Source organism: Ruminococcus sp. FC2018, from assembly GCF_000621805.1.
GTDB lineage: Bacteria > Bacillota > Clostridia > Oscillospirales > Ruminococcaceae > Hominimerdicola.
In genome coordinates, this window is the sequence record NZ_JHXH01000007.1 from 57,672 (window position 1) to 115,342 (window position 57,671).

59 protein-coding genes (2 of these 59 cut by a window edge) are annotated in these 57,671 nt (G+C 42.3%); 58 read left to right on the forward strand and 1 reads right to left on the reverse strand.

Annotation, left to right across the window (positions count from 1 at the left end; all coding sequences use genetic code 11):
- The 4 genes in view from T494_RS0106305 to T494_RS0106320 are tightly spaced (at most 24 nt apart) and all read left to right on the forward strand, a layout consistent with a single transcriptional unit that may run on beyond the window.
- Positions 1 to 100: the end of an ACT domain-containing protein gene (locus T494_RS0106305; RefSeq protein ID WP_028505571.1), read on the forward strand. It extends 170 nt beyond the left edge of the window; the window shows 100 of its 270 coding nt (coding positions 171-270); its start codon lies off the left edge, out of view; its stop codon occupies positions 98 to 100.
- An 18-nt stretch (positions 101 to 118) separates the two neighbouring features.
- Positions 119 to 1,474: a PFL family protein gene (locus T494_RS0106310; RefSeq protein ID WP_028505572.1), complete on the forward strand. Its 1,356-nt coding sequence runs from the start codon at positions 119 to 121 to the stop codon at positions 1,472 to 1,474.
- Positions 1,475 to 1,498: 24 nt separating this feature from the next.
- Positions 1,499 to 2,272 (forward strand): sugar phosphate isomerase/epimerase, encoded by a 774-nt coding sequence (locus T494_RS0106315; RefSeq protein WP_028505573.1) that lies wholly within the window; start codon positions 1,499 to 1,501, stop codon positions 2,270 to 2,272.
- A gap of 4 nt (positions 2,273 to 2,276) precedes the next feature.
- Entirely contained in the window at positions 2,277 to 3,125 is an 849-nt protein-coding gene (locus T494_RS0106320) for a histidinol-phosphatase HisJ family protein (RefSeq protein WP_081777246.1), read from the forward strand.
- An 81-nt stretch (positions 3,126 to 3,206) separates the two neighbouring features.
- Here T494_RS0106320 and T494_RS0106325 read toward each other — a convergent pair whose 3' ends face one another.
- On the reverse strand, positions 3,207 to 5,288 hold the full coding sequence (locus T494_RS0106325; RefSeq protein WP_028505575.1) for an elongation factor G: 2,082 nt from the start codon (positions 5,286 to 5,288) through the stop codon (positions 3,207 to 3,209).
- 320 nt (positions 5,289 to 5,608) lie between these two features.
- Between T494_RS0106325 and T494_RS0106330 the strand changes: the two genes are divergently transcribed.
- From T494_RS0106330 to gatB, 54 genes are all read left to right on the forward strand, one after another.
- On the forward strand, positions 5,609 to 6,475 hold the full coding sequence (locus T494_RS0106330) for a dipicolinate synthase subunit DpsA (RefSeq protein ID WP_028505576.1): 867 nt from the start codon (positions 5,609 to 5,611) through the stop codon (positions 6,473 to 6,475).
- Positions 6,465 to 7,043: a dipicolinate synthase subunit B gene (locus tag T494_RS0106335; RefSeq protein ID WP_028505577.1), complete on the forward strand. Its 579-nt coding sequence runs from the start codon at positions 6,465 to 6,467 to the stop codon at positions 7,041 to 7,043. Before T494_RS0106330 ends, T494_RS0106335 begins: the two co-directional genes overlap by 11 nt.
- A 166-nt stretch (positions 7,044 to 7,209) precedes the next feature.
- On the forward strand, positions 7,210 to 8,655 hold the full coding sequence (gene glgA / locus T494_RS0106340; RefSeq protein WP_028505578.1) for a glycogen synthase GlgA: 1,446 nt from the start codon (positions 7,210 to 7,212) through the stop codon (positions 8,653 to 8,655).
- A 65-nt stretch (positions 8,656 to 8,720) separates the two neighbouring features.
- Positions 8,721 to 9,923, forward strand: coding sequence for a serine hydrolase (locus tag T494_RS12500; RefSeq protein ID WP_051540160.1), 1,203 nt, complete (start codon positions 8,721 to 8,723; stop codon positions 9,921 to 9,923).
- 109 nt (positions 9,924 to 10,032) lie between these two features.
- Positions 10,033 to 11,370 carry a glucose-6-phosphate isomerase gene (locus T494_RS0106350; protein ID WP_028505579.1) on the forward strand — a complete coding sequence of 446 codons (1,338 nt, stop codon included), beginning with the start codon at positions 10,033 to 10,035 and terminating at the stop codon, positions 11,368 to 11,370.
- Between the two features lie 67 nt (positions 11,371 to 11,437).
- The gene (locus T494_RS0106355) at positions 11,438 to 11,842 is read left to right on the forward strand and encodes a hypothetical protein (RefSeq protein ID WP_028505580.1); all 405 of its coding nucleotides are present in this window, start codon (positions 11,438 to 11,440) and stop codon (positions 11,840 to 11,842) included.
- Between the two features lie 90 nt (positions 11,843 to 11,932).
- Positions 11,933 to 12,385 carry a DUF177 domain-containing protein gene (locus T494_RS0106360; protein WP_028505581.1) on the forward strand — a complete coding sequence of 151 codons (453 nt, stop codon included), beginning with the start codon at positions 11,933 to 11,935 and terminating at the stop codon, positions 12,383 to 12,385.
- A gap of 36 nt (positions 12,386 to 12,421) precedes the next feature.
- Positions 12,422 to 12,604 carry a 50S ribosomal protein L32 gene (rpmF, locus tag T494_RS0106365; RefSeq protein WP_028505582.1) on the forward strand — a complete coding sequence of 61 codons (183 nt, stop codon included), beginning with the start codon at positions 12,422 to 12,424 and terminating at the stop codon, positions 12,602 to 12,604.
- A 166-nt stretch (positions 12,605 to 12,770) separates the two neighbouring features.
- Complete coding sequence (gene der, locus T494_RS0106370) at positions 12,771 to 14,102, forward strand: ribosome biogenesis GTPase Der (protein WP_028505583.1); 1,332 nt, start codon at positions 12,771 to 12,773, stop codon at positions 14,100 to 14,102.
- A gap of 23 nt (positions 14,103 to 14,125) precedes the next feature.
- The gene (plsY, locus tag T494_RS0106375) at positions 14,126 to 14,809 is read left to right on the forward strand and encodes a glycerol-3-phosphate 1-O-acyltransferase PlsY (RefSeq protein WP_037344133.1); all 684 of its coding nucleotides are present in this window, start codon (positions 14,126 to 14,128) and stop codon (positions 14,807 to 14,809) included.
- An 18-nt stretch (positions 14,810 to 14,827) separates the two neighbouring features.
- Positions 14,828 to 15,835 (forward strand): NAD(P)H-dependent glycerol-3-phosphate dehydrogenase, encoded by a 1,008-nt coding sequence (locus T494_RS0106380; RefSeq protein ID WP_028505585.1) that lies wholly within the window; start codon positions 14,828 to 14,830, stop codon positions 15,833 to 15,835.
- Between the two features lie 15 nt (positions 15,836 to 15,850).
- On the forward strand, positions 15,851 to 16,249 hold the full coding sequence (locus T494_RS0106385) for a secondary thiamine-phosphate synthase enzyme YjbQ (RefSeq protein WP_028505586.1): 399 nt from the start codon (positions 15,851 to 15,853) through the stop codon (positions 16,247 to 16,249).
- Between the two features lie 53 nt (positions 16,250 to 16,302).
- Complete coding sequence (gene pyrH / locus T494_RS0106390; RefSeq protein WP_028505587.1) at positions 16,303 to 17,007, forward strand: UMP kinase; 705 nt, start codon at positions 16,303 to 16,305, stop codon at positions 17,005 to 17,007.
- Positions 17,008 to 17,026: 19 nt separating this feature from the next.
- Positions 17,027 to 17,581: a ribosome recycling factor gene (gene frr, locus T494_RS0106395; RefSeq protein ID WP_028505588.1), complete on the forward strand. Its 555-nt coding sequence runs from the start codon at positions 17,027 to 17,029 to the stop codon at positions 17,579 to 17,581.
- Positions 17,582 to 17,606: 25 nt separating this feature from the next.
- Positions 17,607 to 18,344 (forward strand): isoprenyl transferase, encoded by a 738-nt coding sequence (locus T494_RS0106400; RefSeq protein WP_028505589.1) that lies wholly within the window; start codon positions 17,607 to 17,609, stop codon positions 18,342 to 18,344.
- Positions 18,345 to 18,347: 3 nt separating this feature from the next.
- Complete coding sequence (locus tag T494_RS0106405; protein WP_028505590.1) at positions 18,348 to 19,175, forward strand: phosphatidate cytidylyltransferase; 828 nt, start codon at positions 18,348 to 18,350, stop codon at positions 19,173 to 19,175.
- A gap of 66 nt (positions 19,176 to 19,241) precedes the next feature.
- Entirely contained in the window at positions 19,242 to 20,393 is a 1,152-nt protein-coding gene (locus T494_RS0106410) for a 1-deoxy-D-xylulose-5-phosphate reductoisomerase (RefSeq protein WP_028505591.1), read from the forward strand.
- A gap of 12 nt (positions 20,394 to 20,405) precedes the next feature.
- On the forward strand, positions 20,406 to 21,449 hold the full coding sequence (locus T494_RS0106415; RefSeq protein WP_242836401.1) for a site-2 protease family protein: 1,044 nt from the start codon (positions 20,406 to 20,408) through the stop codon (positions 21,447 to 21,449).
- A gap of 19 nt (positions 21,450 to 21,468) precedes the next feature.
- Positions 21,469 to 22,506, forward strand: coding sequence for a flavodoxin-dependent (E)-4-hydroxy-3-methylbut-2-enyl-diphosphate synthase (ispG, locus tag T494_RS0106420; RefSeq protein WP_028505593.1), 1,038 nt, complete (start codon positions 21,469 to 21,471; stop codon positions 22,504 to 22,506).
- Between the two features lie 11 nt (positions 22,507 to 22,517).
- Positions 22,518 to 26,924: a PolC-type DNA polymerase III gene (locus tag T494_RS0106425; RefSeq protein ID WP_028505594.1), complete on the forward strand. Its 4,407-nt coding sequence runs from the start codon at positions 22,518 to 22,520 to the stop codon at positions 26,922 to 26,924.
- 163 nt (positions 26,925 to 27,087) lie between these two features.
- Positions 27,088 to 28,293 (forward strand): ATP phosphoribosyltransferase regulatory subunit, encoded by a 1,206-nt coding sequence (gene hisZ / locus T494_RS0106430; protein WP_028505595.1) that lies wholly within the window; start codon positions 27,088 to 27,090, stop codon positions 28,291 to 28,293.
- 21 nt (positions 28,294 to 28,314) lie between these two features.
- Positions 28,315 to 28,950, forward strand: coding sequence for an ATP phosphoribosyltransferase (gene hisG, locus T494_RS0106435; protein ID WP_028505596.1), 636 nt, complete (start codon positions 28,315 to 28,317; stop codon positions 28,948 to 28,950).
- A gap of 12 nt (positions 28,951 to 28,962) precedes the next feature.
- A complete protein-coding gene (locus T494_RS0106440) occupies positions 28,963 to 29,361 on the forward strand; it encodes a hypothetical protein (protein ID WP_028505597.1) in 399 nt (132 codons plus the stop codon).
- A 17-nt stretch (positions 29,362 to 29,378) separates the two neighbouring features.
- On the forward strand, positions 29,379 to 30,674 hold the full coding sequence (gene hisD, locus T494_RS0106445; protein WP_037344136.1) for a histidinol dehydrogenase: 1,296 nt from the start codon (positions 29,379 to 29,381) through the stop codon (positions 30,672 to 30,674).
- 23 nt (positions 30,675 to 30,697) lie between these two features.
- Positions 30,698 to 31,276 (forward strand): imidazoleglycerol-phosphate dehydratase HisB, encoded by a 579-nt coding sequence (gene hisB, locus T494_RS0106450; protein WP_028505599.1) that lies wholly within the window; start codon positions 30,698 to 30,700, stop codon positions 31,274 to 31,276.
- Positions 31,276 to 31,881 carry an imidazole glycerol phosphate synthase subunit HisH gene (gene hisH / locus T494_RS0106455; protein WP_028505600.1) on the forward strand — a complete coding sequence of 202 codons (606 nt, stop codon included), beginning with the start codon at positions 31,276 to 31,278 and terminating at the stop codon, positions 31,879 to 31,881. Before hisB ends, hisH begins: the two co-directional genes overlap by 1 nt.
- Positions 31,882 to 31,885: 4 nt before the next feature.
- Positions 31,886 to 32,677 carry a class I SAM-dependent methyltransferase gene (locus T494_RS0106460; RefSeq protein ID WP_028505601.1) on the forward strand — a complete coding sequence of 264 codons (792 nt, stop codon included), beginning with the start codon at positions 31,886 to 31,888 and terminating at the stop codon, positions 32,675 to 32,677.
- A 15-nt stretch (positions 32,678 to 32,692) separates the two neighbouring features.
- Complete coding sequence (hisF, locus tag T494_RS0106465; protein WP_028505602.1) at positions 32,693 to 33,448, forward strand: imidazole glycerol phosphate synthase subunit HisF; 756 nt, start codon at positions 32,693 to 32,695, stop codon at positions 33,446 to 33,448.
- 3 nt (positions 33,449 to 33,451) lie between these two features.
- Positions 33,452 to 33,847, forward strand: a complete 396-nt coding sequence (locus tag T494_RS0106470) for a cytidine deaminase (protein ID WP_028505603.1) — start codon at positions 33,452 to 33,454, stop codon at positions 33,845 to 33,847.
- A 10-nt stretch (positions 33,848 to 33,857) separates the two neighbouring features.
- Positions 33,858 to 34,259: a GNAT family N-acetyltransferase gene (locus T494_RS0106475; RefSeq protein WP_037344139.1), complete on the forward strand. Its 402-nt coding sequence runs from the start codon at positions 33,858 to 33,860 to the stop codon at positions 34,257 to 34,259.
- A 10-nt stretch (positions 34,260 to 34,269) separates the two neighbouring features.
- The gene (gene hisI / locus T494_RS0106480; RefSeq protein WP_028505605.1) at positions 34,270 to 34,623 is read left to right on the forward strand and encodes a phosphoribosyl-AMP cyclohydrolase; all 354 of its coding nucleotides are present in this window, start codon (positions 34,270 to 34,272) and stop codon (positions 34,621 to 34,623) included.
- Position 34,624: 1 nt separating this feature from the next.
- Positions 34,625 to 34,963 (forward strand): phosphoribosyl-ATP diphosphatase, encoded by a 339-nt coding sequence (hisE, locus tag T494_RS0106485; RefSeq protein WP_028505606.1) that lies wholly within the window; start codon positions 34,625 to 34,627, stop codon positions 34,961 to 34,963.
- A gap of 136 nt (positions 34,964 to 35,099) precedes the next feature.
- Positions 35,100 to 35,891: a hypothetical protein gene (locus tag T494_RS12505; protein WP_028505607.1), complete on the forward strand. Its 792-nt coding sequence runs from the start codon at positions 35,100 to 35,102 to the stop codon at positions 35,889 to 35,891.
- Positions 35,892 to 36,021: 130 nt separating this feature from the next.
- On the forward strand, positions 36,022 to 37,410 hold the full coding sequence (miaB, locus tag T494_RS0106495) for a tRNA (N6-isopentenyl adenosine(37)-C2)-methylthiotransferase MiaB (protein WP_028505608.1): 1,389 nt from the start codon (positions 36,022 to 36,024) through the stop codon (positions 37,408 to 37,410).
- A 22-nt stretch (positions 37,411 to 37,432) separates the two neighbouring features.
- Complete coding sequence (locus T494_RS0106500; protein WP_028505609.1) at positions 37,433 to 37,843, forward strand: YlbF family regulator; 411 nt, start codon at positions 37,433 to 37,435, stop codon at positions 37,841 to 37,843.
- A gap of 37 nt (positions 37,844 to 37,880) precedes the next feature.
- The gene (gene mutS / locus T494_RS0106505) at positions 37,881 to 40,496 is read left to right on the forward strand and encodes a DNA mismatch repair protein MutS (protein WP_028505610.1); all 2,616 of its coding nucleotides are present in this window, start codon (positions 37,881 to 37,883) and stop codon (positions 40,494 to 40,496) included.
- Positions 40,497 to 40,527: 31 nt separating this feature from the next.
- Complete coding sequence (gene mutL / locus T494_RS0106510; RefSeq protein ID WP_028505611.1) at positions 40,528 to 42,537, forward strand: DNA mismatch repair endonuclease MutL; 2,010 nt, start codon at positions 40,528 to 40,530, stop codon at positions 42,535 to 42,537.
- Positions 42,538 to 42,561: 24 nt separating this feature from the next.
- Entirely contained in the window at positions 42,562 to 43,518 is a 957-nt protein-coding gene (miaA, locus tag T494_RS0106515; protein WP_028505612.1) for a tRNA (adenosine(37)-N6)-dimethylallyltransferase MiaA, read from the forward strand.
- A gap of 51 nt (positions 43,519 to 43,569) precedes the next feature.
- Complete coding sequence (hfq, locus tag T494_RS0106520) at positions 43,570 to 43,809, forward strand: RNA chaperone Hfq (RefSeq protein WP_028505613.1); 240 nt, start codon at positions 43,570 to 43,572, stop codon at positions 43,807 to 43,809.
- Positions 43,810 to 43,824: 15 nt separating this feature from the next.
- Positions 43,825 to 45,108, forward strand: coding sequence for an HlyD family efflux transporter periplasmic adaptor subunit (locus T494_RS12510; protein WP_051540162.1), 1,284 nt, complete (start codon positions 43,825 to 43,827; stop codon positions 45,106 to 45,108).
- Positions 45,089 to 45,808 carry a YggS family pyridoxal phosphate-dependent enzyme gene (locus T494_RS0106530; RefSeq protein WP_028505614.1) on the forward strand — a complete coding sequence of 240 codons (720 nt, stop codon included), beginning with the start codon at positions 45,089 to 45,091 and terminating at the stop codon, positions 45,806 to 45,808. The genes T494_RS12510 and T494_RS0106530 overlap by 20 nt, the downstream gene beginning before the upstream one ends.
- Positions 45,809 to 45,812: 4 nt before the next feature.
- Entirely contained in the window at positions 45,813 to 46,268 is a 456-nt protein-coding gene (locus T494_RS13405) for a cell division protein SepF (RefSeq protein ID WP_051540164.1), read from the forward strand.
- Positions 46,243 to 47,052: a YlmH/Sll1252 family protein gene (locus T494_RS0106540; protein WP_242836402.1), complete on the forward strand. Its 810-nt coding sequence runs from the start codon at positions 46,243 to 46,245 to the stop codon at positions 47,050 to 47,052. Before T494_RS13405 ends, T494_RS0106540 begins: the two co-directional genes overlap by 26 nt.
- A 12-nt stretch (positions 47,053 to 47,064) precedes the next feature.
- Entirely contained in the window at positions 47,065 to 47,859 is a 795-nt protein-coding gene (locus T494_RS0106545; RefSeq protein WP_028505616.1) for a DivIVA domain-containing protein, read from the forward strand.
- Between the two features lie 108 nt (positions 47,860 to 47,967).
- Positions 47,968 to 48,501: a signal peptidase II gene (gene lspA / locus T494_RS12520; protein ID WP_051540166.1), complete on the forward strand. Its 534-nt coding sequence runs from the start codon at positions 47,968 to 47,970 to the stop codon at positions 48,499 to 48,501.
- Positions 48,494 to 49,408, forward strand: a complete 915-nt coding sequence (locus T494_RS0106555) for an RluA family pseudouridine synthase (protein WP_028505617.1) — start codon at positions 48,494 to 48,496, stop codon at positions 49,406 to 49,408. The genes lspA and T494_RS0106555 overlap by 8 nt, the downstream gene beginning before the upstream one ends.
- A gap of 8 nt (positions 49,409 to 49,416) precedes the next feature.
- A complete protein-coding gene (locus T494_RS0106560; protein WP_028505618.1) occupies positions 49,417 to 50,250 on the forward strand; it encodes a Cof-type HAD-IIB family hydrolase in 834 nt (277 codons plus the stop codon).
- 3 nt (positions 50,251 to 50,253) lie between these two features.
- The gene (locus tag T494_RS0106565; RefSeq protein WP_028505619.1) at positions 50,254 to 51,096 is read left to right on the forward strand and encodes a transketolase; all 843 of its coding nucleotides are present in this window, start codon (positions 50,254 to 50,256) and stop codon (positions 51,094 to 51,096) included.
- Positions 51,097 to 51,101: 5 nt separating this feature from the next.
- Positions 51,102 to 52,049, forward strand: coding sequence for a transketolase family protein (locus T494_RS0106570; RefSeq protein ID WP_028505620.1), 948 nt, complete (start codon positions 51,102 to 51,104; stop codon positions 52,047 to 52,049).
- Between the two features lie 88 nt (positions 52,050 to 52,137).
- Entirely contained in the window at positions 52,138 to 52,761 is a 624-nt protein-coding gene (gene yunB / locus T494_RS0106575) for a sporulation protein YunB (RefSeq protein WP_028505621.1), read from the forward strand.
- A gap of 93 nt (positions 52,762 to 52,854) precedes the next feature.
- Positions 52,855 to 54,831, forward strand: coding sequence for an NAD-dependent DNA ligase LigA (gene ligA / locus T494_RS0106580; RefSeq protein ID WP_028505622.1), 1,977 nt, complete (start codon positions 52,855 to 52,857; stop codon positions 54,829 to 54,831).
- Between the two features lie 16 nt (positions 54,832 to 54,847).
- Positions 54,848 to 55,114 carry an Asp-tRNA(Asn)/Glu-tRNA(Gln) amidotransferase subunit GatC gene (locus T494_RS12525; protein WP_037344142.1) on the forward strand — a complete coding sequence of 89 codons (267 nt, stop codon included), beginning with the start codon at positions 54,848 to 54,850 and terminating at the stop codon, positions 55,112 to 55,114.
- 2 nt (positions 55,115 to 55,116) lie between these two features.
- Entirely contained in the window at positions 55,117 to 56,574 is a 1,458-nt protein-coding gene (gene gatA, locus T494_RS0106590) for an Asp-tRNA(Asn)/Glu-tRNA(Gln) amidotransferase subunit GatA (RefSeq protein ID WP_028505623.1), read from the forward strand.
- A 21-nt stretch (positions 56,575 to 56,595) separates the two neighbouring features.
- Positions 56,596 to 57,671, forward strand: the 5' portion of a protein-coding gene (gatB, locus tag T494_RS0106595) for an Asp-tRNA(Asn)/Glu-tRNA(Gln) amidotransferase subunit GatB (RefSeq protein WP_037344144.1). 361 nt of this gene lie beyond the right edge of the window; the window shows 1,076 of its 1,437 coding nt (coding positions 1-1,076); the start codon lies at positions 56,596 to 56,598; the stop codon falls past the right edge of the window.

The window sequence follows — 57,671 nt, forward strand, 5'->3', positions numbered from 1 at the left end:
TGCCGCTATGGCAGAGTCACTGGAAAAGCTGGGTGAGCAGAACGGTCTTAAAGTTACCGTTATGCATGAAAATATTTTTAACTGTATGCACCATATTTGATGAGAGGGATACTGCAAAATGATAAATGTTTACGATATACTTGAAACCATAAGAATGATACAGGACGAGTGCCTTGATATCCGTACCATAACCATGGGCATCTCGCTTCTTGACTGTATCGACAGTGATATAGATGTTGCCTGCAAGAAGGTATATGATAAGATAACTACAAAGGCAGCCCGACTTGTTGAGGTAGGCGAGCAGATCGAAAGGGAATATGGCATACCGATCATAAACAAGCGTATTTCTGTAACTCCGATCGCTATTGTTTCAGCTGCCTGCAAGTGTTCACCGGTTAAGTTTGCAAAAACCATGGATGAAGCGGCAAAAGCGGTAGGTGTAAACCTTATCGGAGGGTATTCCGCCCTTGTTCCAAAGGGATTTTCGGCAGGTGATATAGAGCTTATCAAGTCTATCCCTGAAGCACTTGCCTCTACCGAGAGGGTGTGTTCATCGGTCAATATCGGTTCCACAAAGACCGGTATAAACCTTGATGCCTGCAAAATGATGGGACAGATAGTGAGAGAATGTGCGGAAAGGACAGTGGAGCAGGCTTGCTTCGGCGCAGCAAAGCTTGTGGTTTTCTGCAACGCTGTTGAGGATAATCCGTTTATGGCGGGAGCATTCCACGGCGTGGGTGAACCTGACTGCATGATAAATGTGGGAGTATCAGGACCGGGCGTCGTAAGAGCGGCACTTAAAAAATATCCTGATGCAGATATAACAAAGATCTCCGATGTTATAAAGGAAATATCCTATAAGATCACAAGAGTTGGTCAGCTTGTGGGAACAACTGCCTCAGAAAGACTTGGTGTCCCATTTGGCATAGTGGATCTTTCTCTTGCACCGACACCCGCTGTGGGTGACTCTGTTGCACATATCCTTGAGGAGATCGGCCTTGAAAGATGCGGTACCCACGGTACTACCGCTGCACTTGCACTTCTTAACGATGCTGTGAAAAAAGGCGGCGTAATGGCTTGTTCGAGAATAGGAGGACTGTCGGGCGCATTTATTCCTGTTTCCGAGGACGCAGGAATGATCGATGCCGCAAAGAGCGGTGCTTTATGCATAGAAAAGCTGGAGGCTATGACAGCAGTATGCTCTGTGGGACTTGATATGATCTGTGTTCCCGGCGATACACCTGCGGATACTATATCTGCAATTATCGCCGATGAAGCGGCTATCGGAATGGTAAACAGCAAGACCACTGCGGTGCGTATAATCCCGGCTATCGGCAAAAAGGTCGGAGAGGAGCTTGACTGGGGCGGACTGTTTGGATGTGGTCCTGTAATGCCGCTGAAAAAAGAGTCTCCGAGCAAGTTTATAAACAGAGGCGGACAGATACCTGCACCTCTTCATTCACTTAAAAACTGATATCCCGATGGGAGCGTGATCGTAATGATCCTTGCGGTTAATACCAACTATACCAAAACAACTCCCTTTGAGGAGCGGATCAGACTTATAAAAAACGCCGGCTTTAAAGGCGTGATCATGACATGGAACGGAAGCGATGTTTTTCAGCAGGAGCTTTTGTGCGTAAAGGAAAACTGTTTGCGTATTGAGAGCGTGCACGCACCTTTCCACATGATGAACAACCTGTGGACCGATGAAAATCCCATGGAAAGCCTTATCAAACTACATGGTGCCATTGATTCGTGCCATAACTTTGCAATAAAAACTTTGGTCGTCCACTGTACCGATACACTTGATCCCCCCGCTGTCAGCGAGTGCGGAAAAAAGTATTTCAAGGGCTTGATAAGATATGCCAAGAGCATGAATGTTGATCTTGCTTTTGAAAATATCGAGCGTCCGGAGTATCTTGATGTAATTTTTGGAGAGTGCGATGACACAAACGTTAAGCTCTGCTATGATGTGGGACATGAAAACTGTTTTTCCAAAGGCAGCGATGTGCTGAGCAAGTACGGTGACAGGCTTAAAACACTGCATATACATGATAATGACGGCACAGCAGACCAGCATATCATCCCCTTTGACGGCAATATAGATTACAGCAGGTTTATCGCTAAGCTCAAAGAACTTGACTTCTATGGTATAATTGCCCTTGAGGTCATGCGTAACAGAACGGATATGTATAATGACCTTTCTGATGAACAGTTCCTTGCCAAGGCTTTTTCAGCTGCAAAGAAACTGTTTGAAATGAGACAGGGGTGATATAGTGAATGTAAACGGTCTTTTGGATTGTCATACCCACTGTATGTTTTCTCCGGACGGAAATGACGACCCGGTCGAACTTGTAAATAAAGCTGTTGATCTGGGGCTAAAAGCTCTTGCTGTTACCGACCACTGTGAATGCAATACCTGGTTTGAGCCTGAGTATTATGGAATTGACAGTAAATCGGCTGATGAAGACGATATTTTGATGTATAACTGTAAAGAATACCATAATAAAAGCCTTGAAAAAATGCAAGAGCTGAAGCAAAGACATTATGATGACGGCTTTGAGTTTATTCACGGGGTCGAGCTTGGGCAGCCGTTACAGGCACCTGAGATCGCAAGAGAAATTACCTCGGATAAGAGCATAGACTATATAATCGGCTCGCTGCATAATAATTCGGGGGAGAAGGATTTTTATTTTCTTAGCTTTGACCGTTTGAGCATGAATGACATCTATTCGCTCCTTGATGATTATTATGCACAGGTGCTTGAAATGTGCCAACAGGCGGAGTTTGACATTCTCGGTCATCTTACATATCCTTACAGATATATCTGCGGAAAGTACGGAATACAAATTGACAATAGCAGATATAAGGATATAAGTGCCGAAATATTCAGAACACTGATCGCAAAAGGAAAGGGCATAGAGATCAATACGTCGTCCCTTTTTACCCACCTTGCCAGCACAATGCCGGGTGAGGAGCTTGTAAGGCTGTACAGGGATCTGGGAGGAGAGATACTTTCTCTGGGTTCCGATGCACACTGCGCCGAAAATGTCGGGCAGGGAATAGACATTGGTGCTCAGCTCGCAAAGAGCTGCGGATTTAAGTACGCTGCTTATTTCAAATAGCATAAACCATATTTTATATCTTTATAAAAAATAAGAGAGGCTTTTCCATCTGAAAAAACCTCTCTGTTTTTGTTTTATTTATCAGTCGCCCATTGCGTTTTTAGCAATAACATCTGCAAACAGGTTAGCAGGAAGCTGCTCATAACGTACCTTTTCAAACGTGTAGGAGCCTCTGCCCTGAGTTGTCTGTCTCAGATACATAGTGAAGTCGGACATTTCAGCCATCGGGACTTCAGCAATGACCTCGGTCAGTCCTGCCTTATCAGAAGGATTCATTCCAAGGACCCTGCCTCGCCTCTTGTTAAGCTCACCCATAATATCACCGGTGTTGTCATCGGGAACCAGAACATTCAGCGCACCGATAGGCTCCAGCAATACAGGATCAGCAAGTCTCATGCCTTCCTTGTAAGCAATGCTTGCAGCCATTTTAAATGCCATTTCCGAGCTGTCCACCGGATGATAAGAGCCGTCCACCAATATAGCTTTCAGACCTACCACAGGGAATCCTGCAAGAACACCCTTCTTGATGCTTTCCTGAAGCCCCTTTTCAACAGCAGGGAAGAAGTTTTTAGGAACAGCGCCGCCAAATACCTTTTCCTCAAATATAAGCTCGTCGGAAACGCATGGCTCAAACTCGATCCATACATCACCGTACTGACCGTGACCGCCGGACTGTTTCTTATGGCGACCCTGAACTTTGACCTTCTTTCTTATGGTCTCTCTGTATGCGATCTTAGGAACGGATATGTCTACATCAACACCAAAACTATTGCCCAGCTTGCAGATAATAGAATCCAGATGTACACCACCCAGTGTGCTTATTATCTGCTCCAAAGTATCCGGATCCTGCTCGTAAGTAACAGTCTTGTCTTCTTCGAGGATCCTTGAGATAGCGTTGCTGATCTTGCTTTCATCACCCTGTGAAGCGGCTTTAACTGCCATTTTATAGCTTGGCTTTGGAAATTCCATTGAAGGGAACTTTACAACCCTTGCTGCATCACATATAGTATCGTTGGTGTTTATATTCATTTTAAGAGCAACTACGATGTCTCCACAGCCTGCCTGAGCAACATCAGTCTGTTTCTTTCCCAGAAGTGTAACAAGCTTTCCAACCTTTTCTGTACTTCCGGTCGAAGCGTTTACCACCGATTTGTTAGGAGCTAAGCTTCCCGAAAATACTTTTATAAAGGACATTTTGCCTACAAACGGATCTGCGACAGTCTTGAAAACAAAGGCTGTGAGCGGATCGTTCTCATTACATTCAATCTCAACAAGCTCGCCGTTTGCATCCTCGCCCACCATTGCATCCTTTTCGGAAGGAGGAGGAAGCAGCAGGTCGATCTCCTTCAGGAGCATATCGACTCCGGAGAGATCGGTGCTGGATACACATACAACAGGCGTTATAGCACCGCTGTTCATTCCCTTATGGATACCGTCTGTAAGCTCTTTCTGTGTAAAAGCTTCACCGGAGAAGAACTTTTCAAACAATGCCTCATCTGTCTCTGCGACAGCCTCGGAAACTGCCTCGACAAGACCGTCGATACGGTATTCCATATTTTCTGCGATCTCTGCGGTAGGCATATCTGTTGGTTCTGCCTTACCGTTAACGTACTTGTATGCCTGCATCTCAATGAGGTTTACGTAGGAAACGATCTTTCTGTCCGCTATTACAGGAACAACAACAGGGCACACCGTTGGTCCGAACTCAGCCTTGAGCTGTGTAAGAACGTTGTTGAAGTTTGCGTTTAAGTCATCAAGCTTTGTTACAACGAACATGGTTGGCTTATTGTATTTTTTTGCACAGTCATATGCCTTATGTGTTCCGACCTTAACGCCGGATTTTGCGGAAACTGTTATAAGCACACATCCGCTTGCATAGATCCCTTCGATCATCTCGCCTTCGTAGTCAAACAGACCCGGGGTATCAAGCATATTTACCTTGAACTCACCTGTCTCCATTGTTGTGAGAGAGGTGTAAACCGAGGTCTTTCTTGCGATCTCGTCAGGGCTGAAGTCTGAAACGGTGTTGCCGTCTGCTACCTTACCCAGTCTGTCAGTAGTTCCGCTTTTGTATAGTAATGCCTCTGTAAGTGATGTCTTACCTGAACCTGCATGACCTGCAATGGCAATATTTTTGATTTTGGTGCTGTCATATTTTTTCAATTTAATCTCTCCAATCGTGTCTTTGGACTGTTTCGTTTGACCATGTCCATATGAATATTTGCGGATATGTACTAAATATACAAAAAAGTGTGTCCGCATAGGTTAATTATATACTATTTAAACTACCTTTACAATAGATTTTTAGAAATTTCTTTTCGTTAATATGAACAAATTTTATACTTGATTTTCTACAAACTGAACATTGAACATATTTTTGATGCCTTTCGGGTTTTAACATATTACTGCTTCGTGGCATATAATTTAAGCATAGACAGGTGTTAAATTTAAGATTCTGGCAACTGCGGGACGGAGGCATAAATATGGATAGACCGGTGATTTTGAGTGTGGGCGGAGATAACAGAATGATATATGCCTGTGGTGAGCTTTCCAAGGTTTGGAAAGTATATTCATATGCTGCCCCCGGGAAAAGCGGGGATACGATCATTCTTACAGATCCCGGAACTATGAATGAAAAAGCCGATATACTCCTGCTTCCCTTAATGCATGATGATAGCTTTTATGTTTCCTCTGCCGCAGGGGATATCCCGTTTGAAAGCTTTATCTGCCATCTGAATGAAAACGCACTTGTCCTCGGAGGAAGAATGGCAGAACCGGTGTGCGATCACTTTAAGTCAAAGGGCTTTGAGGTCTGCGATTATTATTCCCGTGAGGAACTTGTAATTAAAAACTGTGTACCTACTGCGGAAGGAGCTCTTTTTATTGCAATGCAGGAGCTGATAGTTGATATTTGCGATACAAGGACTCTCATAACCGGATACGGCAGAGTTGCAAAAAGCTGCGCAAAAGCTTTCTCGGCTCTTGGGTCTGAGGTCGCTGTTGCCGCAAGAAAGACTGCTCAGCTTGCAGAGGCGGAAAATAACGGTCACAAGCCTGTCAGACTGACCGAGCTTGAAAAGGAGATAGAATATTACGACATTGTTATAAATACAGTTCCTGCTATGATATTCGGAGAAAAGCAGCTTGAAAGGCTTAACAGCAAGGCGGTGCTCATTGACCTTGCGTCCGGCAAGGGCGGGGTAGACCGTTGTGCTGCTCAGCGCCTTGGAAAGAGATATATCCACGCTCTTGCCATACCCGGAAAATACGCTCCCGAATCTTCGGGAAGGATAATTGCCGATACTGTCAGGAACATAATCACCGAAAGGAGAGAAAAAGATGTCCCTTAAAGACATTAGGGTGGGCTATTGCATCTGTGGTTCCTTCTGTACATTTGAAAAAAGCTTCAAAGCTGCCGGGGAACTTACCGCAATGGGTGCAAAACTTATCCCCGTTATGTCATTTAATTCTGCCACGCTTGATACACGCTTCGGGAGTGCCCGTGATAATATTGCCCGTTTTGAACAGATAGCCGGCACAAGCGTCATAAAGACCATTGTTGATGCAGAACCGATAGGACCAAAGAAAATGTGCGATATAATGGTCGTTGCCCCCTGTACAGCAAATACTCTTGCAAAGCTTGCACTGGGAATAACCGATACACCGGTAACAATGGCTGTAAAAAGTCATCTGAGAAATGCCGGACCGGTTGTAATAGCTGTTTCCACTAATGATGCACTTGCAGGCTGCGCCAAGAATATCGGAATGCTTCAGAATTTAAAGAACTATTATTTTGTTCCCTACAAACAAGATGATTACGAAAAGAAACCCAACTCTATAGTGGCGGATTTTACTCTGCTGCCTCAAACCCTTGATGCAGCCCTCAGCAGAAAGCAGCTTCAGCCGGTAATTCTCTGATAAAAGCACCGTAAAGTTAAATCGCTTTACGGTGCTTTTGCATATTTCATATAAAATAATCAAAAATGTGTTGACGTTTTTGTATTAAAGTGATATAATGATAAAAATATGGATAGCTTTGTTCTGTAACTTGCTGATTCCATAATGAATGAAAGGACATTTTACTATGAAAAATTTATTGTTTGTTTCATCCGAGTGCGTCCCCTTCATTAAAACAGGAGGTCTTGCCGACGTTGTAGGTTCCTTGCCAAAGTGCTTTGACAAAAGATACTATGACTGCCGTGTGTTTATACCCAAGTATATGTGTATGGACAGCAAGTGGAAGGACCAGCTTGAATATGTTACCCACTTTTATATGGATTACGACGGACAGAGCAGGTACGTTGGTGTCCTGAAAATGGAATATGAGGGCGTTATCTTCTATTTCCTCGATAACGAGTATTATTTCTGCGGTGACAAGCCTTACCTTGAGCATCATTGGGACATTGAGAGGTTTATCTTCTTTGACAGGGCAGTGTTGTCTGCGCTTCCGCTTATAGATTTCCGACCGGACGTTATCCACTGCCACGACTGGCAGGCAGGTCTTGTTCCCGTATTTCTCCATGACAGCTTCCAGGGCGGAGAATTCTACCGTGGCATAAAAACCGTAATGACCATACATAACCTTAAATTCCAGGGCAACGACAACGTTGACAGGATAAAGTGGCTTTCCGGGCTTTCCGATTACTATTTCTCCATAGATAAGCTCAGAACAGGAATTGACGGTAATATGCTCAAGGGTGGTCTTGTATATGCCGATGCTATCACCACCGTAAGCAACACATATGCCGAGGAGATAAAGACTGCATTTTACGGCGAGGGACTTGACGGACTTATGAGAGCCAGAAAGAACGACCTGCGAGGAATCGTAAACGGAATAGATTACGATGATTACGACCCGAGTAAGGACAAGCTTATCAATGTAAAATACAGTGTCAAGAACGTTGTTGAAAAGAAGGTGCACAATAAGCGTGCACTTCAGGAAGAACTTGGGCTTGAGATCAACAACGACCGATTTATGCTTGGTATCGTAAGCAGACTGACCGATCAGAAGGGCTTTGACCTTATTGCATATATGATGGAGAAAATGTGCCAGCAGGGAATACAGTTTGCCGTTCTTGGCACAGGCGACGGAAAGTACGAGGATATGTTCAGATGGTTTGCCGGACGTTTCCCCGGACAGGTCTCTGCAAATATCTATTACAGCAATGCTCTCAGCCACAGGATATACGCATCTGTAGATGCATTCCTTATGCCTTCACTGTTTGAACCATGCGGACTTTCTCAGCTTATGTCCCTGAGATACGGTACGGTGCCTATCGTGCGTGAAACAGGAGGCCTGAGAGATACCGTTGAGCCATATAATCAGTTTGAGCATACCGGTACCGGATTCTCCTTTGCAAATTACAATGCACACGAGATGTACAATACAGTAATGTTTGCCAAATATATATTTGATGACAGACGTGACGAGTGGAATGAAATAGTCAAAGCCGGAATGTCAAAGGATTTCTCCTGGCAGGCATCGGCTGTAAAGTATCAGGAGATGTATGATTGGCTCATAGGCTACTGATATGTAAATAAACATAACAGCCCCCGTTTGAACATAGTATTGTTTAAGAAACGGAGGCTGTCCTTATGTTTAAAAGAAAAATAGTTGTTTATTCGATCTGTCTTTTGTTGGCTTTATCAATGCATTTGTTCTGCAGCAGTGTGTCTGCTTCAGACGGAACTGAAAAAAATGCTGAGCAGGCTTCAAAAATCACACCTGCTGAGCAAGACGTTTCGTCGGTCACTGCAAAGAGCTTTGTACTTGTTGAGATGCAGACCGGTAAGGTGCTGTACGAAAGGCAGGCAGATACGGTGTTTCAATCTCTTCACTTCAACAAGCTTATGACTCTGCTGCTGCTGAGCGAAAAAATCAGAAGCGGTGATATTGATTTTAACCAAACATTTAAGGCTTCAAGCCGTGCAAACAGCTGTAAAGACCCTCAGATATGGCTGGAAAACAACGAAGAAATAACTGTTGATGAGCTTATAAAAGCGATCACGGTGGGCAATGCCAATGATGCTGCCGTTACAATAGCCGAAGGAGTATCCGGCAGCGAGAAAAAATTCGTTGAGTCAATGAACGAAAAGGCGAGATCTCTGGGCATGAACAAAACTGTGTATAAGGATTGTACAGGGACAGATGCAGCAAATGTTACCACTGCCAACGATCTGTCAAAATTATGTACAAGACTTGAAAAATATGATTTTCTGGCACCGTATATGAAAACCTGGCTCATAACTGTTAGAAACGGTAAAGCTGAGCTTGTGAATAACAATACCCTGGTCAGAACATACGGCGGTATCAGCGGTATGAAGGCGTTTTCTTCGGAAAAGCTCGGCAGCTGCAGCTGTGTAACCGTGAATAAAAGCGGAATGAAGCTTTGTGCCGTAGTTTTTGGAAGCGCAGATAAACAAAAGCGTGATAATGACGTTAAAAAGCTTTTCAAAGCGGCAACGGACAGCTTTCAGACCTATACGCCAAAAGTGCCGGAAAAGCTGTTGAAAAACATACCTGTTACAGGCGGAGCAGAGCTGGAATGCGAGCTTGAGCTTGAAAGCGAGCCTCTGGTGATTATTAAACGAGGCACATCAGCTGAGCTGAAAGAAGTTTCGGAGACTTCGGAAATACTTGAAGCACCCGTCGAAAAGGGACAGGTTTGCGCACGCTATACCCTTGAGTACGACAATAGCCCTGTATGTACGGTAAATATCGTAGCTAAGGACGATATCAAGAAAATGGACTGGATATGCGGAGTTAAAAAACTTTTATATAATCTTCTTAAATTGTAAACTTTTTTCGTTAAAGTGCACAAATGCTATTTTTGGTTTGCAAAACCCTTGAAAAGTGAAAAAAAATATTGTATAATCTTTTTAGTTAAATTGAAAGGATCTGACTGTATTGTCTATAAAACTGCAAACAAAGTATCTTAAAAAGTTTATTGGTGAGGATGAATATAAAGGTGTAGCTCCGCTTGTAACTGCCGCTCATGCTTCTCTTGAAGCCAAAAACGGTCTTGGCAGCGACTTTCTTGGCTGGGTAGACCTTCCCACAAATTACGATAAGGAGGAGTTTGCAAGGATCAAGGCAGCTGCCGAGAAGATCAAAAAGACCTGTGATGTGCTTGTTGTTATCGGCATCGGTGGTTCGTATCTTGGCGCAAGAGCTGCTATTGAGTTCCTGAAATCCCCGCTTTATAACAATCTTTCAAAGGACACTCCCGACATCTATTTTGTCGGCAACAGCATAAATCCTACATATCTGAACGAGGTGCTCGCTATTTGTGATGGCAAGGACGTGTGTGTAAATATTATTTCCAAGTCGGGCACAACTACCGAGCCTGCACTCGCTTTCCGCATTTTTAAGCAGATGCTTGAGAAAAAGTACGGTAAAGACGGGGCAAAGGAAAGGATATTCGCTACAACAGATAAGGCTAAGGGCACACTTAAAGAGCTTTCTGACACACAAGGGTATGAAACTTTTGTTGTACCTGATGATGTTGGCGGAAGATTCTCGGTACTTACTGCAGTTGGTCTGCTTCCTATAGCCGCTGCAGGCTGCGATATAGATAAGCTTATGGAGGGCGCAAGAAAAGCCCAGAATGCCTATGCTAAAGACGATAACAACGACTGCTACAAGTATGCTGCTATAAGAAATATACTTGCAAGAAAAGGCAAATCTGTTGAGATGCTGGTTTCCTACGATCCTGCATTTACCATGATGGGTGAGTGGTTCAAGCAGCTCTTCGGTGAGAGTGAAGGAAAAGACGATAAAGGTATTTTCCCGTCATCCGCAACATTCTCCACCGATCTTCATTCTCTCGGTCAGTTTATCCAGGACGGCTCAAAGATCATGTTTGAAACCGTTGTTGATATTCTTAAGCCAAAGAAGGATCTGTGGCTTGAAAATGACGCTGAGAACCTTGACGGACTCAATTTCCTTACAAATCAGAATATGTCGGTGGTAAACAAAAAGGCTTTCCAGGGAACTATCCTTGCTCACACCGAGGGCGGTGTTCCTAATATTGTCATTGAGGTGGATACTCCTGATGAGGAAAATCTTGGTGAACTTATCTACTTCTTTGAGAAGGCTGTGGCTGTTTCCGGTTATATGATGGGCGTAAATCCATTTAACCAGCCCGGTGTTGAGAGCTATAAGAAAAATATGTTTGCACTGCTGGGCAAACCGGGATACGAAGGTGCAAAGGCTGAGCTTGAGGCAAAGCTAAATGCTGAATAAAATATTGGGATAATGAGTGGAAACACTCTTAAAATAAAGCTTTTATAAGCAGAACGGAGAGTTTATTATGATCAATTTAATTCCAGGAAAAAAAGGCACAGGCAAAACCAAGATCCTTGTTGAGGCGATCAAAAAAGCAGCTGAAAGTGCTACGGGAAATGTGGTTTGCATCGAGAGAGGGATGCAGCTCACCTATGATCTGCCGCACAATGTCAGACTTGCCGATGCAGAGGAGTATGGCGTAAACAGCTATGATGCATTCTACGGCTTTGTTGCAGGTCTTCTCGCTGGAAACTATGATATACAGGAAGTATTTGTAGACGGAATCCTTAAAATCGGCGGCAGAGACTATGAGGCTCTGGGTGCAATGCTTGAAAAGGTTGCTATTCTTTGTAAGGACGTAAACATTATATTTACTGTTTCTGCAGACGTTGATGAACTGCCTGCGAAGGTCAGAGCTTATATCAAATGATTTGATCTGCTGAGGCAGAAAATTGAAAAAAAGTATTGACAAATCGCAAAACAAGGTATATAATACTCTTTGTGATGTTCGAGGTGTAGTATGAAAATACAGCTTAGACAGATCTTCGATATAGTTGGAGAGTCGCTTTCTATCGACTATTCGATAGGAGTTGATGAGCTGGAAAATGCCGGTGGTTATTCATTCAAGTCCCCGGTTGTTATCAAGGGCATGATAGTTAATCGTGCCGGAGTTGTTAAACTGACCTATGAACTTGATGCCGAGCTTGAGCTTGAGTGTGACAGATGCCTGAGCGAGTTTGTTAGAGATTATCATTACAGCTTTGAACACATACTTGTCACTCACACAAACAGTGATGACGATATGTATGTTGTCTGTGATAATGATGTGCTTGATATGAATGAGCTTGCTGTATCAGATCTGTTGCTGCAGCTGCCGACTAAAATACTATGTAAACAAGATTGTAAGGGACTATGTTGTACCTGTGGTCAGAACCTGAATGAGGGAGATTGCAAGTGCGTCAGCCATAACTGACGGTCCTTTCCAGAATGCCGAAGAGGAGGTGCCAAAATGGCAGTACCAAAGAGGAAGGTTTCCAAAGCCAGACGTGATAAGAGACGTTCAAATGTTTGGAAACTTGATGCACCTGCACTTTGCAGATGCTCAAACTGTGGTGAGCTTACTTCACCCCACAGAGTATGCAAAAACTGCGGATACTATAAGGGTGTAGAGGTTATCAAGAAGGAAGCATAAGCTTCATATCGATAACAGGATAATTTGCATTTATAAAGGCAGAGGTTGAGTTTATTTCTTCCTCTGCTTTTTATTTTTATGCACGTTTTTGGTTGATTTTTCTTTTGGAATGTGCTATACTATATCTTGGGTATGTGTGTAAATATGTAGTATTGGAGTTGATCGGATGTCATTGCCCGTTGTAGCCATAGTTGGCAGACCTAACGTGGGCAAATCTACGCTGTTTAATAAGCTTATTGGTCAGAGATTGTCGATCGTTGAAGATACTCCCGGAGTTACAAGGGATAGAATATACGGAAAGTGCGAATGGCTATCAAAAGAGTTTATGCTTGTAGATACAGGCGGTATCGAGCCTGATTCAAATGATGTTATTCTTGAACAGATGCGAAGACAGGCGGAGGTTGCCATTACCAGTGCAGATGCCATAATATTTGTTACTGATATGAGAACCGGTGTTACTGCAAGCGATTATGAGGTCGCTCAGATGCTTCAGAAATCCGGAAAGCCTGTTGTTCTGTGCGTTAATAAATGCGATGCTCTTGGTGAACCGCCGGCTGAATTTTATGAGTTTTATAATCTTGGACTTGGTGAACCGTATGCAGTGTCGTCTGTACATGGACATGGTACAGGAGATATGCTTGATGAGGTGCTCAAGTATCTTCCGGAGGAAAATGAAGACGATGAGCAGGATGATGTTATCAAGGTCGCTGTTATAGGAAAGCCAAACGTTGGTAAATCATCGATAATCAATAAAATCTGCGGTGAGGAGAGAGTAATTGTTTCCAACATCGCCGGAACCACACGAGATGCCACCGATTCGGTGATAGAAAATGAAAACGGAAAGTTTATCTTTATTGATACAGCCGGTATCAGGCGTAAGTCAAAGGTGCTTGACAGCATTGAAAAGTATTCTGTTTTGCGTGCTTACATGGCGGTGGACAGAGCAGATGTTGCGGTCATAGTTATTGATGCAACAGTCGGATTCACCGAACAGGACTCAAAGGTTGCAGGATATGCCCATGAGAAAGGTAAAGCCTGTGTTGTAGCTGTAAATAAGTGGGATGCGATAGAAAAAGAGACAAATACCATGAATGAGTTTATAAAGGATCTTGATAATAATTTCTCCTTTATGAGCTATGTTCCTTATGTTTTTATTTCCGCAAAGACCGGACAGCGCATGAATACGCTGTTTGAAAAGATAAAATATGTTGCTGAGCAAAACTCGGTAAGAATACCTACCGGACGGCTTAACGAGGTGCTTTCCTATGCGACCTCACGGGTGCAGCCGCCTTCGGATAAGGGAAGACGACTGAAAATATACTATATGACCCAGGTGTCAACCAAGCCGCCTACATTTGTTTTCTTTGTTAACAGGGCGGAGCTTTTCCACTTTTCTTATCAGCGCTATCTGGAAAATCAGATAAGGGAAGTCTTTTCACTCGACGGTACGCCTATCGTGTTCAAAATTCGTGAGCGTGACCGAAACGACGTTAAGTAATTTCTTTTTTGGGAGGAAGTTTAGTGTCATACCTTGCAATAGCTTTTACTGTTGTATTTTCATATCTGTTCGGAAGCCTTAACTCTGCGATCCTCGTATGCAGGATAATGAAGCATAAGGACATAAGAGAGTATGGCAGTAAAAATGCCGGACTGACAAATGTATATCGTGTGTTCGGAAAGGGACCGGCTCTTGCTACACTTATATTTGACCTTATAAAGGGTGTTGTTGCAGTTGTTGTTTGCAGAATTGTCGTTACGGATCTTATGAACGTCACTTTCTTTGGCGACAACAAGTTTATCGGATACCTTGCAGGCCTTATTGTTATGATCGGACATATTTTCCCTGTCTTTTACGGTTTTCACGGCGGAAAAGGTGTTTTGCTTGCAGCTACGACCCTTCTGACCATTGATCCGTTGACCTGTGCTTTGTCTGTGGGAACATTTATTTTTCTTGTTGTAGTAACAAAGTATGTTTCGGTCGGTTCTATAGCTGCAGCTATATCTTATCCTATTTTTACTTTTGTTGTCCAGTCTTTTATTTTCCCGTATCCCCAGGGCGTTATTCCTAATACGATCGTCGCTGCTCTTATCGGAATTATTATTGTTTATATGCATAAACCTAATATAATCAGACTTATGAACGGTACCGAAAATAAATTCGGCAGCAAGAAAAAAAGTTCTGAAAGCAGTACAAAAGACAATTAAATCGAAAGGAGCTATAGTATGGCTCGTGTAACAATTCTTGGATCAGGTGCATTCGGACTTGCGCTTGCCGTTATCTCCGATAACGCCGGCAATGATGTCACGGTGTGGTCGGCTTTTGAACAAGAAATTGAAACTATCAGAAAAACCGGTGAAAACGCTGCAAAGCTCCCGGGTGTAAAGATAAATGAATCTATAAAACTAACTACAGATATATCTTGTGTAAAAAATGCAGATATTGTTCTTTTGGGTATACCGTCATCGTTTTTAAGGGGTGTTTGCGAACAGGCGGCAGGGTTTATGGATCCTGAAACTGTTATTGTTAATACATCCAAAGGTCTTGAAGCAGATAGCTTTAAAACAATGAGCCAGGTAGCGAAAGAATGCTTCCCTCTAAATACAGTGGCTGTCCTTACCGGACCTTCTCATGCGGAGGAAGTGGGTCGTGGGATACCTACAACCGTAGTTACAGCCTGCGATGACTATAATGCGGCTAAAGTGATACAGAAAGCATTTTCAAGTCATACTTTCAGAATATACCTGTGTGACGATGTTATTGGTGCGGAAGTAGGCGGTTCGCTCAAGAATGTTATAGCCCTTGCCGCAGGTGTGTGTGACGGACTTGGTCTGGGGGATAACACAAAGGCTGCCCTTATGACCAGAGGTATCAATGAGATACGCAGGCTTGGTCTTGCGATGGGTGCTCAGGCTGAAACATTTGCCGGACTCAGCGGTATAGGTGATCTGATAGTTACCTGCTGCAGTATGCACAGCCGTAACAGGCGTGCAGGAATCCTTATTGGAAAGGGTACCGATCCACAGGAGGCTGTTAAGCAGATAGGAACAGTCGAGGGATATGTGTGTACAAAAAACGCATATGCACTTTGCAAAAAACTTGGGGTTGATATGCCTATCACATGTGAACTGTATGATATACTCTATTGCGGAAGATCTCCGAAGGATGCTCTGTCCACATTGATGAACAGACCATGGACAACGGAACTTGAAGCAGATTTTCTTAAAAACTGATCGGGAGAACAGATTATGATCAAGACCGTACATATCAAAACAAAAGAACAGACTGCTTTTTACAATATAACAAGCTATGTAAGACAGGCAGTTATTGAGTCGGGAGTAAATGAAGGAATTGCAGTCGTATTTTGTCCGCATACCACAGCCGGTATAACTATAAACGAAAATGCAGATCCCGACGTGGTCAGAGACCTTTCGCTTGCGCTTAACAAAACATTTCCCGACAGACCTCAGTTCAGACACGCAGAGGGAAATTCCCACGCACACATGAAATCGACTTGTATAGGCTGCTCGGAAACAGTTATAGTCAGCGACAACAGACTTTTGCTTGGAACATGGCAGGGGATATATTTTGTTGAATGTGACGGTCCGAGAGAAAGGACGTTTTTCATCAAGGTAATGCGAGGATAAGTCAATAATACGGGTGAGCCCGGAAAAAATATATGTTAAGGAGTTGCATCAATATGGAACCAAAGTACAAAAGAATACTTCTGAAGCTTAGCGGTGAGGCTCTTGCCGGTGATAAGAAAATGGGGCTTGATTACGATGTTATCAATTCTTTTGGGAAAAGCATCAAAAAATGCGTTGATGCCGGAGTTGAGGTAGGAATTGTTGTTGGCGGCGGAAACTTCTGGAGAGGACGCTCCAGCGGAGCAATGGACAGAACAAGAGCTGACCATATAGGTATGCTGGCGACAATAATGAACTCGCTTGCTGTTGCCGACGGACTTGAGCATTGTGGTCTGGAGGTTAGAGTCCAGACATCTATTTCCATGCCTCAGGTTGCTGAGCCATACATAAGAAATAAGACAATTAGACATTTTGAGAAGGGAAGAGTCTGCATCTTTGGCGGCGGAACAGGTAACCCGTTTTTCTCTACAGACACCGCTGCAGCTCTGAGAGCGGCTGAGATCGAAGCAGATATTTTCTTTAAAGCAACAATGGTTGACGGTGTTTATGATAAAGACCCTCATCAGTACCCGGATGCTGTAAGATATGATACTCTTACTTTCAATGAGATACTCTCAAAGGGTCTGAAGGTAATGGATTCCACTGCGGCTGCAATGTGTCAGGATAATAATATTCCTATCCTTGTTTTTGACCTTAGCAGACCTGACAATATATACGATGCCTGCATGGGTAAAAACATCGGTACAATAGTTAAATAAAAATAAAGGAGCGATAATTATGAAAGAACTTAAAGAAAAAGCAAAATCCAAAATGGAGAAGTCGATAAACGTTATGCTTTCCGAATTTGCATCTATCCGGGCAGGCAGAGCTAATCCTAATGTACTCGACAAGGTCAAGGTGGATTATTACGGTTCACCTACACCTGTCAATCAGATGGCTGCTGTTTCTGTTGCAGAGGCAAGGGTGCTGGTTATCACTCCATGGGATAAATCTACATTAAAGTCTATTGAAAAGGCTATCCAGGCTTCGGATATCGGTATAAATCCGCAGAACGACGGACAGGTTATCCGTCTTACATTCCCGCAGCTTACCGAGGACAGACGTAAGGAGATTGTTAAGGAAGTTAAAAAAGGCGGAGAGGATACCAAGGTTGCAATTCGCTCCATAAGACGTGATGCTATGGAAAAAATAAAGGCAAAAAAGAAAAACAGTGAGATCACCGAGGATGAGCAGAAGGACGGAGAGGAAGCAATCCAGAAAATGACCGATAAGTTCTGCAAGGAAGTTGATGAACACGTTGCAGAGAAGGAAAAAGAGATCCTTTCTATTTGATTTGTGAATTGATGAGGTTTTAAAAATGGCTTTGTTCGGCAAAAATAAAAGCGGATCAAACAGCGATCTGAATATCCCGGTACATGTGGGTATAATCATGGACGGAAATGGCAGGTGGGCTAAAAAGCGTGGTCTGCCAAGAAAGATCGGACACCGTCAGGGTGCTCAGAACTTTCGTACCATAACAAAATACGCTAAACAGGTCGGGATAAAATATCTTACCTTCTATGCCTTTTCGACTGAGAACTGGAGACGTCCTCAGGAAGAGGTTGATGCTCTTATGGACCTTTTTGAGAAGTATTTGGATGAGGTCAAGGATTTTATAGAGGAAAATATACGTATCCGTTTTATCGGCGACAGGACTAAGCTCAGACCGTCTTTACAGGATAAAATGCTTGATGTTGAGCAGACGTCAAAGGATTTTGACTCAATGACGCTGCTTCTTGCAATAAATTACGGCGGCAGGGATGAGATCTGTCATAGCTGCAGGACTCTTGCTCAGCTGGTCAAGGACGGCAAACTTGAACCCGAAGACATCACTATGGACATGATCGAACAGAATCTGTACACTCAGGAAGTGCCGCCTGTGGACCTTGTTATCCGACCAAGCGGTGAACAGAGACTTTCAAATTTTATGATCTGGCAAAGCGCATATGCGGAGTTCTATTATTCCAATATCCTCTGGCCGGACTTTAAAAAAGACGATCTTGATAAGGCTATCGTTGCCTATAATGACAGAAACAGACGATTCGGAGGAGTGTAAAAAATGAGCACACGTATTAAATCAGCTGCTGTTGCACTTGTAATTGCAATAGTTCTGTTGGTACTTCATGACACTTTTGTTTTTAATATCGCACTTGGTTTCATAACGGCTATGGCTGTCTGGGAGATTTTCCGGGCAACCAAATTTGACAAGCATTTTAAGGTATGTATTGCCTGTTATGCTTTTATCGGGCTTGACGCTTTAATGCCGGCACTGCATGCTCATGGCTGGATGACTTTCTTTAATTCCCAGCTTTATTATTTGTTGTTTATTATAGCTGTCTGCGTTTTGTATCTTTCAGATCATAAAAATTTTACCTACACAGATTTCTTTGTTATGATCGGCGTGACTTCGCTTGTAAATTACTGTATGCATCCTCTCATTGATATGTCCCGCAGAGGCGGCGGTGTTTTCCTGCTGGTAATAACTCTTTGCGGTGCATGGCTTGCAGACAGCGGTGCATATTTTGCCGGAACATTCCTTGGAAAGACAAAGCTCTGCCCTGAAATAAGCCCTAAAAAGACTGTTGAAGGACTTATTGGCGGTGTTATCTCAAACGGTGTCATCATGCTTATTGTTTCCCTTTGTTACAGATACCTCTTCAAAGGCCTTCCGGTGCGTTTCGGATGGATATTTGTAGCAGGTATGATGTGCGCTCTTATCGGGCTTGTTGGCGACCTTACCGCATCTATTATTAAAAGACAGACAGGTATCAAGGATTATGGAAACATAATGCCCGGTCACGGCGGTGTAATGGATAGATTTGACAGCGTATTGCTTGTAGCACCTTTTATGTTCTATCTCTATACACAGGGTATGATAATAGGTTAAAGAATTATTGACGATTAGGGGCAGGCTGAAAGCTTACCCCTATGAATATTTAAAAAGGACAAAGCTATGAAAACAATTTCTATAATCGGCTCAACAGGTTCAATTGGAACTCAGGCAATAGAGGTGTGTGACAAGCATGGTCTGAAGATCGCTGCACTTGCTGCATATTCAAATGTTGAGCTTCTGGCACGGCAGGCTAATGAGCATAAGGTCAAAACTGTTTGCATATACTGTGAGCAAAAGCTTGATGAGCTGAAAAAACTGCTTGACGGCGATGTTACTGTGTTAACCGGAATGGATGGTCTGAAAACCATAGCTTCAATGGACGGCGTTGACATTATGCTTAACAGCGTTGTAGGCATGGTAGGTCTTATACCTACCCTGACTGCTATCGAGCACGGCACAGATATTGCGCTTGCCAATAAGGAAACACTTGTGGCAGGAGGTAAGCTTGTAATTAACAGGGCAAAGGAAAAAGGCGTTAAAATATATCCTGTTGACAGCGAGCATTCTGCGATTTTTCAATGTCTTCAGGGCAACAAGAAGGAGCAGCTGAAAAGTATTATCCTGACTGCCTCCGGGGGACCTTTCTATAAGAAGACAAAGGCGGAACTTGAAAACGTTGGTGTTGAACAGGCACTTGCTCACCCGAACTGGTCGATGGGCAGAAAGATAACCATAGATTCTGCAACGCTTATGAATAAAGGACTTGAGTTTATTGAGGCTATATGGCTTTTTGATCTTAAGCCGGAGCAGATCGAGATAGTTGTTCAAAGGGAAAGCGTAGTACATTCGGCTGTTGAGTTCAATGATAACTCGGTAATAGCACAGATGGGCGTTCCGGACATGAAGATCCCTATACAGTATGCACTTTTGTATCCTGAAAGGGTTGATTGTCCGACAAAGCACTTGTCTCTTACTGACTATGGTACACTGAGCTTTGATAAGCCTGATTATAAAACCTTTGATTGTCTGACAGCCTGCATAAAGGCGATAACCGCAGGCGGTACCAAACCGGCAATAGTCAATGGTGCAAATGAGGTTGCAGTTGCAGCTTTTCTTGACGGAAAGATAAAGTTTTTAGAGATCGGAGAGCTTGTTACAAAGGCTCTTGAAAATATAGAGGGAAAAGATATTACTTGTGTGGATGATGTTCTTGAGGCTGATAAAACAGCGAGAGAATATGTAAGAAAGCTGATAATTGAAAGGGAAAAATGATATATGAGAACTTTGGGTTCAATATTATTTGCGGTGTTGATGTTCGAGATAATAATAGTTATACATGAGTTCGGACATTTTATTGTTGCAAGGTGGAACAAGGTCAAGGTAAATGAGTTTGCTATCGGAATGGGTCCTGCCATATTCAAAAAGAAAAAGGGTGATACCATTTATGCACTTCGTATCATTCCGTTCGGAGGATATTGTGCAATGGAAGGTGAGGATGGCTCCAGCGATGATTCCAATGCTTTCTGTAAAAAGAAAGTATGGCAAAGGGTAACGATCGTAATTGCCGGCGTTGTAATGAATTTCATTCTTGGGTTTATCCTTTTGCTGGTAAATACAGCTACCAGCGGTCCCTATGCATCAACCACCATATCTTATTTTGAAGATGGTGCATCCTCACACGCAACAGGTCTTGAGCTTGGAGACAGGATCGTCAAGATAAACGGTATGCGTATTTTTACAACGGCAGATATGTCTTTCCAGTTCAGAAATGATAAAGACGGAGTTTTTGATATTGTGGTCGAAAGAGACGGAGAGATAAAAGAGCTTAAAGATGTTAAGTTCTCAACCAACGAAAAAACGATGCATATAGATTTTAAAGTTAAGCCTGTTGCATTGAATGTGGGGACTGTGCTTTCACAAACACTTAAAACAGGAGCGTCGGACGCAAGACTTATCTTTATATCTTTAAAGGACATTATTACTGGTAAGTATTCTCTTCGTGACCTGAGTGGTCCGGTTGGCATTGTGGATACAATAGGTGATGTTGTTGATTCTGAAACTGATAAAGAGACAGGCAAGATAGACTGGTCAAGCCTTATCCACACAATGCTGTCTATTTCGGCATTTATTACGATCAATATCGGTATTTTCAATCTTTTGCCTTTGCCGGCACTTGACGGAGGAAGGCTGGTTTTCCTTATTATTGAGGGCATCAGACGTAAACCTGTAAAACCAGAACATGAGGGAATGGTGCATTTTGTAGGACTTGTTGCCCTTTTGTTATTAATGGCTATTGTAACCGTAAGCGATATAATAAAACTATTCTGATATGAAGGAATGAGAAAAAATGAGGACCTGTAAGGCAGTAAAAGTCGGAGATCTTACTCTTGACGGCAAAAAGATCTATATCCAATCCATGCTCAACATTCCCTCTGATAATATCGAGGGCTCTGTAAAACAGGCAGTTGAACTTGAAAAGGCAGGTTGCGAGATAATCAGGGCGGCTATACCTGATGCTAATGCTGTAAAGCTGATTCCTGCAATAAAGGAAAGGGTATCAATGCCTTTGGTTGCTGATATCCATTTTGATTATAAGCTGGCGATTGCATCTGCGCAGGCAGGTGTTGATGCCATAAGAATAAATCCGGGCAATATAGGGGACATTTCCCGTGTCAGGGAAGTTGTTAAAGTGTGCACGCAGCGTGGCATTCCCATAAGGATCGGAGTTAACGGGGGTTCGCTTGAGAAAAATATCCTCGCTAAATATGGTTCTCCCTGTGCTGAAGCTTTGGTGAAAAGTGCCATGGGACATGTGAAAATCCTTGAGGACTGCGATTTTGATAATATAGTTATCTCTATCAAGTCATCAAATGTGGATACTATGGTTAAGGGATACAGATTGCTTGCCCAAAAGTGTAATTATCCGCTTCACCTTGGTGTTACCGAAGCAGGAACAGAGCGAATGGGTCTTATCAAGTCATCTGTCGGCATCGGCTCGCTTCTTCTGGACGGTATTGGGGAAACAATAAGGGTTTCGCTTACAGATGAGCCGGTCAAAGAAATATATGCAGCAAAGGATATCTTAAAAGCTATTGGAAAGGGAAGCGGCATAAAGATAGTTTCCTGTCCTACTTGTGGAAGAACAAAGATAGATCTGATCGGGCTTGCAAAAAAAGTCGAAGAGCTTACCCGGGATATAGATAAGGATATTACCGTTGCAGTAATGGGATGTGTAGTTAACGGAATAGGTGAAGCAGGTGAAGCTGATGTTGGAATAGCAGGCGGGGATAAATGTGCTGTGCTGTTCAAAAAAGGAAAGCAGATCTGCAAGCTTCCTGAAGAAGAGGCTTTAAAGGCGCTTATAGAAGAAATAAACAAGCTTTAAGGATATAAATTATGGATAACAATTTCACAGAGTTTTTCTCAAGCTTTCAGTATGATTTTCCGCCCGAAATGTGCAGCGGAAAAATACTAAAAATAACTTCAAACAATGAGCATACCGCTTTGTGTGTTACAGCTTCATTTTCACAGCTTGTTACATACGATCAGATAGTGGATTTCTGCACGTTTATGAAGGACAAGCTGTCAATAAGGAGATTCACAGTAAACTGTAAGTTTGCTCCGGATATGCTCACTGCAGATTATTTCACACAGATATTCAAGTTTTTTAAAGACAGATTTTCTCTTGTTAACGGCTTTTTCTATGACGCTGTGGCAAAGATAAGCGATGGTGTTGTAACTATTGAGCTTAAACACGGTGGATATAGACTTTTAAAAGATAACGGAGCTTCAAGGGAGCTTTCTGCTCTTATAGAAGAAATGTTTTCGGTAAGGTATAAGGTAGAATTTAACGGTCTGCTCGAAAATGACAGCGAGAAGATCAGACGGGAACAACAGGAATTTCTTGCAAATTTACCGCCTCCGGAAATTCCGCAGCGGTCTGATGCAAATAATGCACCTTCTGCAAGTATTCCTTCAAATAAAAAGGACGAAGAAAAGATCGAATTCCGTACTTGCAGTGTTGACTTTACAAGGCTCCATCTTTTGTGTGAAAATGCATTAGTACTTAAAGGATCGCCCATTTCTCCAAATGCTGATGTCAGCGAAATGAAGAATATACCGGGCGATTTCCAGGGTGCTGTTACCGCATGGGGAGACGTTTTCAAGATAGAAACCAAAGAAACCAAGAAAGGTATGCTTATCGCTAAGCTCTTTTTTACGGATTATACATCATCTTTATCTATCAAATTGGTGGGCGCTTTAAGGGCTAATAAGTTTAATCCGCTTACCAAGCAGGTCCTTGAAGCTATGCTTGAAAAGCTGAAAAAGGGAAGTACCATAATAGCTGCGGGGAAAATGGATGAGGATGATTTTGATCACTCTTTCTACCTTATCCCTGAATCGATCATGCTTGTAAAGCGTGAACTAAAAAAGGACACTGCGGAGAAAAAACGAGTTGAGCTGCATCTGCATACAAATATGTCACAGATGGATGCCATGTCTCCGGCCGCAAATCTTGTAAACAGAGCGAATTTCTGGGGTCATAAAGCCGTTGCTATCACCGATCACGGTGTTGTACAGGCTTTCTCCGAAGCCGGTGGTGCCTGCTCAAAGATACGTAAGGATAATCCTGATTTCAAGATCCTGTACGGTGTTGAGAACTATGAGGTCAATAACGATGCGAACGTCTATACAGGCTGTGATAAAAGGGAACTGACAGAAGACTTTATTGCCGTTTCAATATCCTTTTCCGAAAGCGGAAATATCACCGCTGTAAGCGCCGAAAAGATCTCGGAGCTTTCAATGTGCGAAAGCGTGTCTTTAAGTATTGGCGACCTGCCTGATGAAAAGACGCTTGTTGAAAGATTTGTGTCATTTTGCGGCAGTGATCCCGTTTTGGTTTTTGATGATGGATATGTAATACAAAAAAGCTTTGATAAGGCACTTGAACGGTGTGGGATCAAGTATGATTATTCTTTCATCGACCTTTCTTCAATGTGCAGACTAATGCTTGATGATGTAACTTCAAAGCTTGACAGCGTTTTGAATAACAGTTTGTTCTCCGACCTTGGAGGCAAGGAGCTGAAAGGTGCGGATCTTATTTCTCATGTGTTTATCAGGCTATGTAAAAAACTGATAGAAACCTATCATTTATTGATAATAACAGTTGACATGATCAACAGTCTGCTTGGTGATGAGGGCGAGGAGAATATCAGAAATCAAAGACGCTATCACCAGATAATTCTTGTACGTAACAATACAGGACTGAAGAATCTGTACAGACTTATTTCGGATTCCAATCTTAAATACTATAAACGCCGTCCGAGGATCCCTAAGTCACAGCTTGTAAAACACAGAGAGGGTCTTATTATCGGATCTGCCTGTGAACAGGGCGAAGTGTTCCGTGCTATGGCGGAAGGTGCATCATGGGATAAACTTAAACAGATCGCATCTTTTTACGACTACCTTGAAATACAGCCTATCGGTAACAATGAGTTTATGCTCAGAAACGGTACTGTGACAACATATGAACAGCTGAGAGATTACAACAGAACGATCTGTAAGCTTGCAGACGAGCTTGGTTTGCCTGTATGTGCCACAGGTGACGTTCATTTTCTTGATAAGGGCGATGCACAGTTCAGAGCAATAATTATGGCCGGACAGGGATTTGCCGATGCTGACAACCAGGCACCGCTTTATTTCAAAACTACAGATGAGATGCTTGAAGAATTTTCGTATCTGGGTGAAGAAAAGGCATTTGAGGTCGTTGTTACCAATACAAATCGTGTTGCCGATCTTGTTGATCCGGACCTTAAAGCCTTTCCTAACGGTACATATACACCGTTTATCGAGGGCGCAGTGTATGAGCTTCAGGTAATATGCTGGAAAAAGTGCCTTAGCATTTTTGGCGACTGCGACCCGGAAAGCATAATCGTACCGGCTGAAAAAGATCTTGACGATGATCAGGTAAAGCATATAAGCAAGTACTACGAGGGACATATCCCGCCTATTGTTTTCAACAGATTGGAAAGAGAACTTGACTCGATCATTGAACACGGTTTTGCCGTACTGTATATGATCTCTCAGAAGCTTGTTGCATATTCAAATCAGAACGGATACCAGGTCGGTTCCCGTGGTTCGGTTGGTTCATCTTTTGTTGCCTCTATGTCAGGTATTTCCGAGGTAAACCCTCTGGAACCCCATTATGTGTGTCCTGAATGTCGTTACAGCGAGTTTATTACCGACGGCTCTGTTGGCTCAGGCTTTGATCTTCCGCCGAAAAAATGTCCCCAATGCGGTGCTGAACTTAATCGTGACGGTCATGATATACCGTTTGAAACATTCCTTGGCTTCCATGGGGATAAAGCACCGGATATCGACCTTAACTTCTCCGGAGCATTCCAGTCCAGAGCACATAAGTATACAGAAGAGCTTTTTGGTGAAGATCATGTATTCAAGGCAGGTACTATAAGTGCTGTTCAGGATAAAAATGCTTACGGATATGTATTAAAATATCTTGAAGAACGTGGAAAGACAGCTTCTCCGGCTGAAATAGAAAGACTGACCATCGGCTGCTGTGGAATAAAGAAAACGACCTCACAGCATCCGGGCGGAATGGTTGTTATCCCCAGCGACTATGAGGTGTATGATTTTACTCCCGTTCAGCATCCTGCTGAAAAAATAGACTCTGACATGGTCACAACACACTTTGACTTCCATTCGCTGCATGACACCATTCTTAAACTTGATGAGCTTGGTCACGATGTTCCTACGCTTTATAAGTACCTTGAGGAGTTCAGCGGAAAGGATATTACAAAGATACCTATGTCCGACCCTGATGTTTACAGCCTTTTCACATCACCTGAGGCTCTGGGTGTTACGACCGAAGATATAATGTTTAACACCGGAACGCTTGCTATACCGGAAATGGGTACAAAATTTGTTTGTCAGATGCTTATGGATGCAAAGCCAAAGAATTTCTCCGACCTTCTCCAGATATCCGGTCTGTCCCACGGTACAGACGTTTGGCTTGGAAACGCAAAGGATCTGATAGCTAATAATATCTGCGACATTTCTAATGTTATCGGAACCAGAGACAGTATTATGACCTACCTTATACACCATGGAGTGGACAAGAGCCTCTCGTTTAAAATAATGGAGATAACCCGTAAAGGAAAAGCCCCTGCACTGCTGACCGAAGATATGCAGAATGAAATGAGAGCGCATGATGTACCTCAGTGGTATATCGACAGCTGTTTGAAAATCAAGTATATGTTCCCTAAAGCCCATGCCGCAGCGTATGTTATTGCAGCGATCAGGCTTTGCTGGTTTAAGGTGCATGACCCACTGACGTTCTATGCTTCTATATTTACAGTCCGTGGAGAAGACTTTGACGCTGAAACGGTAATGAAGGGAAAGTTCTTTTTAAGATCCAAGATACAGGAATATGAGGCAATGCCTAAAAATGAAAAGTCTAAGAAGGACGAAGATGTGTGTGATATGCTTCTTGTTGCCAATGAGATGCTATCCAGAGGCTATGAATTTCTTCCCGTAGATATTTATAAGTCACATTCGTTTATATATCAGATAGAAGACGGAAAAATAAGGCTTCCGTTCTGTTCCCTTAACGGAGTGGGCGAAAACGCAGCTAAACTGATTTATGAAAAAGCAAGAGATCAGGGATTTATCTCCGTTGAGGAATTCCAGATCCAAAGCGGTGTGCCAAGATCAGTGGTGGAGACACTGGACAGAAACGGTGCTTTTGGAGATCTTCCAAAGCAAAATCAGCTGTCTTTGTTCTGAGACTTAATAATTATTTTACAAATTTTGCGTTTCTGTTTTGTGCAAAATTACTTGACAGGTTATGTATACTATGGTAGAATGATTTAGGATAATATCATAGTAATATGCTAATACTTTAGCACGCTAAACTAAAACAATATAGGAACGATGAAGGAATGATAGAATGAAAAAAAACGATCTGATAACTCCTGAAGGAACACGGGATCTGCTTTTTGACGAGTGTATCGCAAGACGTGAAGCAGAACAAAAACTGAATATCCTTTTCACCCGAACGGGATATAGTGAGGTCGTAACACCGGGCATAGAGTTTTATGACCTTTTCACCTCAAGTACAAGGCATTTCAGCCAGGAAAACATGTACAAACTGGTCGATTCAAAGGGCAGGATCATTGTTATGCGTCCCGATTCAACTATTCCTATTGCAAGGCTTGCAGCTTCAAGATTGAAGGATACTGATTTTCCTTTAAGACTTTTCTATAATCAGAGCGTGTATGAGAACAACGCTTTGCTTAAAGGGAGGTCTGATGAGGTAGTTCAGGCGGGAATTGAGCTTCTTGGCGGTGAAAACAAAAAGCGTGCTGATTACGAGGCACTTTCAATAGCCGTTGAAGCTTTGTCCGGTTTTGACAGCGATAATTTCAGACTTGAGATCGGACATATCGGATATTTCAAAACTCTGATGGACAAGCTTGATGTTGACAGCGATGTCAAGGAGGATATCAGAACACTTATATCCACAAAAAATTATCCGGTTCTCAATGATCTGCTTGATGCGATCGGCGATACAAAGGTTGTTAAAGCACTTAAACAGCTCCCGCGTCTTTTCGGTGGTGTTGATGTCCTCGATAAAGCAGCTGCGCTGTATACCGATGATAAAATAAGTGAGATACTCGATAATCTCCGTGAGGTATTCAACAGACTTTCCTCATTGGGCTATGAAGGGAAGATCTCCCTTGACCTGGGAATAGTCAGCCATATAGACTATTATACAGGCATTGTTTTCAGAGGCTATCTGTCTACGATCGGTGAGGCGGTCCTGAAGGGCGGCAGATATGATAATCTTGTGGGAGAGTTTGGCAGAGAATGCAACGCAGTTGGCTTCGGAGTTAATGTTGACAGTGCCGCCAAGCACATGATGATTTGCGGGAAGAGTAAAAAAGCTGAAACATCCCAGGTGCTTGTTTTCGGTAAAGCAGGTCATGAGGTCGACGCCATGCGCTATGTGCTTGACTTGCTGAAGAAAGGTATACAGGCAGAGAATTCGCTTTTTGACAGCAGTGAGGAAAGTGAAGATTATGCCAGAAGAAAAGGCATTAAGAAACTTGCTGTCATTGGTGATGAGATCACCGTGATCTCTTTATTAGAGTAAGAGTAATTGGAGGTAGATCATATGAATAAACCGCTTCGTATTGCTCTTACAAAGGGCAGGTTGGAAAAAGACACAGTCGGTTTGCTGGAAAGCTTTGGTTATGACTGTACATCGATACGTGAAAAGGGAAGAAAGCTTATCCTTTCTGTTCCCGACGGTAATCTTGAGGTCGTCCTTGCCAAGGCTAATGACGTTATTACTTATGTTGAACACGGTGTGTGCGATATGGGCGTTGTGGGCAAGGATACGATCATGGAAATGAAGGGCAAGTGTTTTGAGCTTGTTGATCTTGGTTTCGGAAAATGTAAATTTGCCCTTGCAACGAAGAAAGGCTATGATTTTTATTCAGGATATAACGTAAAGACTATTGCAACAAAGTATCCCAATGTCACCCGTAACTTTTTTGAAGCCAAGGGAATGGATGTGGATATAGTTAAAATTGAGGGATCGGTAGAGCTTGCACCGCTTCTTGAGCTTGCAGATGCAATAGTCGATATTGTTGAGACTGGAACAACACTTAAAGAAAATGGTCTTGAAGTTATTGAGGATGTTTGTCCTGTTTCTGCAAGACTGATAGTAAATATGGTAAGTATGAAACTAAGACAGAATGAGATCGAGAGCTTTGTTGAGCTCGTAGAAAAAAGACTTGATAAGTAGGAGGAAGTTTATATGGAATACGTAATAGTAGGTGCTATTGTCGGTGCGTTTATAGGAGTTGTATTTGTTCTCGCTAAAAAACAGAACGCAAACGATGAAGCCATTGCAGCTGCATTGCCTGAGGAGGTCAAAAACTATCTTATGCAAACTCCAATGCAGCCTGTTGACGGCGTGCCTGACGGTGCGGCTGTTGTTGGATACATATATAATGTACGTAAGCAGAATGCTTCAAATGTCTGGTTCACAATCATGTATTATAATCAGTATTTTCCAAACCTGAGGGATAAGATAATAAGTGCCGATATTAAAACATCCATTGCTGAAGCACAGGCACATAATCTTGGACCTAATATGTATGTCTGGATACTGTTTAACCAGGATAAAACACCACAGCTCATATACCAGCAATAGGATCGGAGGACTGTAAAATGGATATTGTAAATATTAAAAAGATATATGCTAACGGAAAAGATGAAATCGAGTTCTTTAAACAGCTTGAAAAACGTAACGGTGAAACAAACAAGGAGATCACAGCTGTTGTATCGGATATAATCGAGAATGTGAAAAACAACGGAGATAAGGCTGTCAATGACTATACTTTAAAATTTGACGGAAAGCTCCCACAGTACTATGAAGTTCCAAGAGATGTTATCAACGATGCTCTTACAGAGGCAGACCCGAAGCTGGTTGAAGCATTGCTGAATTGCATTGAGAATATAACCGATTTTCACCAGAGACAGAAAGCTCAGAGCTTTGTTAACTGTACACCTGATGGTTGTGTGCTTGGTCAGAAGGTAAGAGGTCTTGAAAAGGTCGGTCTTTATGTCCCCGGCGGCACAGCAGCGTATCCTTCAAGCGTCCTGATGAACGCAATTCCTGCAAAGATAGCAGGTGTAAAGGAAATAACCATGGTAACACCGCCTCTTAAAGACGGTACACCAAATAAAGATATACTTGTTGCTGCTGCACTTTGCGGAGTTGACAGAGTATTTCTTGCAGGCGGCGCCCAGGCTATAGCTGCCCTTGCTTACGGCACAGAGCAGATGCCTAAGGTGGATAAGATCGTCGGACCGGGAAATATCTATGTGGCTACTGCAAAGAAACTGCTTTACGGAACTGTTGATATTGATATGTTTGCCGGACCGAGCGAAATACTTGTTATGGCTGACGAAAAAGCAAATCCAAGGTATATTGCTGCCGATCTTATGTCACAGGCTGAGCATGACAGGCTTGCATCGGCTATTCTCGTAACTACGAGCGAAAGCATTGCCGAGCAGACTGTTGATGAGATCGGAAATCAGATCGAGCATCTTGAGAGAGCTGATATAATAAGATATTCTCTCGAAAACTACGGTGCGATCCTTATTTGTGATACTAAGGATCAGGCATGCGAGATGGCAAATAAGTTCTCTCCGGAGCACCTTGAGGTTCTCTTTGAGCACCCCATGGAGTACGTTGGTAAGCTTGATAATGCAGGTTCCATATTCCTTGGACAGTATGCACCGGAGCCTCTTGGCGACTACTATGCCGGTCCGAACCACGTCCTTCCCACAAGCGGAACAGCCAGATTTTTCTCACCTCTTTCCGTTACAAGTTTTGAAAAGCGTTCCAGCTTTATATACTACACACATGATGCGCTTCAGAAGGGTAAGGATGATATAATTTATGTGGCTGAAAAGGAAAGCTTGACAGCTCACGCCAATTCCATAAAAGTAAGGTTTTAAATAATTACAGGCAGGTGTTATTTATGAGAACAGCACAGATCGAAAGAAAGACAAGAGAAACAGATATAGTTTTATCCATTGACCTGGACGGAAAGGGCAATGTATCAGTTGATTCGGGGATCGGCTTTTTTGATCATATGCTAACCGCTCTTGCTGTACACAGCGGAGTTGATATGGATATTAAATGCAAAGGTGACCTGAATGTTGATGGTCATCACAGTGTGGAAGATATCGGAATATGTCTTGGCAAAGCTTTTGCACAGGCACTTGGGGATAAAGCCGGTATCGCACGCTATGGCAGTGCCTTTGTACCCATGGATGAAGCGCTTGCATTTTGTTCATTGGATATAAGTGGAAGATCCTTTCTTGTTTTTGATGCTGCTTTTTCAGATGACAGAATAGGTGAATTTGATACCTGTCTTGCAGAGGAGTTTTTCAGAGCTTTTGCCTTCAATGCCGGTATTACTTTGCACATCAAAGAGGAGTACGGTAAAAACGATCACCATATTTGTGAGGCTATATTTAAAGCTGTGGCTCATGCGCTGAAACAGGCACTTGCTTTTAACGGTGGTGCAGTTCTTTCAACAAAAGGAGTATTGTGATGATCGCAATTATAGATTACGGTGCAGGCAATATTTTCTCGGTAAAGAATGCTCTTGATTATCTTGGCTTTGATAGTATCCTGACCAGAGATGTTTCTGAGATCAAGTCGGCAGATGCATTGATCCTTCCCGGTGTGGGAGCTTTTCCTGCTGCCATGAAGATGCTTGTTGATAGCGGTTTGGTCGACACAATAAAAGAGCAGGCAAAGCAAAAGCCTTTTCTGGGCATATGTCTGGGAATGCAGCTTCTGTTTGAAAAAAGCTATGAGTTTGAAGAATGTAAAGGCTTGTCACTTGTTCAGGGATATGTTGATAAGATCACAGAACCGGGACTGGTAATACCTCATATGGGCTGGAATAAGCTTGAGTTCTCGCAGCATAGTCCTTTGTTAAATGGATTAGGAAATGACGAGTACGTGTATTTTGTCCATTCGTATAAGGCGTTTTGTAACGATGAGACACTCTTTGCATTCTGTGATTACGGATCCAGGGTCCCCGCTGTTGTCGGTGACGGAAAATTTGTTTTTGGCAGTCAGTTTCACCCTGAAAAGAGCGGCGAAACGGGACTGAAAATACTTAAAAACTTTGTTTTGATGTCGAGGTAGTGTTATGGAGATAAGCAGACCTAATATCGATGAAGGTAATGGTTTTGATTGGGGAAAAACATCAGAAGATTACGCAAGGTACAGAGATATCTATCCGGCTGTTTTCTATGATAAAATCGCTCAGATGGGCTTGTGCATAAAGGGACAGTCTGTACTTGATATCGGGACCGGTACAGGTGTACTGCCACGAAATATGTATGGATACGGTGCAGACTGGACAGGAACAGATATCTCCGACAATCAGATAGAGCAGGCTCGTATACTGTCCAAGGCGCAGAAAATGGATATTAAATATGTGGTTTCCTCAGCTGAAGAGCTGCCTTTTGAATCCGGTTCATTTGATGTAATTACAGCTTGTCAATGTTATTGGTATTTTGACCATAAAGTTACATCAAAGCTTTTCAGCGAACTGCTAAAGACTCAGGGGAAGGTTGTGTTTATGCTTATGAACTGGCTCCCGTTTGAAGATGAGATCGCAAAGAAAAGTGAGGAGCTTGTGTTAAAGTATAACCCTTCCTGGTCAGGCTGTGGGGAGACTTTCCATCCATTGGCTATACCGGAAGAGTACAATGAATACTTTGATATTGATAATACGCTCCAATTCCGTATACCGGTTGCTTTTACACGTGAGACCTGGAACGGAAGAATAAAAGCTTGCCGTGGAATAGGCGCATCTCAGCTTAATGAACAGGAAAAGGAACAATGGGAAAAAGAGCACCTTTTAATGCTCCGGCAGTACCCTGAAAAATTTGAGATATTACATTATGCAGCCTTCGCTGTTTTAAAGAAAAAGTAACAAGGGGAAGATCTGATGCTTGCTAAAAGAATTATCCCATGCCTTGATGTCCGTGACGGAAAGGTCGTTAAGGGCGTAAATTTTGAGGGAATTAAAGAGGTTGGAGATCCCGTTGAATGTGCTTATGAGTACAATCTCCAGGGTGCCGATGAAATAGTATTTTATGATATAACTGCGTCACACGAGGGACGTGGAGTAATACTTGATGTTGTGAGAGAAACTGCAAAAAAAGTTTTTGTCCCCCTGACTGTTGGCGGAGGTATTGCAACGGTGGACGATATCCGTGATACGCTTCGTGCCGGTGCAGACAAGGTCTCAGTCAATTCTCAGGCAGTAAAGAACCCTCAGCTTATTAAAGACGGTGCCGATATATTTGGCAGCCAGTGTATCTGCGTTGGTGTGGACGCCAAAGCTATAAGTCCTAATAAATGGACAGTTTATATCAACGGCGGAAGAATAGATATGAAGATAGATCTTATTGACTGGGTAAAAAAATGCGAACAGCTGGGAGCGGGTGAGATCTGTCTGAATTCTATTGATACCGACGGCGTCAGGGGAGGTTTTGATATTCCTATGTTGAAAGCAGTTGTAGATGCCGTTAAGATACCTGTCATAGCTTCGGGCGGAGCAGGAAAGCTAGGAGATTTTGCTGATGCATTTATAAAGACGGATTGCTCTGCAGCGCTTGCAGCAAGCCTTTTCCATTTCAAAGAGCTTACCGTAGGACAGGTCAAGGACGATTGCCGCAGTAAAGGCATCACTGTGAGGTAATCAATGGATAATATATGGAACGAAATGTACGAGGCTGCAAAAGCTGTGCTAAGCCCAAAACAAGTGTCTGAATATGTTGCCTGTGGAGAGGTAAGTGCAGCTGTTCTCAGTAAGACCGGAAAGATTTATACCGGCGTTTGTATCGATACCTGCTCTACCCTTGGGATTTGTGCTGAGAGAAACGCTATTTTTAATATGATGACCAACGGCGAGTATGAGATAGAAAAAGTCCTTTGTATCCCTCCCAATGAGGGAAAGGGTGCTCCCTGCGGTGCTTGTCGTGAGCTTATAGTCCAGCTTATGCCTGATAGCTATAAAAATATCGAAGTAATGCTTGATTACAGCAAAGGAGAGGTCATCACCATGGGTGAGCTTACGCCCCATTGGTGGATCGGATGATGTTGATGTTATGATAGAGTATAAAGATATACATGATTTTACGAGTGAACAGCTTGAAAGGCTGTTTCTGTCCGTTGAGTGGTCATCGGGTCATTTCCCGGATAAGCTCGTAACTGCAATGAAAAACTTTGAGACAGTTTATTCTGCCTGGGACGGAGAAAAGCTCGTGGGCATGATATGCGCTATGGATGACGGCATAATGACTGCCTATGTCCATTATCTGCTGGTCGATCCCGATTATCACGGACAAACGATCGGCAGAACACTTGTGGATATGACAAAGCAGAAATATAAGGATTATCTCAGAGTTGTTCTTGTGGCATATAAAAATGAAACGCATTTTTATGAGCAGTGCGGCTTTAAAATCGAGGACAAGTCACTGCCTATGTGTATAACAAGTCTGTGGACGTAAAGGAGTATTTATGAACTGCATAAAAATAGACATTAACGACCTGGATAAATATTTTGTAAAAAGCGAGCTTATTCCTGCTATTTGCTATGAGGTCGATACAAAGACAGTACTTATGCTTGCGTATATGAATAAGGATAGTCTGAAAAAGACTCTTGAAACCGGATATACCTGGTTCTGGAGCCGTTCAAGACAAGAATTGTGGAATAAAGGCGCTACCAGCGGTCATCTGCAAAAGGTCATAAGCATTTATTCTGACTGTGATGATGATACCTTGCTTGTTAATGTAAAGCAGACAGGTGCTGCTTGTCATACCGGTTCGTACAGCTGCTTTTTCAATGAGATGTATAATGAGGAGGAAGAATGAAATGAATGTTTATCAGGAAATCTTTGAGGTGCTCAAGCAAAGAAAAATAGATAACGATAACGGAAATGCTCCTGAAAAATCGTACACCTGTTATCTTTATCAGCAGGGTGTTGATAAGATCTGCAAAAAGGTCGGCGAAGAAGCTGCCGAGACAATTATTGCAGCTAAAAACGGTGATAATGAGGAACTTAAAAATGAGATCAATGATCTTTTATATCATGTTATGGTGCTTTGTGCTAATCAGGGTCTTGACTGGAGCGAGATAGAAAAGGTGCTTGAGGAAAGAAACGAAAAGATAGGAAATCTTAAACAGTTCCACACTACCGATAAGAATACATAATTCAGATAAAAGAGCGGTAACAGTCACCGCTCTTTATTTTTTTCACTGTTTTTGCACACATATAGTCCCGAATGAATAAGATATAGGGAAGTAAAAAAACTGCTTCTAACATATTATGATTCAGGAGGATTTTACTATGAGTGATTCCGTAAAACAGAACACGTTTAAAGATGCTGTGTGCGTTGAAGCCATGCGTGTGTTCGATTCCTGTTCATCGCAGGATTGTCTTGAGGATCTGCTTGTAAGCGTAGATGCCCCGACACAGGAGCTGCTGAACAATGCTTCGCATGTTAAAATTCCGTGTGCAGAGGTGATCGATGCCACATTTACGGTAGATGCCGTGCCCTTTAATAAAGGGTTTTACTCTGTGGATATTACCTATACATTCAGCCTTGATCTGCAGATCACTCCCTGCGGTGACGGTGCCGTGACAGATGCAACCGGTTCGTGCAAGTTTAGTAAGAAGGTTATTCTTTTCGGCAGTGAAGGCAATACAAAGGCATTTCGCTCAGATGAGGCAAACGGTCCAATTATCAATGGCTGCGACTGCTGTTCAACAATGCCGATCGCTTCTGTGAGCGTTGTAGATCCGATCGTTCTTAACACAAAGCTCCTTTGCAACCCTTGTCTGCCTGTTACTAACTGTAATATTGACTGTAATGACTCCCAGGGCTGTCAGGAAGATCCGGTTATAGATCCTACAAACAGGATAGTAAGAACGACCCTTGGTCTGTTCTCAGTCATCAAGCTTGAAAGACCTGTACCTGTACTTGTACCGGTATATGATTATTGTATACCTCTAAAGGAGTGTTCAAGCAATACCGATTCTCCGTGTGAAGTATTTGAGAAAATTGCTTTCCCCACCGATGAGTTTTTCCCTAAAGGGCTTGAAACTGAAGAAACTACCGAAGATAATACGCAAACATAATTATTTCCCTTTTTCGCCGCAGCACGAACTGCGGCGATTTTTGTTTGTTTGTGGTTGACAAAGCAACTGAAAAGTTATATAATAAAATAGTATTGTTGTGCCCTGAAATAAGCTGAAATGAGGTTATCAAATGCCTGAAACAATAACCGAAAAGCAGGCTGCAAAGTCTGAACTTGTGCGTTATTGCACCGAATATAAATCAACATATGCGCATTCTCCTCTGGCGTTTGTCCACTCTTTTGGCTGCCAGCAAAATGTTAGTGACGGAGAAAAGATCAAAGGTGAGCTGATAAAAATAGGTTATGAGCTTACCGATGATTACAGCAGCGCTCAGTTAATAATCTTTAACACCTGCGCCGTCAGAGAAAATGCAGAGGATAAAGTTTACGGGACGATAGGTGACCTGAAGCATTTTAAAGAACAAAATCCTGATACTGTAATTGCTGTCTGTGGATGTATGGCACAGCAAAAACACGTTGTGGAAAAGATAAGATCCACCTATCGGCAAGTCGACCTTGTTTTTGGTACGTTTGCATATAATGAGTTCTATCAAATGCTTTGGGAGGTCGTTTCAAAGCGCAAACGTGTTTTTAATATCTCTGAGAACAGCCTTGATATTAATGAAGACTTCAAACAATTCAGAGAGGACAAGCTGCGAGCATATGTTCCGATCATGTATGGCTGCAATAATTTCTGTACGTACTGTATTGTTCCGTACGTACGTGGACGTGAGAGGAGCAGAAAGCCTGATGCAGTAATAAATGAAGTCAGACAGCTTGTTGAAAACGGATATAAGGAGATCACACTTCTTGGACAGAATGTCAACTCATATAGTTACGGTTTTCCGGAGCTTTTGAGAAGTATAAACAATATTCCCGGCAAATTCAGGATAAGATTTATGTCAAGCCATCCTAAGGATGCAAGCAAAGAACTTATTGATACAATAATGGACTGCGATAAAGTCTGCAAATGTTTGCATCTGCCCGTTCAGTCAGGCTGTGACAGGGTGCTTAAGGCAATGAACAGACATTATGACATTGCTCAGTATATGTCTGTCATTGAGTATGCAAGAAGCAGATCAAGCGATTTTTCCTTTTCGACTGATATTATCGTAGGTTTTCCGGGAGAAACATATGAGGAATTCTGTGAAACAAAGGATATAATTAAAACTGTAAAATACGATAATATCTATTCTTTTGTTTTTTCTAAAAGAAGCGGTACAAAAGCAGCTGAGCTTGAGGATAATATCAGTGATAAGCAAAAGGGGCTTTGGCTTCGTGAACTTCTGCTTGAACAGCGAGAGATTTCCTCACAGTGGCTTTCCAGATTTGTCGGCAGAACCGTTGAGGTACTTGTTGAGAGCGAGGGCAGAACCGGCGAAGGGTATCTTACAGGAAAAAACGATGAGGGAATAATCGTTGAGTTTGCGGGGAATAAAAAATATATAGGTGAATTCGTACAGGTTCGCATTATAAAAGCTATGAACTGGGCTTTGAGCGGCGAGCTTGTTGAAGAATAATTATTTAGTAAGGAGTATTATTATGACAGTAATTGAACAGGCGAGAGAACTTGGAAAGGCTATCCAGACAGATGATAGATATATCAGGTATATGAAGGCAAGTGAGATAAACGACACCGATACCGAGATACAAAACAAGATAGGCGAGTTCAACCTTAAAAGGGCAGAGCTCAGCGAGGCTATGAGAACTCCGGATAAGGATGCAGATAAGCTTACGACCCTTGATAAAGAGATCAGAGAGATGTACGATGAAATAATGGCTATGCCTAAAATGGTAGAATTCAATGAAGCCAAAGCTGAAATGGACAAGCTTCTTGATTCTATAAACTATATTGTTTCCATGGCTGCCAACGGGGAGGATCCGATGACCTGTCCGGAGCAAGCACCGCAAGGATGCTCGGGAAGCTGCAGCACGTGCGGAGGCTGTCATTAAGTATATCAAATGATAATAGGTAGGAAGTGAGCGCCCAATGCTTTTCAAAGATGTGGATGAATCAAAGCTGTCTCCCATGATGCAGCAGTATTTTGCAGTAAAAAAGAATTATAGGAATCACATCCTGTTTTACAGGCTGGGAGATTTTTATGAAATGTTTTTTGATGATGCTATTACTGCGTCAAGAGAACTTGAACTCACACTTACCGGAAGAGATTGTGGGCTGAGTGAACGTGCGCCTATGTGTGGTGTGCCGCACCATGCCTGTGATCTGTATATAAAAAAGCTTATTGACAAAGGCTTTATGGTCGCCATTTGTGAGCAGACCATGGATCCTTCCCAGTGTAAAGGTATCGTTCCGAGGGAAGTTATCCGGGTAGTTACTCCCGGAACGCTCATTGAGAGCAGTATGCTGGACGAGACCTCGAACAATTATATCTGTTCATTTTACACTCTCGATAAGCAAAGCTCATTGTGCTTTGCCGATATCTCAACCGGCGAGGTACATCTTTTTGAGTTTTCCGGAAAACAGATGACCAATGAAGCTATAAACGAGCTGTCAAGATTTGAACCGTCGGAGGTCCTTATCAACGATTCGTTCTTGTCAAATAAAGAACTTTCAAGATTTATTAGAGAAAAACTAAAAACCACAGTACAGCTTCTTGAAGAAATGGACTTTTCGGTAAAGTATCATACAGAAGATGTTTTGAAGCAGTTTTCTGTAAACAGTCTTGCCGATATCGGAATAGATCCCGAGAAGGTAAGTGCAAAAGCAGTTTGCGGTTTGTTTGCCTATATATACCAGACTCAAAAAGCGCTTGTTGGCAGATTTTCAAAGATAATCAAGCATGACGTTGACCCGGTGATGACTATCGGTTTCACAGCAAGAAGAAATCTTGAGCTTACTGAAACCCTGCGTAATAAGGAAAAGAAAGGCTCTCTCTTGTGGGTCATCGATTCTACAAAAACCTCAATGGGCAAGCGAATGCTTAAATCCTGGCTTGAACAGCCTCTGATAAACCCTGCCAAAATAACGTCCCGCCTTAATGCAGTTGAGCAATTTGTTGAGAATCCTGTGATGCTGTCCGAAATAAAGGAAGTTCTCAGCGGTGTTTACGACCTTGAAAGACTTATGACAAGGGTGATGTATAAGACCGCATCTCCAAGAGATCTGAAATCCTTATCTCTTACAGCGTTAAAGCTTCCTGTACTCAAGGATCTTCTGAAACAGTTTGATTCAAAACTCATCTGTGAGTGCGAAAACAGAATTTCTACTCTTGATGCAGTTTCTAATCTTATAGAAAACGCTATTGTTGACGAACCACCTGTAAACGTCAAGGACGGTGGTGTTATCAAGGACGGATTTAACGAACAGCTTGACGGACTTAGAAATATCCGCTCCGGCGGAAAGGATATAATTGACGATATCTGCGAACGTGAAAAAGAAAAAACAGGAATCAAGAATCTGAAGATAGGATATAATCGTGTTTTCGGATATTACATTGAGGTCACCAAGTCGTTCTATGACCTTGTACCTCAGACGTATATCCGAAAGCAGACGCTTGCAAATTGCGAAAGATTCATTACTGAGGAATTAAAGGTTGCTGAAAACACTATCCTTGGCGCAAGCGACAAGATAATCACTCTTGAACAGGAGATATTTACAGAGATCCGTGACTTTATTGCCACACAGCTTCGCCTTGTGCAGGAGACTGCCTCTGCTGTTGCACAGATAGATGTTCTGTGCTCCTTTGCGGGAGTTGCAATAAACAACAATTATACAAAGCCGGAAATAGCTATTGACGGTATAATTGATATCAAAAACGGAAGACACCCTGTTGTGGAACTGATGCAGAAGGACGAGGTGTTTGTCCCCAATAATACATATCTTGATCTTACCAGCAACAGAATGGCTGTTATTACAGGTCCCAATATGTCCGGTAAGTCCACGTATATGCGTCAGGTCGCACTTATAACCTTAATGGCGCAGATCGGATGCTTTGTGCCGGCAGATTATGCAAAGATATCAGTTGTTGACCAGATATTCACAAGGATCGGTGCTTCCGATGACCTTACAGCAGGACAGTCAACCTTTATGGTCGAAATGGCTGAGGTAGCTGATATAGTCAAGCATGCCACCAAGAACAGCCTTGTTATCCTTGACGAGGTTGGAAGAGGTACATCGACCTTTGACGGAATATCCATAGCAAGAGCTGTATCGGAGTATATTTCAACATCACGCTCACTTGGCTGCAAAACTTTGTTTGCAACACATTATCATGAATTGATCAGCCTTGAAAAAGAGCTTGTTGGGGTGCGCAATTTTTCCGTTGCTGTCAAGCGTCAGGGAGATTCAATAAAGTTTTTGAGAAAAATAGTTCCGGGCGGTGTAGATGAAAGCTACGGTATTGAAGTTGCAAAGCTCGCCGGACTTCCAGATAAGATAATATCAAGGGCAAAATCACTTCTTGCAGAGCTTGAAGAGGAAAACAGAAAAGCTCACCTTGCGGTGGAAAATACCGATTCAGCACAGGTATCGTTTGACAAGATCAGCGATTCGATCGTCCTTGACAGACTCAGAGAAACCAATGTCGATGAAATGACCGACGAAGAATTAAGAAGCTTTGTTAAAGAGCTTTCAACCTATCTTTAATGCATTAAAGATATAGAAAGGTAACAGCAAAATGTCCGAAATTAAAGTACTTACAAAAGAGATATCCGAGCTTATAGCCGCAGGAGAGGTTATCGACAGACCTTCTTCTGTGGCAAAAGAATTGCTTGAAAATGCGGTGGACGCAGGTTCAACCAATATTACCATAGAGATAAAAAACGGCGGAAGAACGTATCTTCGTGTGACAGATAACGGCAAAGGTATTTCTGCACAGGATCTTCCCACCGCATTCCTTCGCCATGCAACAAGCAAGATCGCTTCTAAAAATGACCTTGAAAGTATATTGACACTTGGTTTCAGAGGCGAAGCTCTTGCCTCGGTTTGTGCCGTTTCAAAAGTAAGCGTTCTCACAAAACGCCTCGACGACGAATACGGTACCCATTATGAGATAGAAGGCGGAGAGCAAAAGCTTATAGAGCAAAGCGGCTGTCCCGACGGCACGACATTTATTGTGAGAGATCTTTTTTACAATGTCCCTGCAAGGCTTAAATTCATGCGCAAGGATTCCACCGAGGGTAACTATGTTGCCGAGATAGTAACCAAGCTTACCCTTTCTCATCCGGAGATCTCATTCAAGTTTATAAGAGATAATAAAGTTGAATTTATATCCCCCGGTGACAGTAAGATTTACTCAGCTATTTATTCGGTATACGGAAGAGAATTTGCATCGTCCCTTGTACCTGTGGATTATAACTGGAAGGGAATACATATCAGCGGATATACCGTAAGACCACTTGAATCCAAAACAAACAGAAAGTTTCAGAATTTCTTTGTAAATCACAGATATATAAAGTCTGTTGCCTGTTCATGCGCCCTTGAAGATGCATACCGCAATCAGATAATGGTAGGTAAATTTCCTGCCTGTGTGCTTTATCTTCAGATACCGCCGGATACGGTCGATGTCAATGTGCATCCGACTAAGATCCAGGTGCGCTTTTCCAACGAAGGGCTTATGCACGAGGCAGTGTTCTATGCGATCAAGGATTCGCTTCTAAAAAACGATAAACCTAACGAGATCGTATTTGAAAGCAAACGCCATTTTACTGACAAGCAGCTTTATAGCGTAAAATCAGATCCGGGGGTTCAGATGCGCTTTGCAGATCCTGTACAGCCTGTACAGACACAGACTCCGCAGCGGCAGACGTTAACTGTTGCGGACCTATCCGATAATAAAACCGAACAAAGGTTGCCTGTGCAAAAAAATGATCCTCCGGAATCTGTTGAATATAACATTCCTGCCGAAAATGTGAACGCCTCTCAACAGCAAGCTTCTTATGCTGTCCAACCACAGGAGAAACCGCAAAAGCTTACCGTTGACCAGATAAATAAGCTGGTGAGTGAAATACCGCTTCCTAAGGAAGATGATCCCGGATCATTCAGGTTTATCGGTAACAGCGATTTGCAAAGAAAACCGGCTGAAGTTCCCGCCGTGCCCGCTGAAACAGCGGAAAAGCCCAGACCTGTGGTAATCGGTGAATTGTTCAGAACATTTGTGGTTGCCCAGTGCGGTGATGATATGCTTCTTATGGATAAGCACGCAGCACACGAAAGATATATCTTTGAAAAGATCAAAAATGATAAGAACCAGCTTGATCCTCAGATGCTGCTTGAGCCTGTAATGGTGGTGCTTGCGTATGATGAATATGATGCTCTTTCACAGAACGTTGAAAAAGCACGTCAGCTTGGATTTGAAATAGAGCCTGATGTTGCCCCCACTGTGGCGGTTAAGGGCGTTCCGGTCATTCTTGGGGACGAGAATCCGACTGAGGCAGTCAGCGAGCTTGCAAGAAATTTTATTGCGCATAAAATGGACCCTCAGATCGAGCTTTTTGATGACCTTTATCATTCCCTTGCCTGCAAGGCGGCTATTAAAGCTCATGACAAATCCAGCGTAGTGGAGCTTCAGGCTTTGATAGAAAATGTGTATGAAAATGATGATATCAGATATTGCCCACATGGCAGACCTGTGTTTATAAAGCTGTCAAAAAGAGATATTGAAAAACAGTTCAGACGCATTGTATAATAAAACGAAAGGGTGTCATCCGCTTTGAAAAAAATACCTGTTGTGGTGATCTGCGGACCAACCGCCTCCGGTAAGACGGCGGTTTCTGTAGAGCTTGCCCGAAAGCTGAATGGCGAGGTGATATCCGCTGATTCAATGCAGATCTATAAGGACTTGCAGATCGCAACTGCAAAACCGACTGCTGATGAAATGAATGGTGTTGTCCATCATCTTGTAGATGTGCTGGATCTTGATATGGATTTCAGCGTTGCGGATTATGTCAGACAGGCATCTGAAATAATTTCCGAAGTTTATTCACGAGGCAAGCTCCCGATCGTCTGCGGCGGAACCGGGCTTTATATTACATCTCTTATCGAGAATGTAAAGTTTGACGATACAGGAAATGATAATGCAATAAGACAAAGGCTTTCAGACGAGGCAAAAGAAAAGGGAAATCATTTACTCTGGGAAAGACTTTATGAAGTCGATCCCGAAACAGCTTTGAAAGTCCACGAGAACAACCTTCCCAGAGTTATAAGGGCGCTTGAAGTTTACGAACTAACAGGCGTAACTCTTTCACAGCATAAGATCAACAGCAGAAAAGAAGAGTCTCCTTATGATTCCTGTATTATCGGTCTTACCTGTGAGGACAGAGATAAGCTCTATGACAGGATAAATAAAAGGGTCGATGTTATGGTGGATAATGGACTTGTTGATGAATGCAGGGCTGTATATGAGCAGGGAGGGCTGAAAACAGCCTGTCAAGCTATTGGCTTTAAAGAACTTATACCATATTTCAACGGAGATCTCACTGTTGATGAATGTATAGATAAAATCAAGCTGGAAACACGTCATTACGCCAAAAGACAGCTTACTTGGTTCAGAAATCTTAGCGGTATACAGTGGGTGTATATCGATAAATTTGATTCTTTTGAAAAAATAATAAAAAATATCGAAAATATTGTAGCCAAATCCAAAATAATGTGTTATAATAGGTCTTGAACAGCATATCGTGCTGTCAGATGTGTAAGACAAAAATAAGGAGTGCTGAAAATGAATAAAAATATCAATCTTCAGGATGTGTTTTTAAATCAGGCGAGAAAGGAAAAAGTGGGAGTTACTATTTTCCTTATGAACGGTTATCAGTTCAAGGGTATCGTAAAAGGCTTTGATAGCTTTATAGTTATCCTTGATTGCGAGGGCAAACAGAATATAGTCTATAAGCACGCTATTTCTACTATCTCTCCGTCCAGACCGATAAGCATTCAGGAGCAGGACAGTACAGCTGAATAACAAGGAGTCTTTCAGATGAACTCATTGACCATTAAATTTCTTGCTGCGCTTATTGCCGTGCTTATGGTGACTGTTATCGGAAGTCAGCTTTACTATATCTTCAATGAAAAACATGATACTGAGGAAGCTGTGATAACTACTGTAAACGAGAATATTTCATTTGATGGCGTTGTTGTAAGAAATGAAACGGTGTTGAATTATAACGGCAGCGGAGTAATAGATTATCTTTTGCCGGATGGCAGTAAGGTCAAAACCGATGATGTAGTGGCCCAGGTTTATAACAACGAGGATCAGATACTGGCAAAAAAGAAAGCTGCCGATCTTACTGTTGAGATAGATAAGCTTTCTAAAGCACAAAATCCGGGTACAACGAATTTTATTCAGCCGGAAGCCATTAAAAATAAAATAAACAGCCAGTATAAGCAGATGCTTACAGGTATAGCCAAGGGCAATTATTCCGAGCTTGGTGAAATGAAAAGCGATTTGTCAATGACGATGAATATTTATGATATCGTTACTAAATCGCAAACCGGCTTTGACAGCAGAATGAATCAGCTTAAAGCCGAGAAGGATAAGCAAACTGCTGCGGCATCTTCTCCGACAGGAACAATAAAAACAACGCAGACAGGCTATTTTGTATCTTCAGCAGACGGATATGAAACTGAGCTTTCCATTGATAAGCTTGATTCTATAACACCTCAGAGGATCAAGGAGATCGTTGATGCTGCGCCCAAAAGACTTGAAAATGCTGTTGGAAAGATATTTGATAACTATTCTTGCAAGATAGTCGGTGTGCTGAAGAACGACAAAAGGATCGTTGAAGGCGTTGATCTAAAACTTGCTATGAGCGCTTCAAAGAGCTTGTATGTAGTTCATGTTGACTCTGTAAAGCCGGTGGAAGACGACAATATTATGGTGGTTATGAGCTGTGACAGGCTTGATGAGGAGCTTGCAGCAACAAGAGTGGCATCAAGCCTTATTGTATTTGATGAGTATACCGGTGTAAGAGTGCCCAGGAAAGCTATTCGCTTTAACGGAGAACAAAAGGGCGTTTATGTCATAGTCGGAAAGGATATCGTATTTAAGAAAATAGACGTTATCTATGAGGGAGATGATTTTGTTCTCTCCAAAAACACCGATGACCAGGAATACCTGTTAGTCTTTGATCAGATACTTCTTGAAAATGTTGACAGCAGTAAGGTTTCCACGCTTTCACCAAAGGATAGCAGCAGTAATAGTGATGAAAGCAACAGTTCAAAGGGGAAAGAGGCGGAAAGTGATGGATCTTCCCAAAAATAATTCTTCTAATTTTCAATATATCCTTGAAAATTATAAAGAAATATGTTATAATGTAGAGAACGCAAGGGCGAAATATGCTAAAAACGGCGAAAATGTGCAGATTATGGCTGTTACTAAGACTGTCGAGCCTGAAAAGATCAATTTTGCTGTTAGTCAGGGAGTAAAACTTCTGGGAGAAAACAGAGTTCAGGAGTTTATTTCCAAGAAAGACAGCTATGATAAAAGTGCTCAGGTGCATTTTATAGGTCACTTGCAGACCAATAAGGTCAAATATATAATCGAAGACGTTTCTATGATACAATCTGTTGACAGCCTGAAGCTTGCTGCACAGATAGATAAATCAGCATTGGCTCACAATAAGATAATGGATATACTTGTTGAGGTCAATGTTGGAGATGAGGCATCTAAAAGCGGCGTTGCCTACGACCAATGCCATGAACTTATCAGTGAGATTTCCCAGCTTGAAAATGTGAGGGTCAAAGGTCTTATGGCTATCCCTCCTATCGGTTGTGATGAAAGTGTGTTTGAAAAAATGCATGAGCTTTATCTGAGTATAAGTGAAATGAATATAAAAGGCGTTTGTATGCAGATACTTTCCATGGGAATGTCGGGAGATTATGAGCTGGCAATAAAGCATGGCTCAAATCTGGTAAGAATAGGAACAAAGCTCTTTGGAGCCAGAAAATATTTTGGAGGGTAATAAAATGGGATTCGTTAAGGGGTTCAAAAACTTTTTTATCGGTGAAGATGAAGAACCGGATGTTTATGAAACTCAAACAGAAAACAACGAAACACAGGAGGACAGAGAAATGTACAAAGAAAATGATTTCACACAGAATTCAGCTGTCAGAACAGAGCCTATATATGATAGAAAACCGGACCCTGTTATGCAGCTTGTTCTTGCAAGACCTAAGACTTTCCAGGAGGTTAAGTCAATAGGTGATGAGATCAATGCTCAGAAGACCGTTATTCTCAATCTTGAGACGGTCAGCAACGATGTAGGTACAAGGATCGTTGACTTTCTTTCCGGTGTTTCTTACGCAAATAGAGGAACAATGAAGCTTATTGCCGCAAAAACATTTGCTATCCTTCCTGAGGTAGTTGCATACGGCGGAGCTGACATTGCTCAGGAGCTTGAAAAGAACGGCTATAATTTCTGACATGCCACAGGAGAGATTTTCATATCTCGGCAATATATCCGATGAGGATAAAATCCTTTTAAAAAATGTCGTTTCCTGGGCAAAAGCCGCTTGGGAAAAAAATTATACAAAATATTCCTTCTTTCTCGATGAAAGACAGCAAAAGCTTTGTGAGGTAGTCCTTAGATCGGAAAAACTGGATAATTACAGTTTTTGGGGCGGATATGATTCTGCTGACAGAAAAGTTATTGGATTCTTTCCACAAGGCAAAGTGCTCCAAGAGGATGTTTATCCTATAAAGCCAATTTGCTTTACATACAGGACCGCTGACAAACTGTCACATAGAGATTTCCTTGGCAGCCTTATGAGTATGCGCATAGAAAGAGATTGCGTCGGTGATATCATCGTCGGAGAAGGAAAGACAAATGTTCTTGTCTATGAAACTGTTGCGCAGCGTGTGCTGTATGAAGTGAAGAAAATAGGTAGGGTCGGCGTTGAGGCTTCAATAGGCTTTGATAGTTCTATATCCTGCGAATGTAAACTGAGCGAGATATCGGGTACGGTTTCCTCCCTTCGTGCTGACTGCGTTTTCAGCCTTGCAACAAGACTTTCAAGGGATAAGGCTGCATTGTGTATAAAAACTCATGGGATATGCATAGATCATCTGATAAGCTATAAGCCAGATGAAAAAATATTGCAGGGACAGGCTTTCTCTGTAAAAGGATATGGCAAATATATTTTTAAATCAATAAATGGTGTCTCAAAAAAAGATAGAATTCATATTACATTGTGTAAATTTATTTAGGAGGGTCTTTAAATGTTGAATCCAAATAGTATCAGTAATCAGAAATTTGATGTCATAAAGAACGGATATGATATCGACGGTGTTAATGATTATCTCAAGGATGTTGCAGATGACTATGCAGCTCTGCTCAGAGATAACCAGGAAAAGGATATTAAGATCAACAAGCTTGTTGAAAAGGTCAACGAGCTTATGGCTGATAAAGATGCTATTACTGATGTTCTCGTAACAGCACAGAAGGATGCACGTAAGATCGTAAACGATGCCAAGGTTCAGGCAAAAGAGATGATCGACAGTGCAAAGACCGAGCAGATGCGCCTTGCTGAGCAGAGCGCTGCTGAGTGCGAGAGAATCGTTAAAGAGCATAAGGATAAGTGTGCTAAGCTGATAAGAGATAATACAGCTATAACCGAGAATAAGATCAATTCTCTTAAAGCTGCTTATGAGGAGGAGTTTGCTAAATACAGACAGCTCCAGGCTGAAGTTTCATATTTTAAGTCTGATCTTATTGAGCAGTATAAGGCACAGATCCAGCTGGTTATGGATCTTCCTACACTCTCTGAGGAAGAGCTTGACGAGTATGAGTCCTCTTTTGATGAGAATGGCAACTATATAGCTTCACAGGAGGTTGAAGAAGAGCCTGTTGAGGAGCAGCCGGCAGAGGATTACGTTGATGACAGCACAGCAGAGCTTGAGGCTGCTGCAAGAGAGGAAGAAGAAAGGGTAGAAAAGATACTTAATACAGGATCCTTTGAACCTGTTATCCCTAAGAGCACCCTTAATGATCTCCAGTTTGGCAAGAATAATTGATAATTTCTAAATGGCTCTGTAACAAACATATAGGTTTGAATACAGAGCCTTTTAATGGTTAATGCAATGCGGATATAGTAATATCCGCTCCTGTGGAAGGAAGATAGAATGTTTGTAATTTCGCTTTTGATCGCCGCCGGTCTTATTGCAGTAGATCAGATAATCAAAATAATTGTAAACGCAAATCTTGAGATCGGAAGCGTTGTGGAAGTGATCAAGTTTGGCGATTTTAAGCTTTTTAGCCTTAACCATGTAAGAAACAGCGGTGCTGCATGGAGCATTATGGAAGGCAAGACGTGGTTTCTGATCGGTCTTCCTGTTGTAATCTGCGTTCTGGGCGTGTATTATATGTACAGACAAAGGAATTCAAGTAAGCTGCAGCTCGTTTCACTGGCTATGCTTATCGCAGGGGGACTTGGCAATCTTATAGATAGGATAAGGATAAAAGAAGTAATCGATTATATCAAATTTGAGCCTTTTAAGTTTCCGGTATTCAACTTTGCCGATATTTGCGTTGTCGTAGGAGCAATTCTTTTTGCTGTATATATTATCTTCCTTGATAATTCGGGCAAAAAAGCAACAGAATCAGATATTGCAGAAACTGAAGACACGGCAAATACTGCGGAGGAAAAAGATGAATAAAATCTGTTTTACCGCAGGTGAGAAGGATGTTGGAACAAGAGTTGATAAATTTATTTCCGATAACGAATCTTCGCTTACACGCAGTGCTGTGCAAAAGCTTATAGACAGCGGTCTTGTTCTTTGCAATGAAGCAGAAATTCCAAAGAATTATAAGCTTAGAATCGGTGACGAGATCATTGTAAATGTACCAGATCCTGTGGAGCTTGATGTTGCAGCAGAAGATATTTCCCTGGAAATAGTTTACGAAGACGACGACCTTATTGTTGTAAATAAACCCAAGGGTATGGTCGTGCATCCTGCTGCCGGCAATTACAGCGGGACCCTTGTTAATGCGCTGTTATACCATTGTAAAGGCAGGCTTTCTTCTATTAACGGGGTTATAAGACCCGGCATTGTTCACAGAATAGATAAGAATACAAGCGGTCTGCTTATTGTGGCTAAAAACGATGATGCTCATAATATGCTTGCCGAGCAGATAAAAGCACACAGTTTTACCAGGGAGTATTGTGCCATTGTTACAGGAAGGTTTTCTGAAAAAATAGGTACTGTACACGCTCCCATAGGAAGAAGTAAATATGACAGGAAGAAAATGTGCGTATGCGATACTAACTCCAAGGATGCAATTACGCATTATGAGGTCATAGATGAGTTTGGAAACTTTTCTCTTGTCAGATTCTGCCTTGAAACAGGCAGAACACACCAGATCAGAGTCCATTGCGCATATATAGGTCACGCTGTATATGGTGACGATGTCTATGGAAAGGCTGTTAAAGGTGTCCAAGGGCAATGCCTTCACGCAAAAAAGATAGGTTTTGTGCACCCTACAAGTGGTGAATATATGGAGTTTGACAGCGAGCTGCCAGATTATTTTGTAACAATTCTGAGCAAGCTTAAAAAGATCTTTTGAGGAAATGTATGTTTGAAGATATAAAAAAAGTAGTTCTGATAACCGATATGGACGGAACTTTCTTACCGGCAAGCAAGATACCGGGGAAAAAATCTCTTGAAGCTGTTGAGAGGCTGTGTAAAGCCGGAGGTCGGTTTTCCATAGCCACAGGCAGATCACTGCAGGCTTCACGTCCTTATTTTGATATTGTTAATGTCAACTGTCCGATCATAATGTGTAACGGCGGAATGATATATGATATAAATAATAACGTGCAGATATATGATGTCTATGTTCCATGTGGAACAAAGCAAATAGTTTCGCAGATACTTGGTGATAACAAGGATGTTGGATGCGAGGTGCTGAAACTGGATAATGTGTATGTCCCTCAGCTCACACCTCTTGAAAAACGTCACCTTGAGATCTGCAAGATATCCGATCCGGTCATAACTGATATTGATAGTATTCCGGATAACTGGTATAAAGTGTTGTTTGCCCTTGAACCGGACAAAATGGACGACCTTGTAGAATATGTAAAAGCGCATGATTTCAGTGGCGTGGATTTTGTTCGTTCAGCACCTGAATACTACGAGATACTTCCTCAGAACATTTCAAAAGGTTCAGCCCTTAAAATGATGAGAGAAGTTTGTAATATGCAGGATTATACATTTGTTGCTGTGGGTGACTATAATAACGACCTTGAAATGATAATGGAGGCTGATGTTGGGATCTGCCCCTCAAACGCCAGCGATGAAGTAAAATCTTCGGCGGATATAATACTGGAAGAGTCCTGTGAAGAGGATGTCATTGCCAGAGTTATAGATATTATTTTCGATAGATGTCAAGCAAAAAACGGAGGTTAAAGTATGGATGAATTATTGAAAAAGCAGCTTGAGATCGCTGCGTGCAAAATCCGAATGGGAGTGATCGAAGGAACCTATAATGCCCGTTCCGGTCACCCGGGCGGCTCTCTTTCGATAGCTGATCTTGTTGCATATCTGTATTTTGCTAAAATGAATGTTTACCCTGACAAACCGGACGAGCCTTCAAGAGACAGATTTGTCCTTTCAAAGGGTCATACAGCTCCCGCACTTTACGCTGCGCTGGCTGAAAAAGGCTTTTTCTCAAAGGAGGAGATAAAGTCTCTTCGCCACATCGGTGCATTGCTTCAAGGGCATCCTTGCATAAATATCCCCGGTGTTGATATGTCCTCCGGTTCTCTTGGACAGGGTATATCTGCTGCCTGCGGAATGGCACTTTCAGGTAAGCTTACAAGCGATACTTATAAGGTGTACACTGTCCTTGGCGACGGTGAGATACAGGAAGGTCAGGTATGGGAGGCAGCAATGTTTGCTTCGCATTATAAGCTTGATAATCTTGTTGCTGTGGTGGATAATAACGGTTTGCAGATCGACGGCAAAGTCGAGGATGTAATGAGTATTTATCCTATCGCCGATAAATTCGAGGCATTTGGCTGGCACGCCATCAGAGATGTTGATGCACATGACTTTGATGCTATTGAAAAAGCTTTTGACGAAGCTGAAAGCATTGTTGACCAACCGGTCGTTATTGTCATGAACAGCATTAAGGGCAAGGGCGTTTCATTTATGGAAAATGTTGCTTCCTGGCATGGTGTTGCACCAAATAAGGAACAGTATGAGCAGGCTATGGCTGAGCTTTCTGCCCAGCTCAATGATCTGGAGGGTTGAAAGATATGGAAGAAGTAAAGAGAATAGCCACAAGAGAAAGCTACGGCAATGCATTGGCTGAGCTTGGCGATAAGTATGACAACCTCTATGTTTTTGATGCCGATCTTGCAGCTGCAACAAAGACGTGTATTTTCCAAAAGAAGTTCCCTGATAGATTCTTCGACTGTGGTATTGCCGAGGCAAATATGATGGGTGTTGCAGCCGGAATGGCAGCAACAGGAAAGATACCTTTTGTTTCAAGCTTTGCTATGTTTGCCGCCGGAAGAGCATTTGAGCAGGTAAGAAACTCTATAGGTTATCCCCATCTTAATGTTAAGATCGGAGCTACTCACGCAGGTATTTCCGTTGGTGAAGACGGTGCTACACACCAGTGTAATGAGGATATCGCCCTTATGAGAACAATTCCGGGAATGGTAATAATAAATCCGGCAGACGATATTGAGGCAAAAGCCGCTGTAAAAGCAGCTGTTGAATATGTCGGACCTGTATACATGAGACTGGGAAGACTTGCTGTTCCGGTTTTTAACGATCCTGAAAACTATTCATTTGAGATCGGAAAGGGTATAAAGCTTCGTGACGGAAAAGATATAACTATCGTTGCTACCGGTTTAATGGTATATGAGGCTGTCCAAGCTGCAAAGGCACTGGCTGAAGAAGGCATTGAAGCTACTGTAATTAACATCCATACCATCAAACCTATCGACAAGGACATTATTATCCGATCTGCAAAGAATACCGGTCTTGTGCTTACCGTTGAGGAACACAGCGTTATCGGTGGTCTTGGCGAAGCAGTTTGTGATGTTCTTTGCGAGAATTATCCAACCAAGGTTATCAAGATCGGAGTAAATGATGAGTTTGGTTATTCGGGACCTGCGGTGGATCTGCTGAAAAAATTTGGTTTAAGTGCAGAGAATATCGCAAAAACTGCAAAGGAAGCTGTAAATAACAAGTAATACTTTTAAGGACAGGTTTTTTGACCTGTCCTTTTTTAACGCTTATCACCTTTTTTGAGTATAATGCTTCAAAAGGGGTGGTGATCTAATGAGTGCGTACAGAACATCCAAAAAATGCAGGCTTTCATATATTGTTCTTTCGATCCTGCTTGCACTTATTGTTTTGATAGGTTATTTTTGTTATCAGCTGTCACTGCATCTTGACGAGGTGTGCCGCTCGGAAAGTAAGCTGCTGGCAGTTGAAATGATAAATTCTGCTGTGGAGGAGACTCTATCTGCTGATATTACAGGGGAGCTTATAAAGGAAACAAAAGATGAAAAGGGCAATGTGGTCGCCCTGTCACTGGATCCTGTAAGTACCAATAAGATAAATAACATAGTTTCACAGGCTGTTAGTCGGAAAATAAGAGAAAATGAAAACAAAGCATTTAATGTCCCTATAGGGACTTTAAGCGGAATACCTTTCTTGAATGGAAGGGGTTTTGATCTTGATCTTAGACTGAATCAGATAGGTCTTGTTACCACAAGGATCAGATCGGAGTTTGAAGCTTGCGGTATAAACCAGACGAGATATAAAGTATATATCGAAATAAATGTGGAGCTGAATGCAATAATGTCTGTGAATAACGCAAAAATATCTGTTGAGCACCAGTATCTTATAGGCGAAAAAGTAATTGTAGGAGATGTGCCTCAAAGCTATTTTTCAATATAAATGCTTGTATTTTCGGCTTTGTAGTGGTATAATATTTAAGCCGAATGATAAACAGATAACAAATAAAAGAGAATTACAAGGAGTCCGGACGCTATGGATATGAATGAAGCAAAAAAAAGAATAAATGAGCTTGTTGAAACGCTGAATTATCATGCGCATTTATATTATGTTGAGGATACAAACGAGATATCTGATTATGAATATGATATGCTGCAAAGAGAGCTTAAGGAGCTTGAAGCGCTGTACCCACAGTATATCCGTAAAGATTCACCCACGCAGCGTGTAGGCGGTGCGCCTGTATCAATATTTGCAAAGGTTGAGCATAAAGTGCAGATGGGTTCACTGCAGGACGTGTTTTCATTTGATGAAGTCAGAAGCTTCATTGATACCGTAAGAAAGACTGTTGATGATCCGGAATTTGTTGTTGAGCCAAAGATAGACGGTTTATCGGTTTCCCTTGAGTATCATAACGGTGAGTTTATTATTGGTTCCACACGTGGTGACGGTTTTGTTGGCGAGGATGTTACAAAGAATCTTATGACAGTTAAGAGTATTCCTATTAAACTTAACAAAGATCTCCCCTTGATAGAAGTCAGAGGCGAGACATATATGCCAAAAGACGTTTTTTTTAAGCTTGTTAAAGAACAAGAGGATAACGACGAGCAACCTTTTAAGAACCCTCGTAATGCAGCAGCCGGTTCACTGAGACAGAAGGATCCGAAGATAGCTGCAAAGAGAAATCTTGATATATTCTGTTTTAATGTTCAGCAGATCGAGGGGATCGAGCTTACATCGCATAAGCAGTCCCTTGACCTTTTGAAAGAGCTTGGTTTCAAGACTGTTCCTGGCTATGTAAAAGTAAAGACAGCTGATGAGGTTGTGCAACAGATAGAAAAGATAGGTCAGATGCGCTTTGACCTTGCATACGATATTGATGGAGTGGTTATTAAAGTCGATAGCTTCACTCAGAGGGAATCCCTCGGTTCAACAGCTAAGGTGCCTAAATGGGCTGTGGCTTATAAGTTCCCACCTGAGGAGAAAAACTCCAGACTCATTGATATAGAGCTTAATGTGGGAAGAACAGGTGTCGTTACACCTGTTGCAGTTTTTGAGTCTGTATTTCTTGCCGGCACCAGCGTTTCAAGGGCAACGCTCCACAATCAGGATTTTATAAATGAAAAGAACATCAGCATCGGTGATATTATCCGTGTCAGAAAGGCGGGAGATATTATACCTGAAGTGCTGGGAAGCGTTGAAAAGCATGGAGAAGGAACATTCAAACTGCCGGATAAATGCCCGGTGTGCGGTTCTGAGCTTGTAAAGAATGCGGACGAGGCAGCGATTCGTTGTCCAAATGTTGAGTGCCCTGCGCAGATATTCAGAAGTATTGTCCACTTTGCATCAAAGGGTGCTATGAATATTGACGGTCTCGGTCCTCAGATCGTACGCCTTTTGCTGGATAAGGGTCTAATCAGCTCTGTCGCCGATCTTTACAGTCTTAAACCATCTGATCTTATGGAGCTTGATAACTTTAAGGAGAAATCGGTCAATAATCTTTTGACGGCTATTGAAAAATCAAAAAACAATTCCTTGGACAGACTTGTTTTTGCGCTTGGAATAAGAAATATAGGACAAGCCTCGGCAAAGCTGCTTTGCGATAAATTCGGAGATCTGGAGAATATAATGGCCGCAAGTGCCGATGATATTGCATCTATTGATGGCTTCGGAGATGTAATGGCTGCAAGTGTGTATAAAGCTTTTCATGAGAAGCATATGATCGCTCTCATTGAAAAGCTGACTCAATGCGGTCTGAATACAAAGTATGTTAAAACTCAGGTGGATGATCGATTTGCAGGCAAGATTTTTGTCCTGACAGGAACACTCCCAACACTTAAACGTGATGAGGCAAAAGCGCTTATTGAAAAATACGGCGGCAAAGCATCGGGCTCGGTTTCCAAGAAAACAAGCTATGTTCTTGCCGGTGAAGAGGCAGGAAGTAAGCTTACTAAAGCACAAGAGCTTGGCATAGAGATAATAACCGAAGAACAGTTCAGAGAAATGATCAAATAATGATCGGAGCGTATTTATGGTACTTGACTTAATAAAAACAGCTGAGCTTTCCAGATTGGAGCTTCCGGAAAACACCGATCTGCTGGAAAAACAAATGAATGATATCATGAATATGGTAGCTGTTCTCTCTGAAGCGGAAGATATGGGGACAGAGAACAGTGAAATAAGGGCAGCACTAAGGGAAGACGGGATGTTTTCAGATACCATGTCTGAAAATGACATCTTTGGAAATGCCCCCTCACATGAAAACGGGTACTTTTGCGTCCCGGGAATGGTAAAGTGATAATGGAGATTTACAATTATTACGCATATGAGCTCAACAGTTTGTTCAAAAGCGGGGAGATCAGCGCATCTGAGATAACAAAAGCTTTTCTTGAGCGAATAAGGACTGTTGACAGCAAGTTTAACAGCTTTATCAGTATCTATGAACAACCTGCCCTTGACGCAGCACAAAACATTGATACAAAACGAGCAAGAGGGGAGCAGCTGTCGGGTCTTGCAGCCGTCCCCGTGGGTATAAAAGACAACATTGCCGTTAAGGGAATGAAAATGACCTGCGGTTCCAAAATGCTTGAGAATTTTATTTCACCGTACAATGCTTCGGTCGTTGAAAAACTATACAGTAAAGACTGCGTCATTGTGGGAAAGTTGAATATGGACGAGTTTGCCATGGGTTCATCTTCCGAGACATCGATTTTCGGCGTTGTACGAAACCCTTATGACATTGATAGAGTTGCCGGAGGTTCATCAGGTGGATGTGCAGCGGCAGTAAGTGCTCGTGAAGTTCCTGTTTCTTTCGGATCGGATACAGGCGGTTCGATCAGGCTTCCGGCCTCTTTCTGCGGCACAGTCGGGCTTAAACCCACATATTCTGCGGTTTCAAGATATGGACTTACCGCCTTTTCATCTTCATTGGATCAGATTGGTCCTTTAAGCAGATGTGTTAAAGATACTGCACTGGCATATGATGCCATAAGCGGTCATGACAGTCGGGATTCAACCTCATGTTCTTTCAAAAACACAAAGTGCTTTGATGATCTGAAGTGTGGGGTAAATGGGTTAACAGTCGGTGTTCCGTACGAGCTCTTTTCAGGTAAAATTGATCCGTCTGTGGAGGAAAGTTTTAATTCTTTCTTAAAAAAGGCTGAAATGCTTGGTGCAAAGACCGAGGAGATTGAGCTCAAAACAAGCCGCTTTGCTCTGCCTGCGTATTATGTAATCTCTTCGGCGGAGGCATCGTCTAACCTTTCCCGATTTGACGGAGTAAGATACGGTTTCAGAGCAAACCATTATACAGATACCAATGATATGTATATAAAAACACGCAGCGAAGGTTTCGGCGAGGAGGTCAAAAGGCGTATATTGCTGGGTACTTTCGTTCTTAGTTCGGGCTATTATGATAAATACTACAAAAAAGCTGTCAACGCAGCAAGGCAGATCAGAAATGAGATCAACAGTATTCTTGAGAAAATTGATGTTATTGCACTGCCTACAGCTCCGCAAACCGCATTTAAAATAGGGGAGAAGATTTCAGCCCCTGTTGAGATGTATAACAACGATGTGTTTACTGTTATCGCTAATCTGACAGGACTACCTGCGATAAGCTTTCCGTGCGGTAGGGATAATAGTGGTTTACCAATCGGCGCACAGCTTATTACAAGAGCTTTCAATGAGCAGATGCTGCTTGATATGGCGTATACTTACGAAACTGATATCGGCGGTTTTTCAAGCCCTGAACTATGATAAAGAGGAGATGTCATGCAAATGGCTGAGTATTTGACAGCAATAGGTCTTGAGACCCATGCTGAACTAAGCACTGATACAAAGATCTTCTGTAATTGCAAAAATCGTTTTGGTGCACCGCCTAATACTAATGTGTGTCCTGTTTGCATGGGACTCCCCGGTGCGTTGCCAACTATTAACAGTACAGCTGTTGAATATGCAGTACGGATGGGTCATGCACTTAACTGTAAGATAAATCTTGTCAGCAGATTTGACAGGAAAAACTATCTTTATCCGGATCTTCCAAAGGCTTATCAGATATCCCAGTCAAATGTTCCGATTTGTGTTGACGGATGGGTGGATTTTTGGTATAATGATCAAGTAAGGCGTGTGCGTATTGAGCGTATACATATGGAAGAAGATGCCGGAAAGCTTATCCATAGCGAGAGCAGCGACATTATTACTTATGTTGATCTTAATCGCTGCGGTGTCCCGCTTATAGAGATAGTTACAAAGCCTGATATCAGATCTCCCGGTGAAGCAGCCGCATACCTGAAAACTATCAGGTCTATCCTGACTTACCTTGATATCTGCGATTGCAGAATGCAGGAGGGTTCAATAAGAAGTGACGTCAATGTTTCGTTGAACCGTCCCGGTGAGCCTTTGGGTGTACGCTGTGAGATGAAAAACATAAATAGTTTTTCGGCTGTTACAAGAGCAGCTGAATACGAGATAAAACGCCAGCAGGAAATACTTGACGCAGGCGGCATAATACAACAGCAGACAAGACGCTGGGATGACGTAAAAGGTATCAGTTCTGTAATGCGTACAAAGGAAAATGCCGATGATTACAGATACTTTCCGGAGCCTGACATACCGCCTGTGGAGATCAGCCAAAGGCGATGTGATGAGCTGAAAAAGAGTGTTCCGGAGCTTGGAAATATAAAGCTTATCAGATATATTTCTGAGTACTGCCTGAACGAAAAAGATGCACATTATATATGTGATGATCCTAAACTGGCGGCATTTTTCGACGAATGCGTGCAAAGCGGTCGATATTCCCCACAGGTGTATAGCCGCAGGATAATGAGCGAGCTTGCCAAATATCTGAATGCGAA

Coding starts and splice junctions, on each gene's coding strand:
- pyrH (WP_028505587.1), top strand. CDS start 16,303: ATGGAACCAAAGTACAAAAGAATACTTCTGAAGCTTAGCGGTGAGGCT.
- yunB (WP_028505621.1), top strand. CDS start 52,138: ATGAGTGCGTACAGAACATCCAAAAAATGCAGGCTTTCATATATTGTT.
- T494_RS0106560 (WP_028505618.1), top strand. CDS start 49,417: ATGTTTGAAGATATAAAAAAAGTAGTTCTGATAACCGATATGGACGGA.
- T494_RS0106425 (WP_028505594.1), top strand. CDS start 22,518: ATGGATAACAATTTCACAGAGTTTTTCTCAAGCTTTCAGTATGATTTT.
- der (WP_028505583.1), top strand. CDS start 12,771: ATGTCATTGCCCGTTGTAGCCATAGTTGGCAGACCTAACGTGGGCAAA.
- T494_RS0106355 (WP_028505580.1), top strand. CDS start 11,438: ATGATCAATTTAATTCCAGGAAAAAAAGGCACAGGCAAAACCAAGATC.
- hisI (WP_028505605.1), top strand. CDS start 34,270: ATGAACTGCATAAAAATAGACATTAACGACCTGGATAAATATTTTGTA.
- gatA (WP_028505623.1), top strand. CDS start 55,117: ATGGAGATTTACAATTATTACGCATATGAGCTCAACAGTTTGTTCAAA.
- T494_RS12510 (WP_051540162.1), top strand. CDS start 43,825: ATGAACTCATTGACCATTAAATTTCTTGCTGCGCTTATTGCCGTGCTT.
- hisH (WP_028505600.1), top strand. CDS start 31,276: ATGATCGCAATTATAGATTACGGTGCAGGCAATATTTTCTCGGTAAAG.
- T494_RS0106500 (WP_028505609.1), top strand. CDS start 37,433: ATGACAGTAATTGAACAGGCGAGAGAACTTGGAAAGGCTATCCAGACA.
- miaB (WP_028505608.1), top strand. CDS start 36,022: ATGCCTGAAACAATAACCGAAAAGCAGGCTGCAAAGTCTGAACTTGTG.
- T494_RS0106460 (WP_028505601.1), top strand. CDS start 31,886: ATGGAGATAAGCAGACCTAATATCGATGAAGGTAATGGTTTTGATTGG.
- T494_RS0106335 (WP_028505577.1), top strand. CDS start 6,465: ATGTCCCTTAAAGACATTAGGGTGGGCTATTGCATCTGTGGTTCCTTC.
- hisD (WP_037344136.1), top strand. CDS start 29,379: ATGGATATTGTAAATATTAAAAAGATATATGCTAACGGAAAAGATGAA.
- T494_RS0106440 (WP_028505597.1), top strand. CDS start 28,963: ATGGAATACGTAATAGTAGGTGCTATTGTCGGTGCGTTTATAGGAGTT.
- T494_RS0106545 (WP_028505616.1), top strand. CDS start 47,065: ATGTTGAATCCAAATAGTATCAGTAATCAGAAATTTGATGTCATAAAG.
- hisE (WP_028505606.1), top strand. CDS start 34,625: ATGAATGTTTATCAGGAAATCTTTGAGGTGCTCAAGCAAAGAAAAATA.
- T494_RS0106385 (WP_028505586.1), top strand. CDS start 15,851: ATGATCAAGACCGTACATATCAAAACAAAAGAACAGACTGCTTTTTAC.
- T494_RS0106530 (WP_028505614.1), top strand. CDS start 45,089: ATGGATCTTCCCAAAAATAATTCTTCTAATTTTCAATATATCCTTGAA.
- T494_RS12525 (WP_037344142.1), top strand. CDS start 54,848: ATGGTACTTGACTTAATAAAAACAGCTGAGCTTTCCAGATTGGAGCTT.
- T494_RS12500 (WP_051540160.1), top strand. CDS start 8,721: ATGTTTAAAAGAAAAATAGTTGTTTATTCGATCTGTCTTTTGTTGGCT.
- T494_RS0106410 (WP_028505591.1), top strand. CDS start 19,242: ATGAAAACAATTTCTATAATCGGCTCAACAGGTTCAATTGGAACTCAG.
- T494_RS0106555 (WP_028505617.1), top strand. CDS start 48,494: ATGAATAAAATCTGTTTTACCGCAGGTGAGAAGGATGTTGGAACAAGA.
- glgA (WP_028505578.1), top strand. CDS start 7,210: ATGAAAAATTTATTGTTTGTTTCATCCGAGTGCGTCCCCTTCATTAAA.
- T494_RS0106380 (WP_028505585.1), top strand. CDS start 14,828: ATGGCTCGTGTAACAATTCTTGGATCAGGTGCATTCGGACTTGCGCTT.
- T494_RS0106330 (WP_028505576.1), top strand. CDS start 5,609: ATGGATAGACCGGTGATTTTGAGTGTGGGCGGAGATAACAGAATGATA.
- T494_RS0106565 (WP_028505619.1), top strand. CDS start 50,254: ATGGATGAATTATTGAAAAAGCAGCTTGAGATCGCTGCGTGCAAAATC.
- T494_RS12505 (WP_028505607.1), top strand. CDS start 35,100: ATGAGTGATTCCGTAAAACAGAACACGTTTAAAGATGCTGTGTGCGTT.
- T494_RS0106405 (WP_028505590.1), top strand. CDS start 18,348: ATGAGCACACGTATTAAATCAGCTGCTGTTGCACTTGTAATTGCAATA.
- hfq (WP_028505613.1), top strand. CDS start 43,570: ATGAATAAAAATATCAATCTTCAGGATGTGTTTTTAAATCAGGCGAGA.
- mutS (WP_028505610.1), top strand. CDS start 37,881: ATGCTTTTCAAAGATGTGGATGAATCAAAGCTGTCTCCCATGATGCAG.
- T494_RS0106360 (WP_028505581.1), top strand. CDS start 11,933: ATGAAAATACAGCTTAGACAGATCTTCGATATAGTTGGAGAGTCGCTT.
- lspA (WP_051540166.1), top strand. CDS start 47,968: ATGTTTGTAATTTCGCTTTTGATCGCCGCCGGTCTTATTGCAGTAGAT.
- hisF (WP_028505602.1), top strand. CDS start 32,693: ATGCTTGCTAAAAGAATTATCCCATGCCTTGATGTCCGTGACGGAAAG.
- T494_RS0106400 (WP_028505589.1), top strand. CDS start 17,607: ATGGCTTTGTTCGGCAAAAATAAAAGCGGATCAAACAGCGATCTGAAT.
- ligA (WP_028505622.1), top strand. CDS start 52,855: ATGGATATGAATGAAGCAAAAAAAAGAATAAATGAGCTTGTTGAAACG.
- T494_RS13405 (WP_051540164.1), top strand. CDS start 45,813: ATGGGATTCGTTAAGGGGTTCAAAAACTTTTTTATCGGTGAAGATGAA.
- hisZ (WP_028505595.1), top strand. CDS start 27,088: ATGAAAAAAAACGATCTGATAACTCCTGAAGGAACACGGGATCTGCTT.
- hisG (WP_028505596.1), top strand. CDS start 28,315: ATGAATAAACCGCTTCGTATTGCTCTTACAAAGGGCAGGTTGGAAAAA.
- rpmF (WP_028505582.1), top strand. CDS start 12,422: ATGGCAGTACCAAAGAGGAAGGTTTCCAAAGCCAGACGTGATAAGAGA.
- hisB (WP_028505599.1), top strand. CDS start 30,698: ATGAGAACAGCACAGATCGAAAGAAAGACAAGAGAAACAGATATAGTT.
- T494_RS0106570 (WP_028505620.1), top strand. CDS start 51,102: ATGGAAGAAGTAAAGAGAATAGCCACAAGAGAAAGCTACGGCAATGCA.
- T494_RS0106475 (WP_037344139.1), top strand. CDS start 33,858: ATGATAGAGTATAAAGATATACATGATTTTACGAGTGAACAGCTTGAA.
- ispG (WP_028505593.1), top strand. CDS start 21,469: ATGAGGACCTGTAAGGCAGTAAAAGTCGGAGATCTTACTCTTGACGGC.
- frr (WP_028505588.1), top strand. CDS start 17,027: ATGAAAGAACTTAAAGAAAAAGCAAAATCCAAAATGGAGAAGTCGATA.
- T494_RS0106310 (WP_028505572.1), top strand. CDS start 119: ATGATAAATGTTTACGATATACTTGAAACCATAAGAATGATACAGGAC.
- mutL (WP_028505611.1), top strand. CDS start 40,528: ATGTCCGAAATTAAAGTACTTACAAAAGAGATATCCGAGCTTATAGCC.
- T494_RS0106315 (WP_028505573.1), top strand. CDS start 1,499: ATGATCCTTGCGGTTAATACCAACTATACCAAAACAACTCCCTTTGAG.
- T494_RS0106470 (WP_028505603.1), top strand. CDS start 33,452: ATGGATAATATATGGAACGAAATGTACGAGGCTGCAAAAGCTGTGCTA.